The 55507-nt window shown below is 64.3% G+C and carries 56 protein-coding genes and 2 tRNA genes (1 of these 58 cut by a window edge); 14 read left to right on the top strand and 44 right to left on the bottom strand.

All coding sequences use genetic code 11. From position 1 onward, the window contains the following. The 11 genes from OIK40_RS15120 to aspS form a co-directional block, all read right to left on the bottom strand. Positions 1-65: the beginning of an HNH endonuclease gene (locus OIK40_RS15120; RefSeq protein WP_374211822.1), read on the bottom strand. 172 nt of this gene lie to the left of the window's left edge; 65 of the gene's 237 nt are visible here — the first part of the coding sequence; its start codon is at positions 63-65; its stop codon lies off the left edge, out of view. 68 nt (positions 66-133) lie between these two features. Continuing rightward, entirely contained in the window at positions 134-1669 is a 1536-nt protein-coding gene (locus OIK40_RS14390; protein WP_273679050.1) for a terminase large subunit domain-containing protein, read from the bottom strand. 480 nt (positions 1670-2149) lie between these two features. Continuing rightward, entirely contained in the window at positions 2150-2575 is a 426-nt protein-coding gene (locus tag OIK40_RS14385) for a hypothetical protein (protein ID WP_273679049.1), read from the bottom strand. A gap of 13 nt (positions 2576-2588) precedes the next feature. Further along, positions 2589-3425, bottom strand: coding sequence for a LexA family transcriptional regulator (locus OIK40_RS14380; RefSeq protein WP_273679048.1), 837 nt, complete (start codon positions 3423-3425; stop codon positions 2589-2591). Between the two features lie 190 nt (positions 3426-3615). After that, positions 3616-3692: transfer RNA gene (locus OIK40_RS14375), tRNA-Met, on the bottom strand. Between the two features lie 114 nt (positions 3693-3806). After that, positions 3807-4337 (bottom strand): 2'-5' RNA ligase family protein, encoded by a 531-nt coding sequence (locus tag OIK40_RS14370; protein WP_273679047.1) that lies wholly within the window; start codon positions 4335-4337, stop codon positions 3807-3809. 6 nt (positions 4338-4343) lie between these two features. After that, entirely contained in the window at positions 4344-5309 is a 966-nt protein-coding gene (gene mltG, locus OIK40_RS14365) for an endolytic transglycosylase MltG (RefSeq protein ID WP_273679046.1), read from the bottom strand. A 4-nt stretch (positions 5310-5313) separates the two neighbouring features. Beyond that, positions 5314-6573, bottom strand: coding sequence for a beta-ketoacyl-ACP synthase II (gene fabF / locus OIK40_RS14360; protein WP_273679045.1), 1260 nt, complete (start codon positions 6571-6573; stop codon positions 5314-5316). Between the two features lie 161 nt (positions 6574-6734). Then, entirely contained in the window at positions 6735-6971 is a 237-nt protein-coding gene (locus OIK40_RS14355) for an acyl carrier protein (RefSeq protein WP_017666217.1), read from the bottom strand. Positions 6972-7215: 244 nt separating this feature from the next. Beyond that, on the bottom strand, positions 7216-8145 hold the full coding sequence (locus OIK40_RS14350) for a tetratricopeptide repeat protein (protein WP_273679043.1): 930 nt from the start codon (positions 8143-8145) through the stop codon (positions 7216-7218). A 166-nt stretch (positions 8146-8311) separates the two neighbouring features. Then, positions 8312-10102, bottom strand: coding sequence for an aspartate--tRNA ligase (gene aspS / locus OIK40_RS14345; RefSeq protein ID WP_273679042.1), 1791 nt, complete (start codon positions 10100-10102; stop codon positions 8312-8314). A gap of 202 nt (positions 10103-10304) precedes the next feature. Between aspS and rnd the strand changes: the two genes are divergently transcribed. Further along, positions 10305-11519, top strand: a complete 1215-nt coding sequence (rnd, locus tag OIK40_RS14340) for a ribonuclease D (RefSeq protein WP_273679041.1) — start codon at positions 10305-10307, stop codon at positions 11517-11519. A 10-nt stretch (positions 11520-11529) separates the two neighbouring features. Further along, positions 11530-12426: a LysR substrate-binding domain-containing protein gene (locus tag OIK40_RS14335; protein WP_273679040.1), complete on the top strand. Its 897-nt coding sequence runs from the start codon at positions 11530-11532 to the stop codon at positions 12424-12426. Positions 12427-12576: 150 nt separating this feature from the next. Here OIK40_RS14335 and OIK40_RS14330 read toward each other — a convergent pair whose 3' ends face one another. The 3 genes from OIK40_RS14330 to pgsA form a co-directional block, all read right to left on the bottom strand. Beyond that, positions 12577-13149 carry a hypothetical protein gene (locus OIK40_RS14330; protein ID WP_273679039.1) on the bottom strand — a complete coding sequence of 191 codons (573 nt, stop codon included), beginning with the start codon at positions 13147-13149 and terminating at the stop codon, positions 12577-12579. A gap of 275 nt (positions 13150-13424) precedes the next feature. Beyond that, complete coding sequence (locus OIK40_RS14325) at positions 13425-13730, bottom strand: hypothetical protein (RefSeq protein ID WP_273679038.1); 306 nt, start codon at positions 13728-13730, stop codon at positions 13425-13427. Positions 13731-13806: 76 nt separating this feature from the next. Continuing rightward, positions 13807-14415: a CDP-diacylglycerol--glycerol-3-phosphate 3-phosphatidyltransferase gene (gene pgsA, locus OIK40_RS14320; protein WP_273679037.1), complete on the bottom strand. Its 609-nt coding sequence runs from the start codon at positions 14413-14415 to the stop codon at positions 13807-13809. Positions 14416-14580: 165 nt separating this feature from the next. Here pgsA and OIK40_RS14315 point away from each other — a divergent pair, with 165 nt between their 5' ends. Next, the gene (locus OIK40_RS14315; RefSeq protein ID WP_273679036.1) at positions 14581-15897 is read left to right on the top strand and encodes an MFS transporter; all 1317 of its coding nucleotides are present in this window, start codon (positions 14581-14583) and stop codon (positions 15895-15897) included. Here OIK40_RS14315 and OIK40_RS14310 read toward each other — a convergent pair. Beyond that, positions 15894-16085 carry a hypothetical protein gene (locus OIK40_RS14310; RefSeq protein WP_273679035.1) on the bottom strand — a complete coding sequence of 64 codons (192 nt, stop codon included), beginning with the start codon at positions 16083-16085 and terminating at the stop codon, positions 15894-15896. The genes OIK40_RS14315 and OIK40_RS14310 overlap by 4 nt on opposite strands. A 178-nt stretch (positions 16086-16263) precedes the next feature. Here OIK40_RS14310 and OIK40_RS14305 point away from each other — a divergent pair, with 178 nt between their 5' ends. Beyond that, positions 16264-17961, top strand: coding sequence for a thiamine pyrophosphate-binding protein (locus OIK40_RS14305; RefSeq protein ID WP_273679034.1), 1698 nt, complete (start codon positions 16264-16266; stop codon positions 17959-17961). 82 nt (positions 17962-18043) lie between these two features. On the opposite strand, the gene OIK40_RS14300 is transcribed toward OIK40_RS14305, so the two are convergent. Next, the gene (locus OIK40_RS14300) at positions 18044-18214 is read right to left on the bottom strand and encodes a CsbD family protein (protein ID WP_273679033.1); all 171 of its coding nucleotides are present in this window, start codon (positions 18212-18214) and stop codon (positions 18044-18046) included. A gap of 132 nt (positions 18215-18346) precedes the next feature. Then, the gene (locus tag OIK40_RS14295; RefSeq protein ID WP_273679032.1) at positions 18347-18760 is read right to left on the bottom strand and encodes an EVE domain-containing protein; all 414 of its coding nucleotides are present in this window, start codon (positions 18758-18760) and stop codon (positions 18347-18349) included. 208 nt (positions 18761-18968) lie between these two features. Between OIK40_RS14295 and OIK40_RS14290 the strand changes: the two genes are divergently transcribed. The 5 genes from OIK40_RS14290 (at position 18969) to OIK40_RS14270 (ending at position 24257) form a co-directional block, all read left to right on the top strand. Then, on the top strand, positions 18969-20627 hold the full coding sequence (locus OIK40_RS14290; protein ID WP_273679031.1) for a putative bifunctional diguanylate cyclase/phosphodiesterase: 1659 nt from the start codon (positions 18969-18971) through the stop codon (positions 20625-20627). 84 nt (positions 20628-20711) lie between these two features. Further along, positions 20712-21515: a diaminopimelate epimerase gene (gene dapF, locus OIK40_RS14285; protein WP_273679064.1), complete on the top strand. Its 804-nt coding sequence runs from the start codon at positions 20712-20714 to the stop codon at positions 21513-21515. Next, on the top strand, positions 21512-22687 hold the full coding sequence (locus OIK40_RS14280) for a MiaB/RimO family radical SAM methylthiotransferase (RefSeq protein ID WP_273679030.1): 1176 nt from the start codon (positions 21512-21514) through the stop codon (positions 22685-22687). Before dapF ends, OIK40_RS14280 begins: the two co-directional genes overlap by 4 nt. Then, positions 22684-23607 carry a signal recognition particle-docking protein FtsY gene (gene ftsY, locus OIK40_RS14275; protein ID WP_273679029.1) on the top strand — a complete coding sequence of 308 codons (924 nt, stop codon included), beginning with the start codon at positions 22684-22686 and terminating at the stop codon, positions 23605-23607. Before OIK40_RS14280 ends, ftsY begins: the two co-directional genes overlap by 4 nt. Next, positions 23607-24257 (top strand): inner membrane-spanning protein YciB, encoded by a 651-nt coding sequence (locus OIK40_RS14270; RefSeq protein WP_273679028.1) that lies wholly within the window; start codon positions 23607-23609, stop codon positions 24255-24257. Before ftsY ends, OIK40_RS14270 begins: the two co-directional genes overlap by 1 nt. A 61-nt stretch (positions 24258-24318) precedes the next feature. Here the strand turns inward: OIK40_RS14270 and OIK40_RS14265 are convergent, their stop codons facing one another. The 10 genes from OIK40_RS14265 to OIK40_RS14220 all read right to left on the bottom strand — a co-directional run bounded on the left by OIK40_RS14265 (position 24319) and on the right by OIK40_RS14220 (position 32703). Further along, positions 24319-26262, bottom strand: coding sequence for a potassium transporter Kup (locus tag OIK40_RS14265; RefSeq protein ID WP_273679027.1), 1944 nt, complete (start codon positions 26260-26262; stop codon positions 24319-24321). A gap of 138 nt (positions 26263-26400) precedes the next feature. Next, positions 26401-27048: a tetratricopeptide repeat protein gene (locus OIK40_RS14260; RefSeq protein ID WP_273679026.1), complete on the bottom strand. Its 648-nt coding sequence runs from the start codon at positions 27046-27048 to the stop codon at positions 26401-26403. Continuing rightward, entirely contained in the window at positions 27045-27485 is a 441-nt protein-coding gene (locus OIK40_RS14255; protein ID WP_273679025.1) for a cytochrome c-type biogenesis protein, read from the bottom strand. Before OIK40_RS14255 ends, OIK40_RS14260 begins: the two co-directional genes overlap by 4 nt. Next, positions 27482-28012: a DsbE family thiol:disulfide interchange protein gene (locus tag OIK40_RS14250; RefSeq protein WP_374211820.1), complete on the bottom strand. Its 531-nt coding sequence runs from the start codon at positions 28010-28012 to the stop codon at positions 27482-27484. The genes OIK40_RS14255 and OIK40_RS14250 overlap by 4 nt, the downstream gene beginning before the upstream one ends. Before the next feature lie 7 nt (positions 28013-28019). Further along, positions 28020-30002: a heme lyase CcmF/NrfE family subunit gene (locus tag OIK40_RS14245; RefSeq protein ID WP_273679024.1), complete on the bottom strand. Its 1983-nt coding sequence runs from the start codon at positions 30000-30002 to the stop codon at positions 28020-28022. Positions 30003-30030: 28 nt separating this feature from the next. Next, complete coding sequence (ccmE, locus tag OIK40_RS14240) at positions 30031-30492, bottom strand: cytochrome c maturation protein CcmE (protein WP_273679023.1); 462 nt, start codon at positions 30490-30492, stop codon at positions 30031-30033. 14 nt (positions 30493-30506) lie between these two features. Further along, entirely contained in the window at positions 30507-30647 is a 141-nt protein-coding gene (locus tag OIK40_RS14235) for a hypothetical protein (RefSeq protein ID WP_273679022.1), read from the bottom strand. Next, the gene (gene ccmC, locus OIK40_RS14230; RefSeq protein WP_273679021.1) at positions 30647-31405 is read right to left on the bottom strand and encodes a heme ABC transporter permease CcmC; all 759 of its coding nucleotides are present in this window, start codon (positions 31403-31405) and stop codon (positions 30647-30649) included. The genes OIK40_RS14235 and ccmC overlap by 1 nt, the downstream gene beginning before the upstream one ends. 106 nt (positions 31406-31511) lie before the next feature. Continuing rightward, a complete protein-coding gene (locus OIK40_RS14225) occupies positions 31512-32579 on the bottom strand; it encodes a Glu/Leu/Phe/Val family dehydrogenase (protein ID WP_273679020.1) in 1068 nt (355 codons plus the stop codon). Between the two features lie 47 nt (positions 32580-32626). After that, positions 32627-32703: transfer RNA gene (locus OIK40_RS14220), tRNA-His, on the bottom strand. Positions 32704-32938: 235 nt separating this feature from the next. On the opposite strand from OIK40_RS14220, the gene OIK40_RS14215 reads away from it, so the two are divergent. Then, positions 32939-33574, top strand: coding sequence for a prolyl hydroxylase family protein (locus OIK40_RS14215; RefSeq protein ID WP_273679019.1), 636 nt, complete (start codon positions 32939-32941; stop codon positions 33572-33574). Then, positions 33574-33891 carry a TraR/DksA family transcriptional regulator gene (locus OIK40_RS14210; protein WP_273679018.1) on the top strand — a complete coding sequence of 106 codons (318 nt, stop codon included), beginning with the start codon at positions 33574-33576 and terminating at the stop codon, positions 33889-33891. Before OIK40_RS14215 ends, OIK40_RS14210 begins: the two co-directional genes overlap by 1 nt. Positions 33892-34017: 126 nt before the next feature. On the opposite strand, the gene rpmE is transcribed toward OIK40_RS14210, so the two are convergent. The 12 genes from rpmE to rpsB all read right to left on the bottom strand — a co-directional run bounded on the left by rpmE (position 34018) and on the right by rpsB (position 45645). Beyond that, positions 34018-34242 carry a 50S ribosomal protein L31 gene (rpmE, locus tag OIK40_RS14205; protein ID WP_273679016.1) on the bottom strand — a complete coding sequence of 75 codons (225 nt, stop codon included), beginning with the start codon at positions 34240-34242 and terminating at the stop codon, positions 34018-34020. Between the two features lie 214 nt (positions 34243-34456). Continuing rightward, positions 34457-34930 (bottom strand): 3-hydroxyacyl-ACP dehydratase FabZ, encoded by a 474-nt coding sequence (fabZ, locus tag OIK40_RS14200; RefSeq protein WP_273679015.1) that lies wholly within the window; start codon positions 34928-34930, stop codon positions 34457-34459. Positions 34931-34958: 28 nt separating this feature from the next. Further along, a complete protein-coding gene (locus OIK40_RS14195) occupies positions 34959-35642 on the bottom strand; it encodes an OmpH/Skp family outer membrane protein (protein WP_273679014.1) in 684 nt (227 codons plus the stop codon). Beyond that, positions 35642-38329 carry an outer membrane protein assembly factor BamA gene (gene bamA, locus OIK40_RS14190; RefSeq protein WP_273679062.1) on the bottom strand — a complete coding sequence of 896 codons (2688 nt, stop codon included), beginning with the start codon at positions 38327-38329 and terminating at the stop codon, positions 35642-35644. Before bamA ends, OIK40_RS14195 begins: the two co-directional genes overlap by 1 nt. A gap of 210 nt (positions 38330-38539) precedes the next feature. Then, the gene (gene rseP, locus OIK40_RS14185; protein WP_374211821.1) at positions 38540-39637 is read right to left on the bottom strand and encodes an RIP metalloprotease RseP; all 1098 of its coding nucleotides are present in this window, start codon (positions 39635-39637) and stop codon (positions 38540-38542) included. A gap of 16 nt (positions 39638-39653) precedes the next feature. Then, a complete protein-coding gene (gene dxr / locus OIK40_RS14180) occupies positions 39654-40817 on the bottom strand; it encodes a 1-deoxy-D-xylulose-5-phosphate reductoisomerase (protein ID WP_273679012.1) in 1164 nt (387 codons plus the stop codon). 7 nt (positions 40818-40824) lie between these two features. After that, positions 40825-41565 carry a phosphatidate cytidylyltransferase gene (locus OIK40_RS14175; protein ID WP_273679011.1) on the bottom strand — a complete coding sequence of 247 codons (741 nt, stop codon included), beginning with the start codon at positions 41563-41565 and terminating at the stop codon, positions 40825-40827. A gap of 1 nt (position 41566) precedes the next feature. Beyond that, positions 41567-42208: a polyprenyl diphosphate synthase gene (uppS, locus tag OIK40_RS14170; protein WP_273679061.1), complete on the bottom strand. Its 642-nt coding sequence runs from the start codon at positions 42206-42208 to the stop codon at positions 41567-41569. 145 nt (positions 42209-42353) lie between these two features. Next, on the bottom strand, positions 42354-42911 hold the full coding sequence (gene frr, locus OIK40_RS14165; protein WP_273679009.1) for a ribosome recycling factor: 558 nt from the start codon (positions 42909-42911) through the stop codon (positions 42354-42356). A 22-nt stretch (positions 42912-42933) separates the two neighbouring features. Then, a complete protein-coding gene (pyrH, locus tag OIK40_RS14160; RefSeq protein ID WP_273679008.1) occupies positions 42934-43653 on the bottom strand; it encodes a UMP kinase in 720 nt (239 codons plus the stop codon). 157 nt (positions 43654-43810) lie between these two features. Further along, the gene (gene tsf, locus OIK40_RS14155) at positions 43811-44737 is read right to left on the bottom strand and encodes a translation elongation factor Ts (protein ID WP_273679007.1); all 927 of its coding nucleotides are present in this window, start codon (positions 44735-44737) and stop codon (positions 43811-43813) included. Between the two features lie 125 nt (positions 44738-44862). Next, positions 44863-45645 (bottom strand): 30S ribosomal protein S2, encoded by a 783-nt coding sequence (gene rpsB / locus OIK40_RS14150; protein WP_273679006.1) that lies wholly within the window; start codon positions 45643-45645, stop codon positions 44863-44865. A gap of 330 nt (positions 45646-45975) precedes the next feature. On the opposite strand from rpsB, the gene OIK40_RS14145 reads away from it, so the two are divergent. Then, entirely contained in the window at positions 45976-46239 is a 264-nt protein-coding gene (locus OIK40_RS14145) for a hypothetical protein (protein ID WP_273679005.1), read from the top strand. Here OIK40_RS14145 and pssA read toward each other — a convergent pair. From pssA to OIK40_RS14125, 4 genes are all read right to left on the bottom strand, one after another. Beyond that, positions 46175-47047 (bottom strand): CDP-diacylglycerol--serine O-phosphatidyltransferase, encoded by an 873-nt coding sequence (pssA, locus tag OIK40_RS14140; protein WP_273679004.1) that lies wholly within the window; start codon positions 47045-47047, stop codon positions 46175-46177. The genes OIK40_RS14145 and pssA overlap by 65 nt on opposite strands. A 40-nt stretch (positions 47048-47087) precedes the next feature. After that, positions 47088-47840: a phosphatidylserine decarboxylase gene (locus OIK40_RS14135; RefSeq protein WP_273679003.1), complete on the bottom strand. Its 753-nt coding sequence runs from the start codon at positions 47838-47840 to the stop codon at positions 47088-47090. A gap of 49 nt (positions 47841-47889) precedes the next feature. Further along, on the bottom strand, positions 47890-49041 hold the full coding sequence (locus tag OIK40_RS14130; protein WP_273679002.1) for a beta-ketoacyl-ACP synthase III: 1152 nt from the start codon (positions 49039-49041) through the stop codon (positions 47890-47892). A gap of 82 nt (positions 49042-49123) precedes the next feature. After that, complete coding sequence (locus OIK40_RS14125) at positions 49124-50020, bottom strand: LysR family transcriptional regulator (RefSeq protein ID WP_273679001.1); 897 nt, start codon at positions 50018-50020, stop codon at positions 49124-49126. A gap of 106 nt (positions 50021-50126) precedes the next feature. On the opposite strand from OIK40_RS14125, the gene OIK40_RS14120 reads away from it, so the two are divergent. Further along, positions 50127-51695, top strand: a complete 1569-nt coding sequence (locus OIK40_RS14120) for a proton-conducting transporter transmembrane domain-containing protein (protein ID WP_273679000.1) — start codon at positions 50127-50129, stop codon at positions 51693-51695. Between the two features lie 34 nt (positions 51696-51729). Next, positions 51730-54114 (top strand): YbcC family protein, encoded by a 2385-nt coding sequence (locus OIK40_RS14115; RefSeq protein WP_273678999.1) that lies wholly within the window; start codon positions 51730-51732, stop codon positions 54112-54114. Positions 54115-54355: 241 nt separating this feature from the next. Here OIK40_RS14115 and OIK40_RS14110 read toward each other — a convergent pair whose 3' ends face one another. Beyond that, the gene (locus tag OIK40_RS14110) at positions 54356-55297 is read right to left on the bottom strand and encodes a phytanoyl-CoA dioxygenase family protein (RefSeq protein WP_273678998.1); all 942 of its coding nucleotides are present in this window, start codon (positions 55295-55297) and stop codon (positions 54356-54358) included. Positions 55298-55507: the final 210 nt, after the last annotated feature.

Genomic DNA, 55507 nt, shown 5'->3' with positions numbered 1-55507 from the left:
TCGACCTCAAGCCGGTGTTTGCCGCCACACTTCACGCAAGCGAAACCGTCGCGCCGCTTCGCCATAAGCCGCAAGGCGGGCCACCTCTTGTCGCGATAGACCCAAGCCCCGAACCGCTGAAATCGCCGCCGGCTCACGCCCAATGCACCCGGGCCGGCGCAATCGCTGGTGCGCGTTTCATCCGCTGCCCTTGCGCCACCGCCACCACGGTTGCAGCGACAGGATCGACCCGGCCCGTACTGCGCCCGGCAGCGAGCTTGTGGTTTCCGGCGGGATCGACCAGCGTGATCGCGTCCGCAAAGGCCGAGCGCAGCAACAGCGACGGCACAGTTCGCACCTGCCCCTCGAACACCGCTCGCCGGGTCCGCTCGATGTCCTCGCTGCCATCTTTCCACCCGAAACCGCGCCAGATGAAGGGCACCCGATCAAGAGCGGCCTCGCGCAGGGCCTCGAGGAACTCAGCGTGGCGGAACCGATCGCCGCAGATAGCGGCCGGCGCTTGCCCATTGAGCCGCTGCACCACGCTCGCCAGAAACCGGCCTACAGGCACGGTGTTTTCGCCCATCGTAAGCAGCTCGCCGCGATCAGCCATCTCGACATAACGCCCGCCGACGCCATCAGCCTGCCCGCGATCGGCAAGGGCCGGCTTGGACGGGAACGCACCGACGCATTCGAGCCGGCCGGTTTCCGGCCAATACAGCGCCGCCGCGCTCATCGATCGAGACCCGCCGAGATCCACGCCCATCACCACCGGCCCATTGCGCGCCGGCAGATCATCGGGCGAGACCTCGCAGGCGAGCCATTCGTCAACGGTCAGCAGGACGGATCGATCATCCGACGCGACCCGCTCATTGCGGTTGAGGTTGCGAAAACTCGAGAGCGCCGATCCGCCGCGAGCGATTGCCCTGCGCGCCTGCGCGATGAGCCATTCGGGCGACGGTCCGATGCCCTCCTTCGCGCCCGGATTGGCCACCAGCAAGCTCCCTAGATCATCGGGCGGCAATCCCGGCTGCGGCCGATGCTCCTGCACATAGGTTCCCGGCGGAGGCTCATCGAGCCAGCGCGAAAAGGTGTTCGCATCATCGGGTGCGCTGGTGCTGATGATCAGCGCGCGGCCATCGCGCTTGCCGAGACCTGAAAGGATGGCGTTCTCGAGCGCATCGCCCTTTTCGCGCGCCCATGCGGCCCGCTCATCGAGGATCGCGAGCGTCGGAGCACCGCCGAGGATGCTCTTGCCATCCGCAGCGATCACGCGGGCAAGGCCTCCGCCATTTACAGCCGTCTCGACCTCGAGCTTTGACCCGCGCCGGATCGTGAATTGCGCTTGCTGCTCGGGTGGCAGGCCATTGATGAACCCGACAAGGAAACCGAAGGCGGTCTTGGCCTGATCGCGGTTTCGCGCCGCGAACAGGATCTCGCGATGTGGCTGTGGAGCGATCTCACCAATTAGGTGGCCAAGCGCGATGCCGGCCGACAACGCCGTTTTGGCATTACCGCGGCCGATCGACAGCACCGCCGCCTCAATGCTCGGCGCAAACGCCCCTCGCACGAAATCCCGCTGGTATGTGGCGAGCTTAAGCTTTTTTCCTGCCAATCGGCCCTCGGGCACGATCAGTGTAGGCAGGAAACGCAGTGCTGCCGCCGCCTCTGGCGAGGCTCGCCGGGTCATTCTTCGCCCTTCGCCGGGAGAGAGAATTCCCAAGCCCGCTCCGCGTTGCATGGTTCTCCCAATTTCCGGGCATTGGGACCATTTCGGTGGGGGTGGCCCGGCAGGTGAAGGGGGCGCATTGTCTGCCGGGCCGTGCGACGATGCCAGTGACCTCGCCGCTGCAAGTTGATCGTCATTCTCGCTGTTTACGGGAAGCGGGCGAGACCGTGTAGGTTTGCGGTTCTCTGATCGCAGCTGTGGTCTGGGCGAAGACTCGCGTCCGATGACTGCGGCGCGCTCAGCACGCAGCTCTTCACCTCCGCACTCGTCGAGCCAGCGCCGAAAGACCCGAGTAGAGGTTTTGTAGTGCGCGATCGCCTCCCAGCCCTTCACAAGAAACACCTCCCGAAAATCAGGCGGACAGGGGCGCAGCCGTTCGGGGAAAAGGCGCTTAGGTCGGGACATAGCGGGACCTCCTTCGACAGAAACTGAGAGCTGCGCTCATCGATCGGTCGCCTCAGGCTCAGGGCTGACGATAACCTTGCCGTCACGCTTGATCAGATGCCCGAGCTTCAGGCCGAGACTGATCAGCTCAGGAGCCATCGTCTCGAGCATTTCCTCAAGCGACGGTCCGGGAGTGCGGGTGCTGGCAATGTGGCGGCGATTGGCTTCACGAGCGGCAAGCCGCCTCGCTAGCCGCTGAGCCTTGGCATCGTCATCGGTAGAAGCCCACTCAGCCGCGATGTCGAGCAGCTCCCTTACCGTGGGAAAGAACCTCTGGCGCTTGATGGCTTGCTCGACTGTCCAGAACAGCTGCGGCTTGCTGAGATGTGAGAGGCATTTCCGATATGCCCGAAACTTCAACTCGCCCGTATCGGAATCATCCTTGCGGCGGGGCAAGCAGGCTTCCAGCAACTTCATTGCCATGCCGAAATTCTGATCAGTGACGGGCGGAGGGCAGGGCAAGGGCGCCTTGGCAAGGGCCTTCACCATCTCGAATTGCTGGTCGGTTAGGCGAGGTGGCAAGGCATTCAGCATCTCCAGCGTGGAGCCGCCGCTCGATTGCTCGAGCAAACCCATCGCCGTGCTGCTCGGAATTTTCTGATGCTCGGCCATTACGTTTCATCCATTCGTCGGCTTTGTCGATCCAAGTTCGGAAGGCAGCCTGCCAGTCTTTCGACACGCGTCCTTTGTCGGCGGCGTGATCTGCAAACCGCCGCAATTCGTGCTCGAATTTTCCGGGAGGCCAGCCTGCGACGATGTGTTTCGACCTGTCCGTGAGGATCGGCTGCCAGTCGTCGGGCAACTTGGCAGCTCGCTTCGATTTCGCGGGGGAAATACAAAGGGGGCTAGAACCGGTAGGTTCTATTGTTCCCTTATTCCCTTCTTCTTTTGCTGTCCGGTAGCTGTCCGATCGCTGTCCGGTTGCCTGTCCGGCCTCATCGCTCACAGCCTGAAATTTGTCATAATTTCGGATTGTTATGATCGATCGGCCCTGTCCGGTTGCCCGTCCGATCATCTGTTCGGTTTCCAACCGGGTCAAAAACCGCTCCACTGCGCTCGGCGACATGCCCCAAGCCCTCGCAAGCTGGGAACGTGATGCGCAGAGCTGCCCTCGCTCGAGGCTCACGATCCTGCCCGCGATGTCGAATGGGGTTGGCTTCCAGCAAGCCTTGCCCAGCAGCCAGATCCATGCGCCGAGGCGTGCAGAATCGGTAGCGAACAGCGGATGATCGAACGCAGCGCGATAGATCGCGACATAACCGCCGCCGTTCATTGCGCGGGCCTCGCTTGCGAGGTAATTTGCCACGCTGTTTCCGGCGATCCTGAAACAGTTGCGCTCGGGTCGCCGCCCCCCGTCGGCTCGAGCGCATTAATGTTCAGCTGAGGCAGACGCGACAAAATGCAGCACGGTTTACAGCAACGTGTAAACCGCTCACATGTCAGATCGCTAAGTGATTGAAATATGGTAGCGGAGGAGGGACTCGAACCCCCGACACGCGGATTATGATTCCGCTGCTCTAACCGGCTGAGCTACTCCGCCCCATGGGCATCCGGCGAGCTGTCGCGGCCGGATTCGGCTCCGGGTGTCCGCCCGGGCGAGGCGGGCACTTAGGGCGGGTGTGGCGCGCGGTCAAGCCCCGTTGCGCGGCGCTGGCTAGAGCCGTTCGCGCCCCCGGAAGGCGCAGGTCTTGACCCGCTCCCACGGGCCGCCGCGATAGTGCCACAGCTCCAACGCGGGAAAGGCGAAACGTCCCTTGGCAATCCACGGTGCCAGCACGGGGCCAAGACTGGCTTGCAGCGCCCTCGCTTCGTCCTTCGTCACCTTGTTCTGGATGGTGATGTGGGGGCGCGGCTCGTGGAGGTCCTGCTGCGTTAGGCTACCGTGGAAATGTTCGGCGATGATGGCGCGAAGGCGCAACAATTGCGGTGCCTCGAGCGCGATCGCAGTCCCCTTGCCCAGATCCATCACCCCTTTCACCATGCCCTCGGGCGCAGCGAAGGCGGCGGCAATGCGCGGAAGAAAATCCCGCAGTTCCTCCACCAGCGAAGGCGCAAAGGCGTGGAACAGCGTGACATGGGCGTGGAGGTGGTTCTTATCCGCCGGGTAATGCGCCCGGCGCAGGCCCTCGGCAAAGCCCGCCAGATCGGGCGGCAGGGCTGCGGTGAGGATGAAGGGCTGCGGCACGCCGCGCTACATCTCCCCGCGCTCTTTACGGATCGCGTACCACTTGGCCACATTGGCGTTGTGTTCCGCCAGCGTGTCGGCGAACCAGTGACCGCCCGTTCCGTCGGCCACCATGAACAGGGCAGAGGTCTTGGCTGGATTGAGCACTGCGGCGATGCTCTCGCGCCCGGGATTGGTGATCGGGCCTTCGGGAAGGCCGACGCGGGTGTAGGTGTTGTAGCCGTTGACCGCGGCGATTTCCGACTGCCTGATGCGGCGGCCCAGCGGCTTGCCCTTGGTGATCGGATAAATGATTGTCGGATCGGCCTGCAGCAGCATCCCCGACTTCACGCGGTTGGAATAAAGCCCGGCGACCATCCGGCGTTCCTCGGGCTTGCCGGTTTCCTTTTCCACGATCGAGGCAAGGATCAGTGCGTCGCGCATTGTATCCACCGCGATGTCTCGGCCGCGTTTGCCCCACTCCTCGGCCAGTGTCCTGTCCATTGCCGCCTGCATCCGCTCGACCACAGCCGATCGCGCCTCGCCCCGTTCAAAGGCATAGGTGTCGGGCAGGATCGATCCTTCGGGCGGCACCGGCACCTCTCCGGTCAGCAATTCTTCGGCCATCAGCCGTTCCCACACGAGGATCGAGGGCATGCCTTCGGGAATGGTGACGAAGCGGCGAATGACGTCGCCCGACTGGAAGGCCTTCAGGATCTCATTCTGGCTCATGCCAGATGTGAGCAGGAACTCGCCCGCCTGAATCGGCGCGTCGGAGCCGAAGATGCGCGCCTGCAACACGAAGCCCGAAGCCGAGGTGATCAGCCCTTCGGCCTCAAGCTTGTCGGCTACCGCGCTGACCGAAGCCCCCGCGGGGATCGTGAAGCTGGTGTCCTTGGTGACCGACGCCGAGCCCAGCAGGCTCCACACGAAAATCAACCCGGCGAACGCCAGCGCCACAAGGCCGAGAACGGCAAGGCGCGCGCGGCTCACCGCGTCAGTCGACCTTCTGCATGATCAGCGAGGCGTTGGTACCGCCAAAGCCGAAGCTGTTGTTCAGCACCGCGCGCACTTCGCGCTTCCTTGCCTTGAGCGGCACAAGGTCGATACCCTCGGTACCCTCGTCCGGGTCGTGCAAGTTGAGCGTCGGCGGCACGATCTGGTCCCGCATCGCGAGGATGCAGAAGATCGCCTCCACCGCGCCCGCGCCGCCCAGCAGGTGACCGATCGCGCTCTTGGTCGAGCTCATCGAGGCGCCCGACAAGCCCTCGCCCAGCACGCGCTTGATCGCGGCGAGTTCGATGGTGTCGGCCATGGTGCTGGTGCCGTGGGCGTTGATGTAGTCGATGTCGCCCGCCCCCAGGCCAGCCTTCTTCAAGGCCATACGCATAGCCAGTTCGGCCCCCTTGCCTTCGGGGTGCGGTGCAGTGACGTGGTAGGCATCGCCCGACAGGCCGTAACCCGTTACTTCGGCATAGATCTTCGCTCCGCGCGCCTTGGCGCGTTCGTATTCCTCGAGCACGACGACACCGGCGCCTTCGCCCATGACGAAACCGTCGCGACCCCGATCATAGGGACGGCTGGCTTCGGTCGGACGGTCGTTCATGCTCATGTTGAGCGCGCGCGCCTGTGCGAAACCGGCAATGCCGAGCGGGTTGATGGTGCTTTCCGCGCCGCCCGCCAGCATCACGTCGGCATCGTCCATCGCGATCATCCGCGCAGCATCGCCGATTGAGTGCGCGCCGGTGGAACAGGCGGTGACGACCGCATGGTTCGGCCCCATGAAGCCATACTTAATCTGCACCTGCCCGGTGATGAGGTTGATCAGGCGCCCGTGCACAAAGTGCGGGGAAACGCGCCCGGGCCCGCGTTCGTGGAGGTTGACGCTCTCGATTTCGATGCCCGGAAGGCCGCCGATTCCCGAACCGATCGAACAGCCAGTGCGTTCCTTCTCGGCCTGGGTCATGTCTGTCAGACCCGCATCCTCAAGCGCCTGTCCAGCGGCGTCGATGCCGTAGACGATGAAGGGATCGACCTGCCGTTGAACCTTGTGATCCACCCGCTTGTCCGGGTCGAAACCCCAGGGATGATCCTTGGGCTTCACCTCGCAGGCGATGGTGCATTTCTGGTTCGAGGCATCGAAACGGGTGATCTGCCCCGCCCCGCTTTCGCCTGCGAGCAGGTTTGCCCAGGTCGTCTCGACATCGCCCCCGAGCGGGGTAACCAGACCGAGCCCGGTAACAACCACACGACGCATTCGCATTCTCCGAAAAAGCAACAGGCCCAACCCGGTGAAGGGCTGAGCCTGTCTAGGCCCTCAACCGCGCGTCGGCAAATCGACTGCCGGACAAATGCACCGCCTTTTCCCTTAGGGGGAAGCGGCAGGCACACGCGGACACCAGGGCATCCTTGCGGGCGTTAGCCCTTGTGTTCTTCGATGTATTTGGTGGCGTCGCCGACCGTGGTGATCTTTTCGGCCGCATCGTCGGGGATTTCGACACCGAATTCCTCTTCGAAAGCCATCACCAGCTCGACGATGTCGAGGCTGTCCGCACCGAGATCATCGATGAAGCTGGCATCCTGGGTGACCTTGTCGGCTTCGACGCCGAGATGCTCGACGACAATCTTCGCCACCCGATCGGCAGTATCGCTCATGTTTATCCCTCTTGAACTTGGGGGGTTGGTCTACCTTTCGCCCTAATGAACGGCGCACAGGCTGGCAAGAGGATAGCTGGGAATAGCTACGCCGATTGCAACCGGCGGCGTCGCCCCTACCCCAGAAACAAGCCATTTTATCAATTAAAATCATTTATTTGGTTCATTTCAGAAAATACCCTGGCAAAGTCGCAGGATGGCCCTTTCAGGCTGGGAACCGACGTCGTTCAGCGTAAACTGACCGTCAATATTCCGCCCGCGAATACATTTGCGCATCGGCGCGGCGGCGTTCTGCGATCCGGCGCAGGCCGTCGGCGGGGTATCCGTGATCGGGACTAATGCCGAGCGCGCGGAGGTAAAGTTCCCGTGCGGCCACAAGATCGCCAAACGCCTCGGCGCAAAGCCCGGCATTAAACACCACCGACAGCTGCGCGGAATTGCTGGCCAGCATCTGGTCAAACACCTGGCAGGCCGCGACCGGATCGGTCTTGGTCAACCTGATCGCGTGTTTGAACACAGCGCGATCATTGCGTGCCAGACCACCGCGCCGTTCCATCACGCGATATTCGCGCGCCCGGTTGACCGGCGCGAGGTCGACGCGAACCGCATGGGCGATGCGGTCGATCGCGCGGCTGGCCATGTCCAGCGTCGAGGGGATGGTATTGTCATCGCGGCAATAGCTGGCCGCTTCGATCTCCGGCGCGCGGCGCGAATAGAGTTGCGTGCCATCCGCCGCGATCAGGACGATGCGCGGATCAAGCCGGACGCTTACTTCCCAGCAGGGAACAGGCCGCGGTTCGCGCCTGATGCAATCGCCGCGATCATCGCGCTCGACGCACTGTTCGACCATGCGCGGTTCCAGCCGCTGTTCGAGCACTTCGTTCATTACGCTGCCGCGCAGCACTGCATCGGGTGCATCGCTATCTTCGATGCTCACCGATTGTCCTTCACGATCGGCAACGATAACGACGCCGCTCGACCGGCCCGCAAACGGCGGAGCGATACGGAACCAGGGTTGCCCTTCGATCGTGACCGCACCAAGCACGTCGGTGATCGCCAGTTCGACATCGGCCCCGGCATCCCCGGCGAACGGCTCGATCGCAATAGCCTCAACCTCGCCGGGCAGATCGACATTGGCCGGATAGATCCCCACCACAGTGATCGTTTCTGCCATGACCGGATTCGCCAACAGCGCCAGCGCTAGCGCGCCGCATAGTCGCGTTTTCAACCCCGATATCGCTGCCGAACTGGACTTTGCCTTCATCATAGCCCCCATGCACTTGAGACATTGTCAGAAATATCGGCACTTTTCTGAACGGGGACTTGCTGTCGGGCGAAATCTAGGCGCCTTCCTTCTTCGGAGGCTCGACGACGCGCAGGGACAATTCGCGCAGCTGGCGCGGTTCCGGGCTGCTCGGCGCGCCCATCAGCAGGTCCTCGGCACGCTGGTTCATCGGGAACAGCGTGATTTCGCGCAGGTTCTTGGCCCCGCACAGCAGCATCACGATCCGGTCGACGCCTGCGGCCATGCCCCCGTGCGGCGGCGCGCCATACTGGAAGGCGCGGTACATGCCGCCGAAGCGTTCTTCCACGTCCGCCTTGGAAAGACCGACAATCTCGAACGCCTTGACCATGGTTTCGGGCTTGTGATTCCGGATCGAGCCCGAGGCGATTTCATAGCCGTTGCAGACAAGATCGTACTGGAACGCCTTGATCGTCAGCGGATCCTGCCCCTCCAGCGCATCGATTCCGCCCTGTGGCATAGAGAACGGGTTGTGGCTGAAATCGACCTTCTTTTCGTCCTCGTCATATTCGTAGAACGGGAAATCGACGATCCAGCACAGTGCGAAGGCGTTTTCGTCGATCAGGCCCAGTTCCTCGCCGACACGGATGCGCGCCGCACCGGCCAGCTTGGCGGCATCGGCAGCCTTGCCAGCTGCAAAGAACAGCCCGTCATTCTCGCCAAGACCAAGCTCGGCATAGAGCTCGGCCATGCGCTCGGGCCCGTGGTTCTTGGCGATCGGCCCGCCGAACTCGCCGCCCTTGCGGGTAACGTAGCCAAGACCGGCGTAACCTTCCTTTCGGGCCCAATCGTTCATGTCGTCGAAGAACTTGCGGCTCTTTTCGTGGGTGCCCGGTGCGGGGATCACGCGAACCACCCCGCCGCCGCCGACGATCTTCTCGAACAGGCCGAAGCCGGACCGTTCGAAATGCTTCGACACGTCCGAGATGATCAGCGGGTTGCGCAAATCGGGCTTGTCGCTGCCGTATTTCAGCATCGCTTCGTCATAGGGGATGCGCGGGAATTCGCCCGCCGGGGTCACGGCCTTGTCACCTGCGAAGGCGGCGAAGGTGCCCTGAATGACAGGCTCCATCGTTTCCCACACTTCTTCCTGGGTGACGAAGCTCATTTCCAGGTCGAGCTGGTAGAATTCGCCCGGCAGACGGTCGGCGCGCGGGTCCTCGTCGCGGAAGCAAGGGGCGATCTGGAAATAGCGGTCGAAGCCCGCCACCATCAGCAGCTGCTTGTACTGCTGCGGCGCCTGCGGCAGCGCGTAGAACTTGCCGGTATGGATGCGGCTCGGCACGAGGAAGTCGCGCGCGCCTTCGGGCGAGGAGGCGGTGAGAATCGGGGTCGAGAATTCGTTGAAGCCCGCTGCGGCCATCCGCTGCCGCATATCGGCGATCACCGCCACGCGGGTCATGATGTTCTTGTGCAGCGTCTCGCGCCGCAGATCGAGGAAGCGGTACTTGAGGCGGATGTCCTCGGGATAAGGCTGCTCGTCGGCCACCGGCATCGGCAGCTCTTCGGCCGCGCTCTGCACGGTGATGGAGCGGGCGAACACCTCGATCTCGCCGGTCGCAAGGTTGGCGTTGACCGTTTCGGCCACGCGCGCCTTTACCTCGCCCTCGATAGTGATCACGCTTTCGACGCGCAGACCTTCGAGCACGGGCAGTGCCGGGCTGTCGCTGTCGGCAACGATCTGAGTGATGCCGTAATGATCGCGCAGATCGATGAACAGCACGCCGCCATGGTCGCGCTTGCGGTGAATCCAGCCCGACAGGCGGACGGTCTCGCCCACGTTCGCGGAAGAAAGCTGTGCGCAAGTATGTGTGCGGTAGGGGTGCATCTAAACTCTTGTCCTGTTCGCGGCTATGACGCTAGGGCGCGCGTCGCGCGGCGCTCATTGGTGCCCTTGGCGGGAACCGGGCTGCTATCGGCGCGCTAACAGGGGAAGCCTTGCCTTTTGTCAAGCGGCGCTTGCGAAGCAGGCAGGGCGAACTGGGACACATCCCGAGGGCGGCACTCCGCCCGCGACAAGCGAAGAGAACATGAAAATCCACGATCTGATTACCACCACCGAGGCTCTCTCCGACCTCTGCACCCGTCTCGCGAAGTCCGAATTCGTCGCCGTCGACACCGAATTCATGCGCGAGAACACCTATTGGCCCGAACTGTGCCTGGTGCAGATCGCCAATACCGAAGAAGCCGCCGCGATCGACCCGATGGCCGACGGCATCGACCTGACCCCGCTGCTCGATCTGATGTGCAACAATGAAGACGTGCTCAAGGTTTTCCATGCCGGCGGGCAGGATGTCGAGATCATCGTCAACATGACGGGCAAGACCCCGCATCCCATTTTCGACACGCAAATCGCGATGATGGCGATCAGCCAGTCCGAACAGATCGGTTATGCCAACTTGGTCGAGACCTGGATGGGGCTGACGATCGACAAGGGCGCGCGCTTCACCGACTGGAGCCGCCGCCCGCTGACCGACCGGCAAATCGAATATGCCATCGGCGACGTCACCCACCTGTCGAAAATCTTCCCGAAGATCCTGAAAAAGCTGATCAAGACCGGACGCGGAGTATGGTTGGACGCCGAAATGGAAAAGCTGGCCGATCCGTCGAACTATCTGATCGACCCGGGCAGCGCGTGGAAACGCATCCGTCAGCCGGGCCGCAATCCGCAGGTCTTGGGGCGGATGAAGGCGCTCGCCGCGTGGCGCGAGGGCGAAGCGCAGCACAAGAACATCCCGCGCGGCCGGATCATGCGCGACGAGACGCTGGCCGACATCGCTTCGCACCCACCCAAAGCACAGGCCGATCTCGCCAAGGTGCGCGGGCTTTCTTCCGCGTGGAAGGATAATGATATCGGCAAGCGGTTGATGAAGGTGCTGGCCGAAGCCGAGCCGCTGCCCAAGGACGAAATGCCCGAAAAGGCCGGACGCGGCGCGCCGCTGGGCAAGGAAGGCGCGCTGGTTGCCGACCTGCTCAAACTGCTGCTCAAGATCCGAGCCCGCGAGATCGATGTTGCCGCCCGCCTGCTGACCCGGGCCGAGGAGATGGAGGCACTTGCCGCCGGCATGCGCGATCTTCCTGTGCTCAAGGGCTGGCGGTTTGAGGTGTTCGGCAAGGATGCGCTCGATCTGGTTGAAGGCAAGCTCGCCTTCGCGGTCGAGAGGGGCAAGCTCAAGATGACCCATATCGACGATGTTCCCGTCCCCGAAGCTGTGCCCGTCCCCGACGCGCTGGCGGCAGAGTAACGACAGCGCCGTGAGCACCTATCTCCCCACCATCAAGCAGCTGCAATATCTCGTCGCGCTGCACGAACATGGCCATTTCGGGCGGGCGGCGGATGCCAGCTTCGTGTCGCAATCGACGCTGTCGGCCGGCATCCGCGAGCTGGAATCGCTGCTGGGCGTGACGCTGGTCGAGCGATCGCGCCGGGTGGTGCGCTTTACCGCATTGGGCGAACAGGTGGTGGCCAAGGCCAACCGGCTGCTACGAGAGGCCGAGGAACTCGCCGATCTGGTGCAGGCTGCGGGCAAGCCGCTGGTGGGCGAATTGCGCATGAGCGTGATCCCCACGATCGCCCCCTTCCTGCTCCCGCGCCTGTTGCCGCGATTGAAGCGCGAGCGGCCCGAACTCAAGCTGCTGCTGCGCGAGGAAACCAGTCAGGACGCGCTCGAATCGCTGCATCACGGGCGGGTCGATTGCGTGCTGCTGGCCCTGCCCTTCGATACCGGCGATGCGGCGATCGAACATATTTCGGATGATCGCCTGTTCGTGGCCTTCCCCAAGGACGACCCGCGCGATCCGCCGGCGAGCATTCCGCCGGAGATGATCGATACCGGGCGCCTGCTGCTGCTGGAAGATGGCCATTGCCTGCGCGATCACGCACTCGCCGCCTGCACCCGCAGCGAATTGCGCACCAGCGCGGCGATGATCGGCACCAGCCTTCACACGCTGGTTCAGCTGGTCGATAACGACCTCGGGCTTACCATGCTGCCGGAAATGGCGCTGGAGGCGGGGATCCTGAATGGAACAAAGGTGGTCGCAAGACCGGTCGACAGCCCGACCGCAAAGCGCGAAATCGTGCTGGCATGGCGCCGAAATTCCCCGCGCGAGGCGGATTTCAAGCTGCTGGCGGAAGAACTGCGCGCGGGTTGAACGATAGTTCGGGCCGAAGCCCTGAAAACCAATACTCCGGCGTCGCATCGCCACGCCTCCGCAGCACGAGCGATACGACACCGGAGCTTGTCGCCTGAAGTGGCAGGCGAAACCGGTAGCCCGGCCGACAAGTCGGCCTGCAGCGTCAGATCAGTAGCCCAGAGCGATATACTGGCTCCGCGGGCTGTTTTCAGCGAGACGTGCGGTTTCCATCTGCGCCAACCGGTCCTTCAGCTGGTCGTGGCTGCGCTGATCGTTGGCGAAGATGATGTTCGCGAGAAAATACACCTCGTCCGATTGCGTCACCGGAACCTCGTCAAGATTGTCGAGGCTGCGCACCGCACGCTTGGCGGTCGAGCGTTCGAACCAGCCACCCTCGCGATTGACGAATTCCAGATCGGTGGCCCGACCGTTCGCATCGCGCGTGAAGGCGATCTGCACGATCGCATTCTTGTTGTCGGTCCGGGTGGGCGCGGCCCGGCGCAGGGCCCGGTCAAGCTGGGCCGAGGCTTCGCTCTGCCAGTGCTGCATTGCGCTGCCGGGGCTGACCACGATGTCTTCGCCGGGTTGTGAAGCCGATGCCACCACGGGCCCAAGCAAGATCCCGCAGATACCTGCGGCCCCGGCCATAGCCAGCGCTCTCAATGTCGTTCTACCAAGCATGCCATCATCCTTTCGATTTTCGTCTGGATGATCGGCCCAAAAGACCTCCGCAGTATTCATGCGACCTGTTCTAGGGAAGGAGATTAAGGTCGATCGTTAACAGTAAGCCTGCGGAGCTTTCTGCATGACAAGTATACGTCAAGACCGTTGGCGAATCCAGCTTTGCTCCGCATGGTTAGCAGACTCATGTCAAGAGCATGAATTTGCAGCGCTTGCGGGATGACGTTACGGCATGGCCGGTTCGGCGCAGTGTTTCGCTGCACCGTCTCCGCCGCGGCAAAATGCCGCTCGCCGCGTCCGAGTCGCACAGACCCGGCTAACTGACGACGGCGCGCTCAGCACTCCACCAGCGCGAAACTCATCACCAGACCCGTGCCCAGCGCCATGCCGACCCGCCGCACCGGCCCGCCGAAGCGGCTGCGGCGGCGGCGCGCCCTGGCCGAACCGGCGGCATCGTTCGCGGCAAGTTCCAGTAGGCTGTCGGTCTGGCGGTCTTCGATATCATCGACCAGCGCGTTCACATCTTCGGCCAGCAATTCAGCATCGCCGATTAGCGCCGAAGCGCGGGCATAGTCACCTTGCGCGATCGCGCTTTTCGCCTCGCTCTGAAGCTTGCGCGCATGATCTGCCAATTGTCCCACGTAAGCGCCCGGTTGGCGCGATGAATCCGATCCCATAGGAGACAATATAACCCGAACCTGAAAGCCTTTTCCAGCCTCAATCCATATGCTTGAGGCCGACCCGCAGGTAATCCCAGCCGGTGACGCAAGTCAGCACAGCGGCGGTCCAAAGGCTGACGAGCCCGACCAGATGCACCCAGCTTTGCGCGATGGTTCCGCAGCCTTCGCCCACCGCCTGACATGGCGGCCCGTGCACCGCGCCGCCAAGAATGAGCGCGCCCAACGCGACGAGTTGGAAGGTGGTCTTCCATTTGGCGAGCTTCGACACCGGCACCGATACCTGAATCCCGCCCAGAAATTCCCGCAGCCCCGACACGGCGATTTCGCGGACCAAGATCACGAGGCCCGCGATCACGTGGATGTCGCCCACGTATGGCCCGCGTAGGTAGCCTTGCGCAGTCAGCACCAGAATGACGGCGGCAACCATGATCTTGTCGGCAATCGGATCAAGGAAGATACCCATCTTCGACACCGTGCCCTGCGCCCGCGCGAGATAGCCGTCGAGAAAATCGGTGATCGCGATCACAGTATAGAGCACGAACCCGATCAGGTAGCCCAGCCGCCATTCCGGCCACCACAGGAAAAAGGCAAGCAGCGGCACCGCGAAGATGCGAGACAGGGTGAGGATGTTCGGCAGATTCAGCATCGTTACCCCCACGCTCTAGCGCGACCGGGCGGCGTGCAAAAGACCGCTTGCACCAGCATTCCCCTGTCTAGGCTGACGCTGCGTGCCCTAGCGCGAGGCTTGTGAATATGCGGCTGGGCGCTATGTCCCATCAAACGCACAGGGAAGCACCGGCACAGAAACCGCATGACCACATCCACCAATCTCATGCGCCAGCGGCGGTTTCTGCCGTTGTTTCTGACCCAGTTGCTGAACGCGCTCAACGACAATCTCTACAAGAACGCAATGGTGCTTTTCGTAGTCTATCAGGTCTACGATTCGCCCGAGATGGAAACGCTGATCAGCGGCGTCGCCACTGCGCTGTTCGTGCTGCCCTTCGTGCTGTTCTCGGCGACCTCGGGCCAGCTTGCCGACATGCGCGACAAGACCAGGATCATCCGCTGGATCAAGTTTGCCGAGATCATCATCATGTCGGTCGGCGCCACCGGCCTGCTATTGGCGGCGCGGGGGATTTCGGTGGAAGGCCTTGCCATTCCGCTGATGTTCGTCGCGCTGTTCGCGATGGGGGTGCATTCGACCTTCTTCGGCCCGATCAAATACGCGATCCTGCCACAGCACCTGCACAAGGATGAAGTGCTGGCGGGAACGGGCCTCGTCGAAGCAGGCACCTATGTCGCGATCCTCGTCGGGATGATCCTGGGCGGGGTGATGCCGATCATGGCAAGCATCGTTGTAGTGATCGCCATCGCACTGGTCGGCTATATCGTATGCCGCTGGGTACCCCCTGCCCCGCCCGAGACGACCGAAACCAAGGTCGACTGGAACCCCTTGCGCGCGTCGAAATCGCTTATCCTGTTCTCGATGGGCAATCTGGAATTGCGTTACTCGGTGCTAGCGATCAGCTATTTCTGGGCCATCGCCGCGATCCTTTCGGTGCAGTTCATCCCGCTCGCCAAGAACGTGCTGCTGGCCGACAAGCAGGTTGCGGCGGTGATGCTGGTGGCCTTTTCGGCCGGGATCGCCATCGGTTCGGTGTCGATCAACGCGCTGCTGAAGGGCGATATCTCGGCGCGCTATTCGGCACCTTCGGTGATCGCTCTGGGCGGATTGCTGATCACTTTCTACCTGCTGTGCCGGATGTGGGATCTGACGCCGCAGGGCGAGCTGTTCACGGTGACCGAATTTCTCAGCCAGCCGCTGGCGCTGGTGCTGACCGCCAATCTTCTGCTGATCGCCATTGCCGGCGGCATGTTCGTGGTGCCGCTATATGCCTTCCTGACCACACGCGTCGAAAAGAGCGAGGCCTCGCGTTCGGTCGCGGCCAACAACTTCATCTCGTCGGTGTTCATGGTGGTGGGTGCCGGCGTCGCAGGGGTGCTCGGCTATTTCGGCATCCCGCTCGAGGAGCAATTGCTGCTGAGCCTGTTCCTGTGCGTGCTATCGGCCCAGCTGGCGCGCAAGCTGCACGCGCTCGAGGCGCTGCGTGGGCCCGAACTGCCCTAGATAATAAAGGTCAGGATCGCAGCCGTCGCCGCAACATAGACGCTGGCAAAGCCGCGCACGTCGGCCAGCGTCAGGCGCCACAGGTCTTCGGCCGGGATCGGAAAGAGATCGCGCTTCACATGCGGCGGCAGGCTGGCGCGGAACCAGTGGCGGGCGCTTTCATCGGTCAGAACAAGGCTGCGGCGCATCAGGCGAATCTCCCGTCCAAGAGAATCCGACTTTAAGACTTCCTTAACTAATGGGAACCGTCACTGCACTGCTTGTCACAGCTTGGGACAGGCTGTGCACGCCTGTGCATGACCGGTGGTTTGCGCGCTTGCACGCTCGGATGTAGAGGCCGGAGCGGACAAGACGGGAGAGTTTCACGTGCCTGATCAAACGCGCACAGACACCGGTAAGAGCGCGGCGGCGCTGCTGGTCGAATGCCTCGCCATTCAGGGCTGCGAGCGGATCTTCACTGTGCCGGGCGAAAGCTTTCTCGCCGTGCTCGACGCGCTGCCGGAACGGCCCGAAATCGATGTCGTCACCTGCCGTCAGGAAGGCGGGGTTGCCTACATGGCCTGCGCCGACGGCACAATGACGGGGCGGCCGGGCGTCGCCTTCGTCACCCGCGGCCCGGGCGCGACCAATGCCAGCATCGGCGTGCATGTGGCGCACCAGGATTCGCAGCCGATGATCCTGTTCGTGGGCGATGTAGCCCGCGGGATGCAGGGGCGCGAAGGGTTTCAGGAAGTGGATTTTCCAGCCTTCTTCGGCCCTATCTGCAAATGGGCGGCACGGATCGACGATCCGGCGCGTATTCCCGAATATGTCGCCCGAGCCTATGCGGTCGCGATCAACGGCCGACCGGGGCCGGTCGTGCTCGCCCTGCCAGAAGATATGCTGGTGGAGGACGTCCCCTCCACGCTCGAACCGCGCCCCTTTGTCGACCGCGTCGCGCAGGCCGCCTGTCCCGATGCGATGCAGGCGCTGTTCGGCCTGATTGCCGATGCCGCCAGCCCTGTCGCAATCATCGGCGGCGCGGGCTGGAACGCCAAGGCGCGCCATTACTTCCAGCAATTCGCCGAACGCATCGGCCTGCCAGTGGCGACCGCGTTCCGGCGCCAGGATGCGATCTCCCCCGCTTGCCCGGTCTATGCCGGAAATCTCGGCTACGGCCCGAACCCCAAGCTGCTCGAACGGGTCAGACAGGCCGATCTCGTCATCGCGGTCGGTGCGCGGCTGGGCGAGGCGACCACAGACGGTTATGAGGTGCCGGCGCTCGAACACCCCGGACAGATCCTCGTCCATATCCATCCCGACCCGGAAGAACTCGGGCGCGTCTACCGCACCGATCTGGCCCTGTGCTGTAGCATGGACGAATTTGCCGAAAGCGCCGCGCTGTGGGCGGATGACGGGATCATTCCTTTCGATGCCGGGGGCGAGGCGCATCGCGAATGGCTGGAATGGGCTACACCCGCGCCTGCCGATGCGGCCATGGATCTCGCCGCCTGCGTCGCGGCAATGCGCGAGGCGCTGCCCGATGACACGATCATCTGCAACGGCGCGGGGAATTTCGCCGGGTGGTGGCACCGCTACTGGCGCTACAAAGCCTTCCCCGGCCAGCTTGCGCCGACCTGCGGTGCGATGGGTTACGGGGTGCCCGCCGCCGTCGCCGCGAGCTTGCGCTTTCCGGATCGCGCCGTGGTCGCCGTGGCGGGTGACGGCGACTTCCTGATGAACGGACAGGAACTGGCCACGGCGGCGCAATACGGCGCCAACTTGATCGTGGTGGTCGTCGACAATGGTGCCTACGGGACGATCCGCATGCATCAGGAGCGCGAATATCCGGGCCGCGTCTCGGCCACCGCGCTCGCCAACCCCGATTTCGCCATGCTGGGCGCCGCCTACGGCGCTTGGAGCGCGAAGGTGGAGACCACCGCTGAATTTATTGCCGCGCTGGAAGAAGCCAAGCACCGTAAAGGCCTGCGGCTGATCCACGCCAAGACCGATCTTGAATGGATCGCCGCCAGCGGTGCAACAATCAGCGGGCTGCGCGCCCGCGCGAACGCCACCGCCGCATGACGAAGCGACCGTAAACAGCGAGAGGCCGCCCTCCCCTGATGGGAAGGCGGCCTCGCATGGCAATCAGCCAAAAGGTGTCGGATCAGATCCGGTCGCCCAGTGCGCCCTTGATCTCGCCCTTGGCCTTGTCGGCCTTGCCTTCGAGTTCCTGGGCCACGCCCTTGGCGCGGGTCTTGGGATCGTCGGACTGCTGCCGGGCCTCGCCCAGTGCTTCTTTGACGGTGCCTTTGATCTTGTCGGTGAGTTCACCCATGATCGTCCTCCATATTGCAAGCCAATGGATTTATTGGCTTTTCATGACATCAATGGGTGGCAAAGGCGATCGTTCCGTTGTGGCAGGACAGACAGTGCCCGAGGCGGGACAAGGCGTTGAAAGCAGGCGGAGTCACCCCTTCGCCATATCGCAAATCACCCGCCATTCCTCAGGACTTACCCCGCACACCGAGAGGCGTGACTGACGAATCAGCTGCATATCGGCCAGCCGGGGCTCGGCCTTGATCGCCGTAAGCGATACCGGGTGGGCGAATTTCTCCTTGGGCTTTACCTTCACCGCCGCCCATTTGCCGGTCTCGTCGGTCGGATCGGTGATCCCGGCGACGCTGATGGTGCAGATGCCGACGATCTCCAGTCCCTCGCGCGAATGGTAGAAGAAGGCCTCGTCGCCTACCTGCATTGCAGCTAGGTTGTTGCGCGCCTGATAATTGCGCACCCCGTCCCACGTGCCCTCCCCCTCGGCGACGAGATCATCCCAGCTGTACTTGAAGGGTTCGGACTTCATCAGCCAGTATTGGCGGGCCATGGCGGGTGCTCTCCTTGCGGCAAATGCGGGATCGGAAGGGTGCGATAGCCCGCTCCGCCCCTTGCCGCCAAGCCCCTTGCCACCCCCATTCCACCGTAAGGAATTGTCGCAATTAACCTGATTTTTAGCGCTTTCTGCGATTCAGCAGGAGTTCGCACGGGGTGCCGACCGCAGCGGTCGCATCCGGCTATTCGCGAGGCAGACGGTTTTGACGGAGCACGAATCAAACAACCCGCTGCAGCGCGCTGAACGCGACGTCGTGGCGCTCGGTATTGCTGCGGCGGCTATCATCCTGCTGGTAGCGACCGGAGGGGCGGTGGTGCCCGATGCGGTATTCGCCTTGATGGGCTCGGGGACAATGCCCGACAGGCTGCTCGTCAGCGCTCTGCTGTTGAATATCGCGCTGATTATCTTCGGCTGGCGGCGCTACCGCGAACTCACCACAGAGATCGCCGAGCGTCGTCACGCCGAGCAACAGGCGCGGCTGCTAGCAGCGACCGACCCGCTCACGCACTGCCTCAACCGGCGCAGCATGATCGATGCCACCGAAGAACTGCACGCGCGGGCAATGCAGCGCGGCGAGGCAATCGTCTATTGCATGATCGATCTCGACAACTTCAAGCAGATCAACGACATGTATGGACATATCTACGGCGATGAGGTGCTGGTTGCGCTGTCGGAAAAGATCCGCAAGCTGCTCCCGCGCGAAGCCCGGCTGGCGCGTCTGGGCGGCGACGAGTTTGCCTTTGTCATGCCCTTCCAGACGGGCCATCACGACCGCATCGAGGATCTTGTGGTCCGCCTGTTTGCCAGTGTCGGCGAACCCCTGGAGGTGCGCGACATTATCGTCGAGCTGACGATTTCGATCGGCATTGCAACCAATGAAGACGCGGTCGATTTAACCGATCGGGCCGCCGATGCCGCCACGCTCATGCACCGCGCAGATATGGCGCTCTACCACGCCAAGAAGCAGGGGCGGAACTGCCACTTCTGGTTCGACGCCAGCATGGAAAACGAGATCCGATTCCGCAATCAGCTGGAAACCGGCATTCGCCGCGGATTGCTGCAGCGCGAATTCGTGCCCTATTATGAACAGCAGGTCGACATCGACAGCGGCGAGCTGGTCGGGTTCGAGATGCTCGCGCGGTGGCAATCGGAACAGCTCGGGTTGGTGAGTCCGGAGATATTCATTCCGGTCGCCGAGGAAATGGGGGTCATCACCCAGCTGTCGGAACAGCTGATGGAACAGGCATTTGCCGATGCGCGCGAATGGGATGAAAGCCTGTCACTGTCGATCAATATCTCGCCGGTGCAATTGCGCGATCCGTGGTTTGCGCAGCGCCTGCTGAAAAAGCTGATCGCCGCCAACTTCCCGCCCGCACGACTGGAAATCGAAATCACCGAAAGCTGCCTGCACGAGAATATCGGGCTGGTCCGTTCGATGATCACCTCGCTCCGCAATCAGGGCGTACAGATCAGTCTGGACGATTTCGGCACCGGTTATTCCAGTCTCGAACAGCTGCGCCACCTGCAGTTCGACCGGATCAAGATCGACCGCAGCTTCATCAGCGAGCTGCGCGAGCCTACGGGACGGGCACGGATTGTCGAGGCGATCATCGCAATGGGCCGCGGGCTGGACCTGCCCCTGACCGCCGAAGGCGTGGAAGACCAGGAAATCCTCGCCGCGCTGCGCGCCATGGGGCGACTGAAGGCGCAAGGCTATCTCTACGGCAAGCCCGAACCTGCCGAGAAAGTGCGCCAGCGGCTCGCTGCGCAGGGCAAGCTGTCAGCCGATAAGGCGGCCGCATTTCCACCTGCAAAGGGAGCCGGGACCAAGCGCGACCTGCCGCGCGCGGCCAACTCCTGACGCCGGTTGCAGGCGCGGGACTGGACGCACGCCCCGCGCGTGCATAGATGCGCAGCCGTGACGCAGCGTATCCCCTTCACCAAGATGCACGGTCTCGGCAATGATTTCGTCGTGATCGATGCTCGCGAAAGCTCGCTCCCCGCGATGACCCCCGCGATTGCGCGCGCGCTTGCCAACCGGCGCACGGGGATCGGCTGCGACCAGCTGATCCTGCTCCAGCCGAGCCAAACGCACGCCTTCCGGATGCGCATATTCAATGCCGACGGGGGCGAGGTTGAGGCTTGCGGAAATGCCAGCCGCGCGGTGGCGCTGCTGCATGGCGAACCCGCCACGATCGAGACCGGCGGCGGACCGATCACGCTCGAACCGATGGCGCGCGGCGCACGGGTCGACATGGGCAAACCCCGCTTCGAATGGGACGCCATCCCGCTCGCCTATGCAATGGATACCGCCGCGATGCCGGTAGGCTGGGAGACGCTGGACGCGCCGATGGCGGTGAATGTCGGCAATCCGCATGTCATCTTTTTCGTGGGCGATTGCGATGCCATACCGCTCGATGTGCTGGGGCCGGTGATCGAGCACGATGCCCTGTTTCCCGAGCGCGTGAACGTTAATGTCGCGAGCATTGCCGGGCCGGACCATCTGAAATTGCGCGTGTGGGAACGCGGCGTGGGCCTGACGCTGGCGTGCGGCACCGGGGCCTGCGCGACGGCGGTGGCGGCGATCTGGCGCGGTCTGGTGAACAGCCCGGTGCGCGTCACTCTGCCCGGCGGCGACCTCGAGATCGCATGGGAACGGGGTGGCACCATCCTAATGAGCGGCCCTGCGACCGAAAGTTTCCGCGGCAGCTTCAACTGGGACGACTTTGCCAGCGGAGCGGTGGCGTGAACGCACCGCACATCATATCCCTCGGCTGTCGCATGAACATCGCTGAAAGCGAGCGGATGCGCGCAATGCTGGCGGGAGACGAGAATCTCGTCGTCGTCAATTCCTGTGCGGTCACGGGCGAGGCTCTGCGCCAGACGCGGCAAGCGATCCGCCGCGCGCGCCGCGACCATCCGCAGGCGCGGCTCGTCGTTACCGGCTGCGCGGCCGAGATCGACCGCGCGGAAATCGGCGCGATGGCCGAGGTAGACGGGTTGGTGGCCAACGCCGCGAAACTCGATCCGCGCAGCTGGAACGCGCCCGTCGCTGCCCCGCCGATCGCTCCGGCGCGCACCCGCGCCTTCGTTGCGGTGCAGAACGGCTGCGACCATGCCTGCACCTTTTGCGTGATCCCGCAGGGGCGCGGGCCAAGCCGATCGCTGCCTGTGACAGAGGTGCTGCGCGAGATCGAAACGCATCTTGACGCGGGGGCAAAGGAGGTGGTGCTTACCGGCGTCGATCTGACATCCTGGGGGCATGACCTGCCCGGCGCGCCCCGGCTGGGCGTGCTAGTGCGGGCGATCCTCTACGAATTTGCCGCCCTCCCCCGATTACGCCTTTCGTCTGTCGACGGGGTGGAGATCGATCCCGCGCTGTTCGATCTGCTTGCGCATGACGCCCGCGTGATGCCCCACCTGCACCTCTCGCTCCAGCACGGGGCTGACCTGATCCTCAAGCGCATGAAACGCCGCCATCTGCGCTGCGACGCGGTGGAACTGGTGGCGCGGCTGAAGGCGCTGCGCCCCGATGTGGCAGTGGGCGCAGACCTGATCGCAGGCTTTCCGACCGAGACCGAGGCGCATCATGCCGAAAATCTCGCGATCATCGACGAACTCGGCATCGTCCACGCCCACATCTTCCCCTTCTCGCCCCGTCCCGGCCCCCCTGCCGCGCGAATGCCGCAGCTCCCGCGCGCCGTGGTTAAGGCGCGCGCGGCCGAATTGCGCGAACGTGCCGCTGCAACCCGGGCGGCGTGGCTCGCCGGGCTTGTGGGCGAAACGTTTCCCGTCCTCGCCGAACGCGACGGCACGGGCTATGCCCCCAATTACGCCCGCATCACCCTGCCCCCGCAGGCCACGGCGGGCACGATTATCGACGTAACCCCGCGCGAGGTCAGGGAGGGCCTGCTCGTATGAGTGAAACCAGCTGGACCCAGCGCCTGTTCGGCGGCTTTGCCAAGACGTCCGAACGCCTGACCGCCAACCTCGCTGGCGTCGGCGGCACGGCGAAGCTCGACGATGCGACGCTCGACGAGGTCGAGGATGCGCTCATCATGTCCGATCTCGGCCCGGCTGCGGCCGGACGTATCCGGGCGCGGCTGTCGGACAAGCGCTTCGGCCTTGAAATCACCGCGCGCGAGTTGAAAGAGGCCGTGGCCGAGGAAATCGCCGCGATCCTGCGTCCGGTGGCCAAGCCGCTCGAAATCACCGCCTTTCCGCGTCCTCAGGTGATCCTCGTGATCGGGGTCAACGGGAGCGGAAAGACCACAACCATCGCCAAGCTCGCGCACCTGTTTCAGGAGGACGATTACGGCGTGCTGTTGGCGGCAGGCGACACCTTCCGCGCCGCCGCGATCGGCCAGCTGGCGACTTGGGCCGAGCGTATCGGTGTCGATCTGGTGCGCGGCCCCGAGGGCGGCGATCCGGCGGCGATCGTGTTCGATGCGGTGAAGCAAGCCACCGATACGGGCATCGACGCGCTGATCGTCGACACTGCCGGACGGCTCCAGAACAAGAAGGAGCTGATGGAGGAACTGGCCAAGATCCGCCGTGTGCTCGGCCGCCTGAACCCGGAGGCACCGCATGACGTGGTGCTGGTGCTTGATGCCACCAACGGCCAGAATGCGCTCTCGCAGATCGACGTGTTCAAGGAAGTGGCGGGTGTCACCGGCCTTATCATGACCAAGCTTGACGGCACCGCGCGCGGCGGCGTGCTGGTGGCGGCGGCGGAGCAATATGGCCTGCCCATCCACGCCATCGGTGTGGGCGAAAAGATGGAAGACCTGCGCCCCTTCGATCCCGATCTGGTCGCGCGTGTGATCGCGGGGGTGGCGTGATGAGCGACAGCGAAGGCAAGAAGGCCGCTTCCAGCTGGCTCAACGTCGCGGTCGATTACGGCCCACTCCTGGTGTTCCTTGGCGTTTATCGCATGAACGCCCCCGCCGAGCCGAGCCCCGCCGGCGAGCTGGGCGCAATCATCTACGGCACCGGCGCCTTCATGGTCGCGGCGGTGGCGGCATTGCTGTTCTCGAAATGGCGGCTGGGCAAGGTCTCGCCGATGCTGTGGTTCTCGACCGCGCTGATCGTGGGCTTCGGGGGACTGACGATCTTCTTCGGCGACCCCACCTTCGTACAGCTGAAGCCGACGATCATCTATGCCTGCTTCGGCGTGGCGCTGCTGGGCGGTTTCTTTATGGGCAAGGCGCTGCTCAGGATCCTGCTCGAAGCCGCATTCGAAGGGCTTACCGAGCAAGGCTGGCTCAAACTTTCGCGCAACTGGGGGGTGTTCTTCCTGTTCCTCGCGCTGCTCAATGAGGGCTTGCGCGCGCAGCTTTCCTTTGAAAGCTGGCTGTGGGCCAAGCTGTGGGTGTTCCTGCCGCTGACCTTCCTGTTTACCTTCAGCCAGATCCCGATGCTGCTGAAGAACGGCCTGAGCTTCGAGGAACGCGACGAGCCGCTCAAGAACGAGCCGCCGACGGGTAGCTAACGCAGCTTTCGGGTCGCATCGCGGAGAACCGAAAACCGGCTCCCGCTTTTTGGCGCGATGCTCAGATCTCCACCTGGCTTCCCAGCTCCACCACACGGTTGGTGGGGAGCTTGAAGAAGTCCATCGCGCTCGACGAATTGCGCAGCAGCCACGCGAAGATTTTCTCCCGCCAGAGCGGCATGGCGGGCTTCTGGCTCGGCAGCAGGGTCTGGCGCGACAGGAAGAAGCTGGTCTGCATCATGTCAAACGCGCCGCCGCAGCGCTCCATTGTCTTGAGGCCCTGCGGCACGTCGGTCTCCTCCATGAAGCCGTAATGCAGCACCGCGCGGTAAAAGCCGTCGCCCAGATCCACCATCTCGCAGCGCGTGGTGGGATCGACATAGGGTTCATCGGTGATGTCGATGGTGAGGATGATCACCCGTTCGTGCAGCACCTTGTTGTGCTTGATGTTATGCAGCAGCGCGCTCGGCACGCCGGCGGTGGTTGAGGCCATGAAGATCGCCGTGCCGGGCACGCGTACCGCAGAATTCTTGGCCGACTTGGCGAAGATTTCCAGCGGCAGCGCGCTTTCGCTCATCCGCTCGCGCATCAGCTTGCGGCCGCGCGCCCAGGTGGTGAGCAGCGTGAAGATGACGAAGCCGATCGCCAGCGGCACCCAGCCGCCCGACGGCACCTTGACGAGGTTGGCGCCGAAATAGGCGATGTCCACGATCAGGAACACCAGTACCAGCGGCAGCGCCTTCCACCACGGCCAGCGCCACAGCGCGGTCAGCACTGCCGCCAGCAGCAGCGTGTCGATGAACATCGCGCCCGTGACCGCAATGCCGTAGGCCGCGGCGAGATTGCTGGAGGACTGGAAGAACAGCACCAGCAGGATCACCATCACCATCAGCGCCCAGTTGATCGCCGGAATGTAGATCTGCCCGGCAGCAGTAGCGCTGGTGTGCTCGATGTTCATGCGCGGGATGAAGCCCAGCTGGATCGCCTGCTGGGTAAGGCTGAACGCCCCCGAGATCACCGCCTGGCTGGCGATGATGGTGGCCAACAGCGCAAGGATGATCACAGGCACGCGCACCACGTCGGGGATCATCAGGAAGAACGGATCCTTGATCAGCGCCGCAGTTGCTTCCGGCGAGGTCTGCGACAGCACCAGCGCGCCCTGCCCCATGTAATTGAGCATCAGCGCCGGGAATACGAAGGTCAGCCACGACAGGCCAATCGGCTTGCGTCCGAAGTGCCCCATGTCGGCATAGAGCGCCTCTGCCCCGGTCACCGCCAGCACGACGCTGCCCAGCGCGATGAAGGCGGTGTAGCCGTCGGTAATGAAAAAATTGAGCGCGTTCACCGGATTGATCGTCTCGAGGATGATCGCCGGATTGGCGGTAAGATGCATCACGCCGAGTGTCGCCAGCATGGCGAAATAGGTCAGCATGATCGGGCCGAACAGCTTGCCCACCCGTTCCGTCCCGCGCGATTGTAGCGCGAACAGGCAGACGAGAATGGCGATCGCGGTGGGCACGATCCACGGGTCGAAACCGGGGACGATATATTGCAGGCCCTCGGTCGCGGACAGCACCGAAATCGCCGGGGTGATCATGCTGTCGCCATAGAACAGCGCGGTGGCGAACACGCCGAGCAGCACCAGCGGCGCGGTCCACCCCGCGCTGTCGGACGCACGGCGGATCAACGCCAGCAGCGCCAGGCTCCCGCCTTCGCCGCGGTTGTCGGCGCGGGTGATGGTGAGGACGTATTTGACCGTCACAACCATCATCATCGACCAGAACACCAGGCTCAGCACCCCGTGGATGTGCGCTGCGTCGGGCGCGATGCCCGGCGCGCCATGGTGCGAGGCGAAGGTTTCGCGGAAAGCGTAAAGCGGGCTGGTGCCGATATCGCCGAACACCACGCCGACCGCGCCGATCGCCAGTGCGGCGGTCGAGGCGCTGTGGCCGTGGCTATGGCCGTGGCCGGGGTTCGGCTGGGCAGGCGCTGCTGTGTCGTTCATCTCAAGCGGATTTCCCGTGCATGCGGTACTGCCCCCAGCCATTTCCGGCGCGCCAGTGCGACTCCGGCGGGTAAGGCGGCGCGCCTAGCACCGTGTCTTCGCGCCTGCAACATGGCGCGCATGACAGACACGCAGATGTCACTGACCTTGAAGCATCGGCGCGCGGGCAATCATGTCGTCAAGTCGCGCAACTTCCGCCTCCAGCCCTTCGCGCCACGGGGCGTCGGGGGGCGAATGGGCGATCAGCCCGGCCCAGACATTGCGCGCGGCGCGGATCTCGCCGCTCTGCAGATAGGCAAAGCCGAGGAAATATTCCGCACCCGGGTGATCGGGATCGATAGCCCGCGCCCGCCCGAAGGCCTGCAGCGCTGCGGGAGTCACGAAGCCATCGGCATGGCCCACCAGCGCAAGACCCAGTGCGAGCCAGCTTTCGAGGTCGTTCGGGTTATCTTCCAGTCCGCGCCGCAACAGCCCTGCCGCATCGCCGAACCGCCCGCGTCGGGCAAAGGCATCTGAGGTGAGCAGATAATCGGGCGGCGGCAAGGTGCGGTCGAACAGCGCGGCGCGGCCTTCTACCATTGCTTCGCCCTGATTGGCGCTGCGATCCTCATGACCCTTCGGCGCGGAAGGCTGGCCGGGGGAGCCCTGCCACGCATAACCGGCCAGCCCGAATACCAGCACCGCCCCGAACAACGTCAGCCCTTCGCGCGGCAGGCGCAGCAGGAACGCCGCCAGAGCAAACGCCGCCAGCGCCAGCGCGCCAATCGCAAGCCAGCCGCCGATCATGCACCTTCTCCCTCGTCCGTACGCCGCTTGCCCAGCCGGCGCAGCAGCACGCCAGCGACAATCAGGATTACCAGCACCGGAATGACGAAAAGCGGCCAGGTGGTGGCGCTGATCTCGGGCTCGTAGCTGACATAATCGCCGTAGCGCGCGATCAGCCAGGCACGGATCTGATCGGGGCTTTCGCCCGCCAGAATGCGGCTGCGCACCTGATGGCGCATATCGCCTGCCATCGGCGCATCGCTGTCGGCAATCGACTGCGACTGGCACTTGAGGCAGCGCAGCGTGTGCATCAGCGCGCTGGCTTCGGCTTCAAGCTGCGGGTCTTCAAGCTGGTTATAGGCATAGGGCGCGGGCGGCATGCTGTCCTGCCCCAAGGCAGGACCCGCCAGCGGCATCACCAGCAGAGCCATCACCATTGCAAACACGGCGCGGTTCATTTCGCCTTCTCCAGTTCAGCGAGCAGAACCGGCACGTCGTCCTCGCGGATATCGCCGATATGCTGGTAACGGATCACGCCCCCGGCATCGATCACGAAGGTTTCCGGCACGCCGGAGGATCCGATCGCCAGCTGCACTTCGGAAATCCGGTCAGAGCCAATGCGGGTATAGGGATTGCCGTAACGCGCGAGGAAATTGGCGACATCCTCGGGCCGGTCGCGGATGGCGATGCCGATGATTTCGACGCCCTGCTCCTTCAGCGTCTCAAGCTGCGGGGCCTCAGCAATGCAGGGCAGGCACCAGCTCGCCCAGATGTTGAGCAGGCGGGGCTTGCCACCGACGAAATCGGCGCGTGCGGCACCCGGCAGGCCGCCGAAGGCCGGATCGAGCGCGAATTCGGGCAGCGGCTCGCCGATCATCGTGCTTTCGACGAACTGATCCTTGGGCTGGGTCAGCATATAGCCTGCCAGCCCCGCGAAAAAGGCGAACAGCGCAAGCGGCACCCACAGCCAGAGACGGTTCTGCACGGCCGCGCTACTCCGCCGGTACCGGCTGGGCTTCGAGAGCTTCGAGCTCGGCGCGGCGCTCGCCCCCTCTGGCGACAGCCTTGCGGCGCTTGAGGTCGACCCGGACGCGGCCCGCAATCGCCAGCACGCCGCCCAGCGCAATCAGCAACCCGCCATACCAGATGAAGGTGACAAACGGTTTCCACCACACGCGGATCTGCCAGCGACCATCCTCGGCCTGATTGCCGATTACGGCATAAAGCTGACCGTCCCAGCGGGTCAGCAGCGCGCTTTCACTGGTGGCCTGCGGAGGCGACCAGAAATTGCGCGCCTGCGGGGCAAGGATCACCGGTTCGCCGCCGTCGCGGCTGACCGCGAGGCGCGCTTCGATCGCGGTCCAGTTGGGCCCGGCGACCGGGGTGACGCTTTGCAGGGTGACGGCAAAATCGCCGACCTGTTCGGTGCCGCCCGGGGCGACCGCGGCAAGGCGTTCCTCGGTGAAGGCACCCTCGCAGGCCATGCCGAACAGCGACACCGCTACCCCGAAATGAGCCAGCACCATGCCCCATGTCGCGGCCGGCACGCGGGTCAGGTTCCGACCGCGCAGCGGCAGCAACGCCGCCACCGCCAGCGCCGGAGCAAGGCCAAGGCCCAGCAGCGGCAGGAACGGGAATTGTCCGAAGAAGCTGACCAGCGCGATCGCTCCGATCAGCACCGCCGCGATCAGCATCGCCTCGAACTGGATGCGCGCCGGCTTGTCCTCGCGCCAGCGCAGCAGCGGGCCGACCGCCATCACCAGCAGCATCGGTACCGCGAAAATGGCCGAGGCCGGGTTGAAGTACGGCGGGCCAACCGACACACGCACGTCAAACGCCTCGGTCAGCAGCGGGTAGAGCGTGCCGAGCAGCACGATCGCAAGGATCGCCGAAAGCATCACGTTATTGAACACTAGCGCGCCCTCGCGGCTGACGAGGGCAAAGCGCTTGCCCTCGGCCACGGCCCCGGCGCGCAGCGCGAAGATGGTGAAGGCCCCGCCGATATAGAGGCCCAGTAGCCCGAGGATGAAGCTGCCGCGTTCGGGATCGACCGCGAAGGCATGGACGCTGGTCAGCACGCCCGAGCGCACAAGGAAGGTGCCGAGCATCGACATCGAGAACGCCAGCACGCCAAGCATGATCGTCCATGTCCTGAGCGCGTCGCGCGCAGCCAGCACGCTGACCGAATGCATCAGCGCGGTCGCTGCCAGCCACGGCATCAGCGAGGCATTCTCGACCGGGTCCCAGAACCACCAGCCGCCCCAGCCGAGCTCGTAATAGGCCCAGAACGAACCCGCGGTAATGCCCAGCGTCAGCAGCACCCACGCACCCAGCACCCACGGGCGCATGACGCGGGCAAAGGACGGATTGACCTCGCGCGTCAGCAGCGCGCCCATTGCAAGGCTGAAGGCGACCGACAGCCCGACATAGCCAGCATAAAGCGTCGGCGGATGGATCGCGAGGCCGATGTCCTGCAGCAGCGGGTTGAGGCCCGTGCCTTCCATCGCGGGCACCGGCAGGCGCTCGAACGGGTTGGAGGACAGCAGCAGGAAGGCATAGAAACCCAGCGCCACGAAGCCCTGCACAGCCAGAGTCGCGCCCATGGTGCGTTCGGGCAACCGCCTCTCAAACGCCGCCAGCAGACCGCCAGATGCCGCCAGCACGCCGACCCACAGCAGCATCGAACCCTCGTGGTTCCCCCAGGTGCCGGTGAGTTTGTAGATCATCGGCTTCATCGAATGCGAATTGGTGGCCACCAGCTTGATCGAAAGATCGGTGATCGCAAAGGCCCACAGCAACGTCATGAAGGCCAGCACCGCCAGCACCGCCTGCACGATCGCGGCGGGCCGCGCATAGATCGCCAGCGGATTGGCGGCACCTTCGGGCATCCGCAGCCCGGCCGCGCCGGACACCATCTGCAAAACCGCCAGCGCGGCGGCAAGCCACAGGGCGGCAAGTCCGATTTCGGCGATCATTGCGCGGTCCCTTGCTGTCTCACGGCGTTTACTTCAGTCCGACCGTCGTATCGGCCGCCATCTTCGCGGCGGCATCGGTGCCCATGCCTTCCAGCTCTTTGGGCACGTAATTCTCGTCATGCTTGGCCAGCAGGTTGGTGGCCAGAAACACCCCGTCAGAGCCGAGGCTGCCTTCGGCGACCACGCCTGAACCTTCGACGAACAGATCAGGCAGAATCCCGCTGTAACGCACGGGAATCGCGTCCGCCGTATTGCCGGTTACCATGAAGTTGACCGTCACTCCGTCGGCTTCGGTCTTGATCGATCCGGCCTGCACCATGCCGCCCAGCCGCACCGCCTGTCCGACCGCGGGCGGTTCGGCCGCCATCTGTTCGGGCAGGTAGAAGTAATTGGCCTGGTTGCGCAGGCTCCACGCCGCGAGCAGCCCCGCCCCGACGATCGCCAGAATAGCGATCACCACAAGGACGAGACGTTGATGCTTGGCCTTCATTGCTTGTCCTTCGTTCAACGCCGCCGTGTGGCGTCACGTTTGGCCTCGGCCCGCACCATCGCGCGCCACGCCCAGATGCTCAAGCCGGCGAGCGCGATCAGCCCCACAGCATAGGCGAGGATCACGAAATCCCACTGCGCCAGTTCCTCGCGCATCAGGCGCGCTCCATCGCTGCGGCAGCGCCCAGCGGCGCATCATCATCGAGCGCGCGGCGACGCAACCGCGCCTCGACCTGGCTTTCGGCTATCAGCGCACGCATCCGCATCAGCACGATGCCGCCGAACAACAGCGAGAAGCCGAGCACCGCGACCATCAGCGGCCAGAGGAAGGCGGGATCGATCGCGCTCTTGCCCATGGTGATGCTGGGCGGCTGGTGGAGAGAATTCCACCACACCACGGAGCGGTTGATGATCGGCACGTTGATCGCGCCGACCAGCCCGAAGATCGCCGCGATTTTGGGCGTGGTGCCTTCACGGCTCGCGGCCTGGGTAAGAGCGATATAGCCGGCATAGAGGAACAGCAGCACCAGCATGCTGGTCAGCCGTCCGTCCCATTCCCACCACGTGCCCCATGTGGGCCGCCCCCAGATCGAGCCGGTAGCAAGGCAGATCGCGCAAAACACCATGCCGGGCAGCGCAATCGCCCGCGCGGCGAGCGCGGCGAGCGGATGCTTCCAGATCAGCAGCATGGCCGATGAAATCGCGATTCCCGTCCAGCCCCCCATACCCAGCCACGCGGCGGGAACATGGATAAACAGGATGCGCACCGTCTCGCCCATCAGGCGATCGGGCGGAACCACGAACAACCCCCAGGCGATCGCGCCAAGCGACAGCGCGAGCCCGCACCAGAACAGCAGCGGCATCAGCCACTTCGCAAGGGCAAGGAATCGGGTGGGGTTTGCGTAGATGTGCATAGCGTTCGCGTCTGGCGGGGCTTGTAGCCTTACACCCGTCAGGGACAAGACTGCAATTCATGCACCGGGGGAATAGTTCCCGGCCCGCACCCGCGCAAACGTCCGCTCAACCGCGTCCGATGAGCTTTTGTGCCATGCGATCGGCGACCACGTCCGACGAAACGCCCGAGGCATCGCTTTCCTGCCAGATCGCCTCAAGCCGCCCGGGGATCTGCGCCAGCCGCTTGCGCACCTCATTAATGTCGGCATGCGAACCGTCGCGGCGCGCGAGATATTCGAGCGCGACCGAGATAATCCCGCCCGCGTTGATGACGTAATCGGGCGCATAGAGGATGTCGCGCGCCGCCAGCAAAGCGCCGTGCTCGGCCTTGGCCAGCTGGTTGTTGGCCCCGCCTGCGACAATCGCGCAATCGAGCCGAGCGATGCCTTCCTCGTCAAGGATCGCGCCCAATGCGTTGGGGCTGAACACATCGCAGCCGACCGACATGATCGCATCCGAAGCGACGACGTTGGCGCCCAGTTCGCGAGCGAGATCGGCAGCACGCTCGGCATTGATATCCGCCAGCGTCAACTTCGCGCCGTCCTTTGCCAGCAGGCGCGCCACGCCGCCGCCGACAGAGCCGGTGCCCTGCACAGCGACTTGCACGCCTGCAAGGCTATCCCTGCCCAGCTTGTGCTGCACCGCCGCCTTGATACCGTGATAGATGCCCATCGCGGTGAACGGTCCGGGATCGCCGCCTGCGCTGCCCTCGCCCTTGACCGGAAGGCCCGACACATAGGCGGTGCGCTGCGACACTGCGACCATGTCGGCCTCGCTGATGCCGACGTCCTCGGCAGTGACATAGCGCCCGCCGAGCGTATCCACGGCATCGCCAAAGGCGGCGAGCATATCGGGCGTCTTGGTGCGGTTTGCATCGGCCAGGATCACCGCTTTGCCGCCGCCCATCGGCAGGCCGGCCATGGCGTTTTTATAGCTCATCCCGCGCGACAGGCGCAGCGCGTCGCGCATGGCACCGGCAGGATCGGCATAGTGCCAGAAACGGGTGCCGCCGGCAGCCGGGCCGAGATGGGTGGAATGGATCGCGATAATCGCGGTCAGGCCGCTTGCCCGGTCATGCACCAGCTGCACGCATTCGTGCGCGTCGAAATCGGGCTCGGCCCAGAAAGCGGTCATCAGCACTTCCCCGTTGCGCGCGGAGAGCATGACTGGGGAGAGGAAGATGGGGCGATCGACGGGGTTCGAACCCGCGACCTCCGGTACCACAAACCGGCGCTCTAACCAACTGAGCTACGATCGCCACACACGCCCCTGCCCGAAAACAACCCGTTCGGTCGCTGCCAAGCCCGCGCTAGAGCGGCGCGGTTTACGCAAGGCACGCGCCCGGTCAAGTGCATCATGGGCGGGCCCGCGCCTCTTGCACAAAGCCCTGTGAATGGGAAGCGAAAACTGCGCTGCAACGCGTCTCGCGCAAGATTGTTACGCGGCCTGCGAAAGCGTTGCGCGCTGGCGGGCGCGAACTATCCTCGCCGCCCATGAATGCGACTAGCGAATCCATCGCCGCGCGGCTGGCAGCCCAGGGCGGCATGCAGCGCCTGCCCACCCCCAAGGCCGAGCTGTTCCAGTTGCGCGGCTTCTGTCCCGACGATCTTTGCACCGAACTGATCGCGCTGATCGACGCCGACCGCCGCCCCTCGACCATCGCCGACGATAATGGCGATGCCTATTTCCGCACCAGCGAGACCTGCGATCTGGCGGCGCACCTGTCCGCCGTGGAGCGGATCGAGACGATGCTGACACAGCTGTCCAGTCTCGATCCGGCCTATGGCGAGCCGTTGCAGGGCCAGCGTTATGCGGAGGGGCAGGAGTTCAAGCCGCACACCGATTACTTCACGCCCGGAGGCCGCGATTTCCAGAAATTTTGCACATTGTCGGGCAATCGCACCTGGACCTTCATGATCTATCTCAATGACGTGGCGGCAGGGGGCGCTACGCGGTTCAGGATGCTCGACAAGACCTTCCAGCCCGAAGCGGGCAAATTGCTTTGCTGGAACAACCGCTTGCCCGGTGGCGGGGTGAACGCGGCGACGCTTCACCACGGGATGAAGGTACGCAAGGGCGTCAAATATGTGATAACCAAATGGTACCGGGAAAAGCCATGGAGGGGCTGATGAACGACTATTCCGCAATCGCGCAGCAACTGAAGGAACGGCTGGCCGACATTGTCGAACGCAGCGGCGAAATCGAGGACGATCTGCGCCATCCGCTCGACGATGATTTCAGCGAGCAGGCGATCGATCTTGCCGATGACGAGGCGCTTGAAGGGGTGGATGACGTCTTGTTGGCTGAAGCGCGGCAGATCCGCTTCGCTCTCGCCCGCATCGCCAATGGCACCTATGGCACCTGCGCCAATTGCGGGGAGGCAATCGCGCCGGAACGCCTGAAGGCCCGCCCGATCGCGACCCGCTGCATCAAGTGCGCGGCATAGTTGCGGCGTGCACTTCGTGAACGGTTAGCCCACCGCGCGCAGCAAAAGGCGCTGAAACGAAAAAGGCGACCCCGTCGGGCCGCCCTCCTCGTTGCGGCCCGGAGGCCGCGCAGCTTTTCGCGTCGCTTACTTCTTGAGCGACAGACCGCCGAAGCGCTTGTTGAACGCGGCCACACGACCACCTTCCTGCAGCTGCTGACGACCACCGGTCCAGGCCGGGTGGCTCAGGGGATCGATTTCAAGCGACATCACGTCGCCTTCCTTGCCCCAGGTCGAGCGGGTCTGGTATTCGGTGCCATCGGTCATCTTGACCGTGATTATGTGGTAGTCGGGGTGCCCTTCGGCCTTCATGACGTATTCCTTTGCAGCATGTCGCCGGTTCCGACCGGCGGAGCTATGAAACGGGAAGGCGCGCCGCTAGCCGGAATCGCTGCCCATTGCAACCTCAGATATTCGGGCAAGCATCGGTCGCGCCAGCGACCGCAAGGGCGACCGCCCGCCCGCAGCGGGCGCAGCTATGCTGCGCTTCTAGCGAGGACCGCACCCGCGCAGGCGGGTGCGGAAATCAAAGCGCATCCGTCATCATCGCGGTGAATTCGACCTCGCAGGTGGTCTTGCCCTCGACGCTGGCCACGCCTTTGAATTTATAGACGCGGCTGCGCTTCTGGGTGAATTCGACATGCAGATCGAGCAGGCAACCGGGCGTTACGGGGGCGCGGAACTTGGCGTTCTCGATCCCCATGAAGATCACCAGCTTGCCGGTGCCCGCCAGCTCCATCGTCTCGATCCCGAGGATGCCGGCGGCCTGCGCCAGCGCCTCGATCTGGAGCACGCCGGGCATGATCGGCGCGCCGGGGAAATGGCCCTGGAAGAACTGTTCGTTCATTGTGACGGCCTTGATCGCGTGGATGCGCTCACCGAGCGTCATCGCCTTCACGCGATCAACCAACAGCAGCGGATAGCGATGCGGCAAGGCCTTGAGGATCTTGCCGATATCATAATCCAGCGCGACCGGAGTCGCCTCGCCTGCCTCGCTCATCCGACTGCTCCCTTGCTTCGTCAGGGTCTCAGCGGCCCGCCGGTGCCTGCGGGTTGCCCTGCTGCTGCTGCTGCTGGCGCTGCTGGATCAGCTGCGCGGTGAGCAGGCGCTGCTGGATTTCCTGATACAGCTGGACGCTTTCACGCGCCGGCTGCCAGCCCTGCGGCGGAACGATCCCGACCGAGGGAACCTTGGCGTTGAGCGAGGTGGTGATCGCCTGCGTGATGTCGGCTTCGGGCACGGCGAACAGCAGCGAACCCGGATCGAACACCAGCTTGATCTGCTGCTGGGTGGTCACTTCCTGCAGCGCCGCGCCATACTGCGCGATCACCTGCTCCACCGCGTAGATGCGGGCAGCGTCGATCTGGTTGGTGAGCGCCTGGATCTCACCTTCCAGCGTCTGCAGCTTCGTCATGTCAGCCGAATTCTGCTTGGCTGCGAGCTCGGCATCGTCGACCTGCTTGTCGCCATTGGTGTCGAAGGTGGAAAGCAGCGTCTGGCGTTCCTGCGCCTTGGTGCGGCGCAGTTCGTTCTGCTGGGCGTAGGTGGTGTTGACCTGCTCGTAGGCGGTCTGGAAGGCAGTCGTGCCGAGCACCGCGCGCGAGATGTCGACGGTGGCGACGCGGCCTTCGACCTGGGCCTGTGCGGGCATGGCGGCCACCGCGCACAGCGCAAGACCGGCGGGGGCAAGAAGCTTGGTGAAAATGCTCATTAGAATTGGGTTCCTACATTGAATGTGAATTGACGCTCGTCATCGCCCGGAACCTTGCGGATGGTCTGGGCGAAGTCGATGCGGAACGGCCCGAAGGGCGAATTCCAGTTCACCCCGATCCCGGCGGTGATGCGCGGGCTGGGCGAATTGCCAAGGAAGGTTTCCCGGATCGCGCTGCCCGGACGGATTGCCGGATCATTGGGCGTGCCGTCGGGTGCCGTCGGCGAGGTGGTGGGCAGGCCAGCGGCGTCGAGGAAGATCGGATTGCCGTTGGGATCAAGGAACTGGATGCCGGTGGGATTATCCTGCAGCACCGGCGTCTCGACACCCCAAAGCGCACCAATGTCAGCCCAGATCGACGGCCTGAGGCCGAGCTCGCGCGCGCCGGTGCCGAGCGGAATTTCCAGCTCGGCGCGGCCGAGATAGTAATTGCGCCCGCCGATCGCGTCGTCGCGGGTCTGGCGGCGCTCGGTGATCAGCACCGGATTGCCGTCGGCATCCGGAACATAGCGCTGGGTCAGCACACGCGGGCCGACGCCGCGGATGCGGAAGCCGCGGAACTGCGGTTCACCGAGGAAGAAGCGGTCGTTCAGGAAGATGTCGTCGATCCCTGCCTCCGGACGTTCGCTCAGCGGGATGATCGTACCGCCCTCGGCCAGCACCGAGAAGATGAAGCCCGAATTGCCGACGTTCCAGAACTGCTGTCCGCGGCCACGGAAACGCACATAGCGCACGTCCCCGCCAAGCCCGGCGAATTCGCTGCTGAGCGAGATTGTCTTGCCGCGGGTCGGACGAATACGCGAGTTGAGCGAGTTGTAGTTGAGGCTGAGCCCGACGATCGAGCTCAGACGGGTGCCGATCGCATCGCACAGGAAGCGGCCCGCCAGCAGCGGATCGCAGGTGCGCACCCCGTCGCCGTCGAGATCGGAGAAGAACTGGTTTTCGTCCAGCGTCACGTCTTCGTAGTTGAGCGTGTAGCTGCCGATCAGCGACATATATTCGGTGAGCGGCACGCCTGCGCGCATCGAGAAACCGGTGGTCGATTGCCGGAAGGTCGTATTGCGATCACGGTTGGTGAAGTTGAAGCTGTTGAAATCGCGGCGGTAAATGTCCACGCCGGCCGAGATGTTGCGATCGAATAGATAGGGCTCGGAGAAGCTCACCTGCGCCGAACGCGAGAACTGCGAATAGTTGAGCGAAAGGCCGATCGTCTGTCCGCGTCCGCGGAAATTGCGCTGGCGGATCGAGCCCGCCAGAATGAACTGCTCGATTGAGGAAAAGCCCGCCGAGAACTGCAATTCGCCCGTCGGGCGTTCTTCCACGTTGGCTTCGAGCACGATCCGGTCGGGCGCGCTGCCCTCGACCTGCGTGACCTCGAAATTCTCCTGGAAATAGGCCAGCGAGTTGATGCGCGCGGTGGTGCGCAGTACGCCCAGCGAGTTGAAAGCATCACCTTCGGCAAGCCGGAACTCGCGGCGCACGACCTTGTCCTGCGTCAGCGTGTTGCCGTTGATGTCGACCCGTTCGACGTAGACGCGCGGCGCTTCGCGCAGAATGAACGTGATGTTCATCGTCAGGTCTTCGGGATTGCTTTTGAAGCGCGGCTGCACGTCGGCAAAGGCGTAGCCGAACCGGCCGGCCAGCTCGGTCAGCTGTTCGACCGTGTCCTCCACCGTCTTGGCGTTGTACCAGTCGCCGCTCTTCATCGGCAGATTGGCGCTCATCGCGTCGCTGTCGAAGTCGCGCAGCTGGCTGTCGACCTGCACATCGCCGAACTTGTAGCGCTCGCCTTCCTCCACCACGTAGGTGATGATGAAGTCCTTCTGGTCCGGCGTCAGCTCGGCCACGGCGGAAACGACACGGAAATCGGCATAGCCTTCGGTCAGGTAGAACTGGCGCAGCTTCTGCTGGTCGAAGGCAAGGCGATCCGGATCGTAGCTGGTGTTGGAGCTGAAGAAGCTGGTCAGGCGCGCCTGCTTGGTCACCATCTCGCCGCGCAGCTCGCCGTCAGAGAATTTCTCGTTGCCGAGGATGTTGATCTGGCGGACCTTGGACTTCGGACCTTCCGAAATCTCGAACACGATATCGACGCGGTTCTGCGGCAGCTGCACCATCTTCGGCTCGACCTGCGCGGCGAAGCGGCCCTGGCGCTTGTAGAGTTCGATGATGCGGGCAACGTCGGCGCGCACCTTGGAACGGGTGAAGATCTGGCGCGGCGCGAGCTTGATCTCGGGCAGGATCTTGTCGGGCTTCAACCGCTGGTTGCCTTCCAGCACGATGCGGTTGATCACCGGGTTCTCGGTCACGGTGATGACGACGTTGCCATTGTCGTTGCGGATCGAGAAATTGGCGAAGAGTTCGGTCGCGCCGAGATCCTTCAGCGCCTCGTCCGCGGCGGCCGAGGTGTATTCCTGGCCGACGCGCAGACGGATGTAGCTGAGGATGGTGGTGGGTTCGAGCCGTTCGGAGCCGACCACGCTGATGGTGCGGATGATGTTGCTCTGCGGCGCGGGCGCGGGGGCCGGTTCGGACTGGGCCGCCTCCTGCTGCGCCTGCGCAAAAGCCGCGCCCGGCACGCCCGCAAGGACCGAGCCGCAGCACAGCATCACCGCCAGCCGCCCGGTACGCGACAGCGCCTGCGGACGACCTGCCCGGCTATTGACCGGCGCGCGGCCTGTCTCGCTCATTCGGTTCATGCAGCTAAAGTCCCGTCCAACTCTTCTGTCATCCGACCATGCGGTCCGGAGCGCCCGTGCCGGCAGCCGTCGCGGCAAGTCCGGCGCGTTCCGGCCAAGCCTCTGCCCGATGTGCCTTGCGCAATCAAGACACGAGGCCGGGCATTGCACGCCGAGCCTTGTGCTTTCCACGGCAAACCGCCTTCCGGCGTGCCGCGGGCCTCAACTGCCGAACAGCGGAAGCGAGAAAAGGTCATTCACCGTCACCACCAGCATCAGCACCAGCACCAGCGCGATACCGGTGCGATAGGCCCATTCGGTCGCCTGCGGCCCCACCGGCTTGCGACGGATCGCCTCGGCCGCGTAGAACATCAGGTGCCCGCCATCGAGCGCGGGGATTGGCAAGAAGTTGATGAATGCCAAATTAAGCGAGATCAGCGCGGCCAGCGTAATGAATTCCGGCAGGCCTAGGCTCATCTGCTCGCCGGAGAACTTGGCGATCTTGAGCGGGCCGCCCAGCTCGCTGAAAGCGCGGTCGCCGCGGATGATCTGGGCAATCCCGGTGATCATCATGCGGAACATGTCGATGCTCTGATCGACCGAACGCACCGCCGCCTCGCCTACTCCGAGCGGCTCGTAACGTTCTGTAAATTCGCTTGTCCTTATCCCGATCAGGCCCACGGTCTGGGCATTGCCGAACCTGTCGGTCAGCTGTTTCGCGGCCGCTGTGACCGGCAGATCGATGCGCTGGCTGTCGCGCAGCACGGTGATGACGAAGCGCCGGTTGGGGTGCAGCATGATGGTCTGCTGGATGTCGCGCCAGCTGGCCGTTTCCTCGCCGTCGATGGCGATAATCCGGTCGCCCACCGCGAAACCGGCCTGCTTGGCGGGCGATTCGTCGGTGAAGGACGCGATGATGCCGACCTCGTCCGGCTCCACCGGCAGCGGCTTGCCGTACTGCAGGTTGAAGGCGAAGAAGATCGCCAGCGCAACCAGCAGGTTGGTAACCGGCCCGGCGGCAACGATCAGCGCGCGCTTCCACAGCGCGGCATTCTGGAAACTGCCCTCTTCCTGCGGCGCGTCGGGATCGGGCACGCTGGCAGGGTTCATATCACCCTTGAACTGGACATAGCCGCCCAGCGGCAGCGCCGAGAGCTTCCAGCGGGTGCCCTGCCGGTCGGTAAAGCCCGCCAGTTCCCTGCCGAAGCCAACCGAGAACGCTTCGGCCTTTACCCCGAACATGCGGCCCACCAGCAGGTGGCCGAGTTCATGCAGCGTAACGAGCGGCCCCAGCAACAGCAGGAAGCCAACGATATACATCCAGAACGGGGGTGCTTCAAACAAGGGCCGACGTCTCCAGAATTTCGGCTGCGCGGGCGCGCGCGGCAGTGTCGAGCGCCATGACGTCCTCGAGCGTCTGCGGCGCGGCGGCATTCATGCGCGCCAGAGTTTCTTCCACCACTGCGGCAATGCGGGTGAACCTGATCTGACCGGCAAGGAAGGCGGCGACCGCGATTTCGTTAGCGGCGTTGAGGATCGCCGGCGCGCCCCCGCCCGCGGCAATCGCCTCGCGCGCAAGGCGGGTCGCGGGGAACAGCGCTTCGTTGGGCTGTTCGAACGTCAACTGCCCGATCGCGGCAAGATCGAGCGGGGCGAGCGGCGTTTCCATCCGCTGCGGCCAGGCCAGGCACGATGCGATCGGCACGCGCATGTCCGAAGGGCCGAGCTGGGCCAGCGTCGAACGGTCGCGGAATTCGACCATCGAATGGATCACGCTTTGCGGATGAACGACGATGGCGAGCTTTTCCAGCCCGACCGGGAACAAATGGTAGGCCTCGATATATTCGAGCCCCTTGTTCATCATCGTCGCCGAATCGACGCTGATCTTGGCGCCCATCGACCAGTTGGGGTGCGCGACCGCTTCGGCCGGAGTCGCCGCCGCCAGCCGTTCCGCGCTCCATGTCCGCAAAGGCCCGCCGCTGGCCGTCAAGGTGATGCGTGCCACGTCCGACAGGCGGTTGCCCGAAAGACACTGGAAGATCGCGTTGTGTTCGGAGTCCGTCGGCAGCAGCGTCGCGCCGTGACGGGCGACGGCCTGCATCATCACCTCGCCCGCGGACACCAGTGCTTCCTTGTTGGCGAGCGCCACTGTACCGCCGCGCTCGATCGCGGCCATCACCGGGCCCAGCCCCGCGCAGCCGACAATTGCCGCCACCGTCATGTCTACCGGACGTGAGGCGGCCTCGCACAGTGCCTGACGCCCGCCCGCAGCCGCAATCCCGCTGCCCGCCAGCGCCGCGCGCAGTTCGGGCAGGCACGCCTCGTCCCCCACCACCGCCAGCTTCGCGCCGAATTCGCGCGCGAGCGCGGCGAGTTCGGCCACGCTGCCATTCGCGGTCAGCGCCTCCACCTGCCACTGGTCAGGGTTGCGGCGGACGAGATCTAGCGTCGATGCGCCGATCGATCCGGTGGCGCCAAGCAGAGTAAGCGAACGCGTCATTGCCCCATCATCCCAGCAAACGCAGGCCCAAGGCAATCACAAACAGCATGAAGAACACCGCAAGGAAACCGTCGAGCCGGTCGAACAAACCGCCATGTCCCGGAATGAGATGGCTCGAATCCTTCACGTCAGCGCGCCGTTTCATCCAGCTTTCGAAGAAATCGCCGCTCTGCGCCACCACGGCAATCAGGCCGCCCGCCAGCAGTGCAAGCGCGATACTGGCCATGTCATAACCGGGCGAACCTGCCGCAGGGCCGAAATCCGCAAGCTCGTTGCCGACCCCCACCAGCCCCGCTGCCAATGCGCCGCCACCCAGCCCGGCCCATGTCTTCGACGGGCTGATTTTCGGCGCGATCTTGGGACCACCAATGGCGCGACCGGAAAAATAGGCGCCTGCATCGACAGCGATAATCGGCACGATATAGCCCAGCAGCACCTCCAGCGGGGCATAGCCCATGCTCTGGCCGTCCACGGGGATGAACTGCGGACCGTTGCGCAATGCCATCATCGCCAGCGCCGCACCGCCGATATAGACCACGCCGGCAAAGAACCACACCGTCTCGGCAAGACCGGACACGTTGAAGCGGCCCACCAGCCGGTTCCATTCCCACAGCACGCCCAGCGCCAGCAGCAGCACGAAGCCGGTCCATACCCAGCCGCCCAGCCACAGCGCCCCGCCCGAGACGACCAGCATCACCACCGCCGAACCGAGCCGCACCGGCAGATCGGACACCTTCCCCGAAGTCATCTCAGCGTCCGCCATAGCGCCGCTCCCGGCGGGCGAAATCATCGAGCGCCCCGGTCAGGTGATCAGGCGTGAAATCGGGCCACAGCGTGTCCACGAAGAGCATTTCGGCATAAGCCGATTGCCACAGCAGGAAATTGGACAGCCGGATTTCGCCGCTGGTGCGGATCAGCAGATCGAGCGGCGGCAGGTCTGCCGTGTCGAGATGCGCGGCGATGCTGTCCACCGTCACCGCGCCCTGGGTCGCCGCCTTGGCGGCCGCACGCGCGATTTCGTGCTGGCCACCGTAATTGAGCGCCACGGCGAGCGTCTGCCTGCCGTTTGCCGTCTGCGCCAGCGCATCTTCCAGCATGGCGACAATATCGGGCGCGAGCGATTGCCAATCACCGATGATCTTCAGCTTGACGTTATTGGCGACGAATTCGGGCAGGTCGGATTTGATGAACTTGCGCATCAGGTTCATCAGATCGTCGACCTCGTCCTCCGAGCGCTTCCAGTTTTCCGAGGAAAAGGCGTAGAGCGTGAGGCATTCGAGCCCGGTCGGCTCGAGGCTGCGCACCAGCCGCCGCACCGCCTCGACCCCGCGCTGGTGGCCAACTGCGCGCGGCAGGCCCCGTTTCTTGGCCCAGCGGCCATTGCCATCCATGATGATGGCGACATGTCTGGCGCGCGACTGGTCCAACCCTAACCCCTAAAGATCCGTTCGCCTCGAGCGAAGTCGAGACGCCTTCCCTGCCGCGGTGTGTCTCGACTTCGCTCGACACGAACGGCAGGTTGGCGCTTCAACCGCCTTACTGCGTCAGGATTTCCTGTTCCTTCTTGGCTGCCGCCTCGTCGGTTTCCTTGACGTAGGTATCGGTCAGCTTCTGGACCTCGTCCTCCGAACGCTTGCGCTCGTCCTCGGAGATTTCCTTCTTCTTCTCGTCGGTCTTGAGGCTTTCCATCGCATCGCGGCGGACATTGCGGATCGCGATCTTGGCCTTTTCGGCATACTGGCCGGCCAGCTTGGCCAGCTCCTTGCGGCGTTCCTGCGTCAGATCGGGGATCGGCAGACGCAGGGTTTGGCCGTCGATGATCGGATTGAGGCCCAGGTTGGCGTGGGCAATGCCCTTTTCCACTGCGGTCAGGTTCGACTTGTCCCACACCTGCACGCTCAGCATGCGCGGCTCGGGCGCCGAGACGGTGGCGACCTGGTTGAGCGGCATCATCGAACCATAGACCTCGACCACCACGGGATCGAGCAGGCTGGTGTTGGCACGGCCGGTGCGCAGGCCCTGCAGGTCGCTCTTCAATGCTTCGACCGCGCCCTTCATCCGGCGTTCGATATCGGCCTTGTCATATTGCGGCATGGGTCAGGCTTCCCTTTTGCTTTCAGTTGTCTTGAACGATGGTCTGCACGCCCTTGCCCGACAGCACGCGGGCAAGGTTGCCCTTCTCGCGGATCGAGAAGACCACGATCGGAATCTTGTTGTCGCGGCACAGTGCCACGGCAGAGGCATCCATGACCTTGAGATTGTCGGCCAGCACCTTGTCATAGGTGACGGTGTCGAACCGGGTCGCGGCCGGGTTGCGCTTGGGATCGCTGTCATAGACCCCGTCGACGCTGGTGCCTTTCAGCAGCGCGTCGCAGCGCATTTCCGCCGCACGCAATGCCGCGCCGCTATCGGTGGTAAAATAGGGTGCGCCCACGCCCGCGGCGAAAATCACCACGCGGCCCTTTTCCAGATGGCGTTCGGCGCGGCGGCGGATCACCGGTTCGCACACCTGATCCATCTGGATCGCGCTCTGCACGCGGGTCTGCACGCCAAGTTGTTCGAGCGCGTTCTGCATTGCCAGCGCGTTCATCACGGTCGCCAGCATGCCCATGTAATCGGCCTGCGCGCGGTCCATGCCCTGCGCTGCACCCGCCATACCGCGGAAGATGTTGCCACCACCGATTACGAGGCAGATTTCAAGACCGGTATCCTTGGCCGCCTTCACTTCAGCTGCAAGGTCGGCGACGAAGGCCGGATCGATCCCGAACTGCTGATCCCCCATCAGCACTTCGCCCGAAAGCTTCAGCAGGACGCGCTTGATCGGAGGAAGGGACATGGGGTTGCGATGCTCCGGGTGGACTCTGGCTGCGGCGCACTTAACGGGCAATCCGCCGATGCGCAAAGGGTAAGGTGACGCTGCGGCGACGGCGTTCAAGGAAACGGCCGCCGCAGCGTGGTGCTGCGACGGCCGTTTGCATGTCAGGTTGGCCGGATTAGCCCTTGACCGCAGCCGCGACTTCCGCCGCGAAATCGGTCTCTTCCTTCTCGATGCCTTCGCCCAGCTGGAAGCGAGCATAGTCGGCCAGCTTGACCGAGCCGCCATTGTCCTTGGCGAACTTGGCGACCACGGCTTCGACGCTCGACTTATTGTCCATCACGAACATCTGGCTGAGCAGCGCGTTTTCCTTGGCGAACTTGGCAATCGCGCCATCGACCATCTTGGCCTGCACTTCGGCGGGCTTGCCGCTTTCGGCAGCCTTTTCCTGGGCGATCTTGCGCTCGCGCTCGATCACGTCGGCATCGAGGCCGTCAGCCGACAGCGCCATCGGGAACATCGAGGCGATATGCATCGCGATCTGCTTGCCGAAGGGTTCGAGCACGTCGGCCGACAGGTCGCTTTCGAGCGCCACGAGCACACCGATCTTGCCGAGGCCTTCGGCGGCGGCATTGTGCATGTAGGACACGATCGCGCCGCTACCGACCGAAACGGTCTTGATGCGGCGGATCTGCTGGTTTTCGCCGATCGTCGCGACGTTGTCGGTCAGCTTGTCGCCAACGGTGCCGCCATCGGGATAGGCAGCCGCCTTGAGCGCTTCGACATCGTCAGTGCCCAGTGCGAGCGCGACCGCGGTGGTCTTGCGCACGAAGTCCTGGAACTTGTCGTTCTTGGCGACGAAGTCGGTTTCCGAGTTGACCTCGACAGCCACGCCCTTGGTGCCCGTAACGGCAACGCCGACGAGACCTTCGGCCGCGGTGCGGCTGGACTTCTTCTGGGCGGTGGCGAGGCCCTTGGCGCGCAGCGCGTCAACCGCGGCTTCGATGTCGCCGCCGGCTTCCGACAGCGCCTTCTTGGCGTCCATCATGCCTGCGCCGGTCATTTCGCGCAGCTTCTTCACATCGGCGACGGAGAAATCGGCCATGAGAATTTCCTTCTTATGTGTTCGTGGGCGCCGGGCACCCGTGTGAGTGCCCGGCGCGCTAGATGGGGATTGTGACGGGCGATTGACGCGCGCTGCGAAAACGCGCGCCGATCAGCCGCGAAAGATCAGGCTTCGGCGTCTTCCGCAGCCGGGGCCTCTTCGACGACGGGCTCGACCGGAGGCTCTTCCATCGCGCCGAAATCGGCGGCGGTTTCGACCTGAAGCTTGCCCTTGCCGGCCAGCGCGGCTTCACCGACGGCCTGGCAGTAGAGACGCACGGCGCGGGCCGCGTCGTCGTTGCCCGGAACCGGGAAAGCGATGTTCGACGGATCGACATTGGTATCGAGCACCGCGATCACCGGAATGCCGAGCACGGCGGCTTCCTTGATCGCGAGGTCTTCCTTGTTGGCGTCGATCACGAACATCACGTCAGGGATGCCGCCCATGTCGCGGATGCCGCCGAGCGACAGTTCCAGCTTCTCACGCTCACGGGTGAGGTTGAGCACTTCCTTCTTGGTCAGACCGCTGGTGTCGCCCGAGAGCTGCTCTTCGAGGCTCTTGAGACGGCGGATCGAACCCGAGATGGTCTTCCAGTTGGTGAGCATGCCGCCCAGCCAGCGATGGTTGACGAAGTGCTGGCCCGACATGCGCGCGGCTTCAGCGATCGGCTCCTGCGCCTGACGCTTGGTGCCGACGAACAGCACCTTGCCGCCCGAACGCACGGTGGCTTCGACGAAATCAAGCGCGCGCGCGAACAGCGGCACGGTCTGCGACAGGTCGATGATGTGGACACCGTTGCGCGCGCCGAAAATGTACGGCTTCATGCGCGGGTTCCAGCGGTGGGTCTGGTGGCCGAAGTGAGCGCCGGCCTCGATCAATTGCTGCATCGTGACGACAGGTGCCGCCATAGGTATTTCCTTTCCGGTTGTTCCTCTGGAAGGCTGGAAACCGCGCTTGCGGAGATCCCGCATGCGGCACCGGTATGTGCGCCTTCCATGTGACGTTGATGCGCCCGGCCGGACAAAGCCCGCCCCGACGCGAGCGCGCCCTTAGCCGCGGGTTCCGCGAAAATCCAGCACTGAATCCGCATGGCCTGCGAAATTGCCTTCGTCCGTCCGCTCACCATAAGGCCGACCGGAGGAACGGGTGGAGAACAAAATGCGCTTGACAGTCTGGAACAGGTGGGGAACAAGGCTGTTGGAACAAAAACCGAACACAGAATCGCGAAGGAACTGGCCATGCTTGCTCTTGCCATCAACCTGCTGTTTGTCGCCGTTGCCGTGGCCGCGTTGCTGACGCTGGTGGATACCGCGCTGAAGGCCCGCCGGGCCTATGACGGGCTGATGCGCGAAAAGGCGCTGATGGATGCCGGTTTCGTGATGCAGGTCGCACCGCGCGAAGTGCGGCTGCGCGCTGCCGATCGCCGTGCAGGCGTCGCTATGCTGCCCCGCCGGACTGCGCTGCTGCGGCCGCAGCCTGTTCTTGCCCGCGGCGCCGCTTGATTCGTCCATATTTGACGAGGCCGTAAGGCATCAGCGCAAGATAGCCGATGCAGATCGTCGCCAGCGTCCACCACGGCTCCAGCAACAATGCGGCAAAGGCGAGCGCGACGAAGGCGATGACCCACAGCCGGATCGCCTTGCGTGGACGCAGCGAACCCCAGCTCATCGTCGCCATGTTGGAAATCATCAGTACCGCGATCACCGAAAGCCACAGCGCCATCACCACCGGATTGCGGAAGAATTCCAGCCCCGTCTCGCTCCACAGGTAGAAAGGCGTAAAGGCCAGCCCCGCCCCCACCGGCGCAGGCACCCCGGTAAGGAACCCGGCCGACTTGTGCGGCTGATCATCGACATCGATCCGGGCGTTGAACCGCGCCAGCCGCAGCGCGCAGCAGATCGCAAAGGCAAGCGCCGCAAACCAGCCGAAGCGCGGAAGATCGTTCAAAGACCACAGGAACAGGATCAGCGCCGGCGCCACACCGAAGGACAGCGAATCGGCCAGACTGTCGAGCTCCGCTCCGAACCGCGACTGCGCGTTGAGCAGCCGCGCGATGCGCCCGTCGATCCCGTCGAGCACCCCTGCCAGCACCACCGCGAGAATCGCATAGGACCACTCGCCGTCGATCGCGAAGCGGATGCCGGTGAGGCCCGAACACAGCGCCGCCGCAGTAATCGCATTGGGCAGCATCGCCCGCAGCGTCAGCCCGCCGCCGCCGCGCTGCTCCAAACCGTCCTCGTCCTCGGCCGCCTTGGGGCCGATTCGCGCTGGCAGGAAGGATGCGCGCCGCAATTTCGGACGGCGACTCATGCGCAGGCATCACCGTGCACAGACGGAACCAAGCCCGCGGTCATTGTGCGATCCCTTCGATCAACCCGCGCTGGCCGACTTCGGCAAGCACGGTTTCTCCGGCGACGGTCCGCTGCCCGATCAGCACGCGCGGATCGGTTCCGGCGGGCAGATAGACATCGACCCGGCTACCGAAGCGGATCAGTCCGATCCGCTGCCCCTTGGCGACAATGTCGCCCGGCTTGACGAAGGGCACGATCCGACGCGCCACCAACCCGGCGATCTGGGTAAAGCCGAGCTTCAGCCCGTCGGTGCGCTCGATCAGGATATGCTGGCGTTCGTTTTCTTCGCTGGCCTTGTCGAGATCGGCGCTCATGAACTGGCCGGGGATGTAGACCACCCGCCGCACTGTGCCGCCAATCGGCGTGCGATTGATGTGAACATCGAACACGCTCATGAAGATCGAGATCCGCGTTACCGGCGCGGCGGGCAATCCGGGATAGCCCGATCCGTCGTCGATCTGCAGTTCCAGCGGCGGCTCCACCTCCGCGATCTGGGTCACCAGGCCATCGGCGGGCGCGATGATCGCGGTATCGCTCTGCGGCACCACGCGTTCGGGATCGCGGAAGAAGGCAAACACGCCAAGGCTCAGCAGCATCAGCGGCCAGCCGACGATTTCCCAGTCGAGCGCGATCAGGAAAAACAGGCTGACCGCCACCGCGATCAGGCCGAACTTGCGTCCTTCCGGATGGATCGAGGGCCATTGCCAGCTCGCATCCCCGCGGCCCTTGTTGTCGAGAATTTCGCCTGCCATCGGATCGCTTCTAGGGAGAGGCGCGCGTGCCCGCAAGCAAGTCGGGCGTTCAGCCCGCCTTGCGCACGAATACGGTCCCCGCCGAATAGCCCGCACCGAAGGAACAGATCAGCCCGGTATCGCCCGGCTGAAGGTCATCGCTGTGCTGGTGGAAGGCGATTATCGAACCCGCGCTGGAGGTGTTGCCATAGGTGTCGAGCACGGTCGGACTTTCGTCCTCGTTCGCCTCGTGGCCCAGCACCTTGTGCGCAATCAGGCGGTTCATGCCGGCATTGGCCTGGTGCAGCCACAGCCGGCGCAGGCCTTCCGGATCGATCCCCAGTCGCGCGGCTTCATCAAGGATCATCTGCGCCACCATCGGCACGACTTCCTTGAACACCTTGCGCCCTTCCTGGACGAACAGCTTGTCCGCTGTCCCTTCGGTTTCCGGGGTCGCGCGGTTGAGGAAGCCGAAATTGTTGCGGATGTTGTTGGAGAACACCGTCTTCAGCTTCGTGCCGAGGATGTCCCAGTGCTGCGCGGGCGCAATCGCGGCGTCCTCCACCAGCACCGCCGTCGCCACGTCGCCGAAGATGAAGTGGCTGTCACGGTCGCGCCAGTTCAGGTGGCCCGAGGTGATTTCGGGGCTGACCACCAGCACGCTTTTCGCATTGCCTGCGCGGATATAGTCGGCTGCGGTCTGGATCCCGAAGGTGGCCGAGGAACAGGCCACGTTCATGTCGAAGCCGAAGCCGTCGATGCCCAGCGCCTGCTGGATCTCGATCGCCATAGCCGGATAGGGGCGCTGCATGTTCGACGCCGCGCACAGCACCGCATCGACATCGGCGGGCGAGCGTCCGGCGCGCTCCAGCGCCTGTTTTGCCGCCGCGACGCCGATTTCGGCCATCACCGAAAGTTCGTCATTGGCGCGTTCGGGCAGGCGCGGGCACATCACGTCGGGATCGAGGATCGGCGCCTTGCTCATCACGTGGCGCGCCTTGATTCCGCTCGCCTTCTCGATGAACTCGACCGAGGAATAGGCCAGCGGCTCGGCCTCGCCCGCGGCGATTGCTTCGGCGTGCGCGGCGTTGTGACGGTCGACGAAGGCGTTGAAGGCGGCGACCAGCTCTTCGTTGGTGATTGTCTCTGCGGGGGTGAACAGGCCGGTCGACGAGATGACGGGGCGACCAGTGAGTGCCGGGGTGGGTTGCGATTCCTGCATGGGTCCCTCTTGCATGAAGCGCGCGGCCTTAAAGCGCGCCCTTGCCGCCTGCAAGACCTGCGTACGCTGTGTCGGGGGACGGTCAGGCCGGATCGGTTTCGGGCGCGGCGTTTTCGAGCACGTCCTGCAACAGCGGATTGGGGAAGGTCCGCTTGATCGTCACCGCGTAGAAAATCTCGGCAATGTCGGGCAGCTGGAACAGCTCGTAGAGCGTGCCCGAGGCCAGCTCGTCGCGCACAACGATCGGCGGGATCACCGCCACCCCGGCATCGCTGCGCGCAAGCAGGCGCAACATCGCCATGTCGTCCGCCTCGGCCGCGATACGCGGGACGATGCCCATCCGTTCGATCATGGCGTCGAACCCGGCGCGCAGGGCCGTTTCAGGGGTGGGCAGGATCAGCGGAGCCCGGGTCAGCAGCGCCGTCATGCCTTGCGCGGCGAGCGCCAGCCGCGAGCGCGTGCCGACCAGACTGACCGGCTGCTGCGCCAACCGCCGCGCGAGATAGGGGCTTGCCGCATCGCGCGCGGGCATCATGTTGGTCAGCAACACGTCGATAGTCATCGCCTCAAGGGCGCGCAGCAGCGTTCCCTGGGTGCCCGAACGCAGCACCACCTCGACATCGTCGCGTCCGATCACCGGCTGGATGAAGCCGATCTGGAAGTTGCGCGACAACGTCGCCAGTGCGCCGATCCGCAGCACCTTGCGCTGTTCGCCCACGGCGCGGAACGTCGCGCTGAGTTGTTCGGAGGCGAGAAATATCTGGTCGGCATAATCGAGCGCGATGCGCCCTGCCTCGGTCAGCACCAGATTGCGGCCGCGCCGTTCGAACAGATCATGCCCCAGATCGGCTTCCAGCGCCTTGATCTGGGTGGAGACCGCGCTCTGCGAAATGTTCAGCGCCTTTGCCGCCGCCGTCAGCGTCCCTTCGCGTGCGGTCGCGCGGAAAAGCCGCAGATGGTGGAGGTTGAGGTTCGCCACAGTTCCAAATTTCCGAACGGTTAGTCAGAAAATATGTATTTTATTAAATTCTGTCCAGTCCTTATTCCGGCGGCAATCTGATTGACCCTCTCTTCGGAGTGCCGCCATGCCGTCGCTTGCCTTCGCCCTTTCCTTCCTCGCACCGCTGGCGCTGCTGCCAGCCGCACTCTTCGCGGCTGCACAGCCGGGCAAGCGTCCGGGAAGCCTGCCGCGGCTGTCGGAAGCCTCTGCCCTGATCGCCTTTGCCCTCGCGCTGGGCGGACTGGTGCAGGCGGCGCTGGGCAGCGTGCCGGGTGTCGGCCTGTTCGAAGGCACCGCACACCTCGCGCTGCGCGCCGATCTGGTCAGCACCGCGATGGCCACGCTGGTCGGCTTTATCGGCTGGATCGTGATGCGTTACAGCCGCACCTATATCGACGGCGAGGCGCGTGAGGGTGCGTTCCACGGGCTGATGCTGACGGCGCTCGCCGCGGTGCTGGTGTTCGTGCAGGCGGGCACGCTGACCACGATGATCCTCGCCGCAATCCTTGTCGGCATCGCGCTGAAGCGTCTGCTGCTGTTCTACCCCGAACGCGCCGAGGCGCAGCGTGCCGCGACCAAATTCGCGGTTGTCTGGCACGCAGGCGACGCGATGCTGACGATTGCCGCCGCACTGCTGTTCGCCCGCTTCGGCACGCTCGATTTCGCCGCTCTGGCCGATCTTGCGGCCACCGCCGGACTGGGTCTTGCCGGCACCTTCGCGGTAGCCGCTCTGGTCGCTGCCGCCGCGCTCAAGACAGCCTCCTTCCCGATGCACGGCTGGCTGACCGAGGTGATGGAGGCACCCACCCCCGTTTCCGCGCTCCTGCATGCCGGGATCATCAATTCGGGCGGCGTGCTGCTGATTACCGCTGCGGGCCTTGTCCAGCACAGCAGCGGAGCGATGGCGGCGCTGGTGATGCTCGGCGGGCTGACCGCGCTGTTCGGCGCGGCGGTGATGCTGACCCAGAGCGCGATCAAGACCGCGCTGGCATGGTCCACCATTTCGCAGATGGGCTTCATGCTGTTGCAATGCGGGCTGGGCCTGTGGACGCTGGCGCTGCTGCACATCATCGCCCATTCGCTTTACAAGGCGCACGCCTTCCTTTCGTCGGGCGGAGCGGTGACCGAGGTCGCCAATATCCGCCGCCCCGGCCCCGTCGCCGCGCCGAGCGTTGCCGCGGTGCTCAAGAGCTTTGCCCTCGCGCTTGCCATCTTCGCTGCAATTGCCGCCGCCTTCACCTACGCTTTCGGTCCCAAGACCCCGCAGGCGCTGGCGCTGGGGGCGATCCTGATCTTCGGCGTGGCCTACCTCGTCGCGCAGGGCCTTGCCGACCGCGCGCCGGTGGCCCTGACGAAGCGCACCGGTGCCGCCGCGCTGGCCGCCGCAATCGGTTACTTCAGCTTTCAGGCGATGGCCCACGCGATCTGGGGCCCGGTGCTGCCGGCCGCGCCGATGCCGGGCGAGCTGGAATGGGCGCTGCTGGTGATCGCGGTCGCAAGCTTCGGCCTTGTCGCTTTCGCACAGGCGCTGTTCCCGCTCTGGGCGCACCACCCCTCGACCGCGGGCCTGCGCGTCCACCTCGCCAACGGCCTTTACCTCAACGCCCTGCTTGATCGCGCGATCGGCGGCTTCCGCATCACGCGCGCCCGCTGAGCCCCAGTCTTCTTCCGGAGTAAGCCCCATGTTCATGAAGCATTCGCAGATCACCCCGGTCCGGCTTTCGGCTGTGCTCGAGGCGGCCGAACAGGCAGCGCGCGCTATCCCGCCCGCCTTCCCGCTCGACGCGACCGTGGCGGTCAACCCCTTCCTTGGCCAGACCGGCGAGGATCTTGCCACCGCCGCCGCGCGGCTGGGCCGGGTTGCAGGCGTGCGTATCACCCGCAAGGGCGCCGAATATGCCTCAGCCATCGCTGACGGGCGCATCACCGAGGACGATCTGGCAGAAGCTCTTGCCGCCTCGCCCTCGCCGCTCAAGCCCGCCGATACCGCCGCGCTGCGCCTAGCTGCCGAACGTCTGGGTGACGGGCTGGAGCCTAGCGCGCTGCCGACGGTCGCCGATCTTGCTGCCGAAGCCACCGGGATCGACTGGCCGGCGCTGATCGACAAGTGCATCGGGTTGTGGGCCGCAGGCCAGTTCGACCGCGGGCAGGCGCTGTGGTCGCCGGCACCGGGGAGCGAGGCCTTCGCCGCCTGGCGCGCCTGGGCAATGCATGATCTTACCCCCGAAATCGCGGGCCTCGAAGGCTTCTGCGCCCATGTCGCCGCTGCCCCCGACACGCCCGAGCGCGCGATCCTGTTCGCCGCCGAGGCGCTGGGCATCACCGACGAAGCCGCCGAAACCGCCTTCCACCGCCTGTTCATGAGCATGGGCGGCTGGTCGCAGCATGCCCGCTGGCTGCTGTGGCAGGCCGAACTGGCAGGCGAAACCGATCGCACCATGGTCGATCTGCTCGCCATCCGCCTGATCTGGGACGAGGCGCTGCTTGCCCACGCACCGCAGGTGGCCGATCGCTGGGCACATGCCGTCGCCGCCCATGCCGAACCGGTCGCGCCCGGCGCGGACGAGGTGGTGCTTTCCATCCTGCAGGACGCCGCCGACCGCGGCCACCAGCGCCAGCTCACCGCCGCGCTCAACGGTTCAATCCCCGCAGACGCGCGCCCGTTCCTCCAGGCCGCCTTCTGCATCGACGTGCGTTCGGAAGTGTTCCGCCGCGCGCTAGAAAGCGTCGACAGCGCCATCGCCACCATCGGCTTTGCAGGCTTTTTCGGCCTGCCGATCGCCCACCACGCCCACGGGTCCGACATCCGCGAAGCGCACCTGCCCGTGCTGCTCAACCCGGCCATCGAAACCACCAGCGCGGGCGATTCGGCGAAGGATCAGGCGAGCCGCATCGCCGCCCGCACGGCGCGCGCCTGGGGCCGGTTCCGGCAGGCGGCGGTATCTTCCTTTGCCTTTGTCGAGGCGATGGGGCCGGTCTATGCGGTCAAGCTGGTGAAATCGGCGCTGGGCCTTGGCGGTGCGGCGAAGACCGAACCCGCGCCGCAGGTGATCGGCGGGCTGTCGGCACAGGCAAAGGCCGATACCGGCGCGGCGGTGCTCAAGGCGATGAGCCTGACGCAAGGCCACGGCGAGATCGTGCTGCTGCTCGGCCACGGCGGCAATGTCACCAACAACCCGCATGAAAGCGCCTATCACTGCGGCGCTTGCGGCGGTCACACCGGCGAGGTTTCGGCACGCCTGCTGGCGATCCTGCTCAACGATCCCGAAACCCGCGCCGGTCTGACCGAGCGGGGTGTCACGGTGCCGGAGGACACGCTGTTCGTCGCCGGGCTGCACGATACCACCACCGACGATATCACCATCTACGAGGACGAACTGCCCGCCACCCGCAGCGACGATATCGCAAAGGTGCGCAAATGGCTTGCGCAGGCGGCCAAGGTCGCCCGCGCAGAGCGCGCGGTGCGGCTGCCCGGTGCGCGCTGGAACACCATTCACGAACGCGCCACCAACTGGGCCGAAATCCGCCCCGAATGGGGTCTGGCCGGATGCGCCGCCTTTATCGCCGCCCCGCGCGAGGCGACCGCGGGCCGCGATCTGGGCGGGCGGGCGTTCCTGCACTCCTACGACTGGCGCGCGGATGAAGGCTTCGGCACGCTGGAGTTGATCATCACCGCACCGGTGGTGGTAGCGAGTTGGATCTCGCTCCAATATTTCGGCTCCTCGGTCGCGCCGGAAATGTTCGGCGGCGGTAACAAGCTGATCCACAACGTGGTCGGCGGCATCGGCGTGATCGAAGGCAATGGCGGCCGCCTGCGCCCCGGTCTGCCGTGGCAGGCGGTGCACGACGGGGAAGCGCTGGCGCACGAGCCGCTGCGCCTGTCGGTGATGATCGAAGCCCCGCGCGAGGAGATCCTCAAGGTGCTAGAAACCCACGCGAACGTGCGCGAACTGTTCGACAATGGCTGGCTGCACCTATTCGTGCTGAAGGACGGCAAGGTCGATGCCCGCTACCGCCCCGGCCTCGAATGGGCCGACTGCACCGGCCGGAATACCGAGGCGCTGGCGGCCTGACGCGCCGCGCCCCGGCGTCGCCGCCCGTTTGCGGATCGCAGCCCCGCCCCGGGATCGCATGGGTGGCAGGCTGCACGGGCGGCGGCAGTATTTCGCCAATCTTGCGCCGATTACGCCGGATCTCGGCGTTTTCTCGCGCGATCTCGGCGGGTTTCGCGGTGTTTCACGTGAAACAGACCTGCTCTGCATAGTCTGGACAGGCGTAACGGGCGGTCGGCCGCATTAGTGGCGGTTTGCAGTCCTATGGTGACTTGCGCTTGAATAGTCCCTTCTTCAGGTCACCTGCGAATTTGGACTTCCAGCTTGCACCGGTCCGAAGATCACGATTTTGAACAACTTCACCAAGATACGTGCTTGGCTTTGGCGACCGGCCGGATACAGAGACGACGTTGCGAAGTGCAAACCGGCCCAGCGCCTCATCGGAAAACGCTGGCGTGTAATAAATGCAGTCGTCGAAGAAGTAATGGGTAACCTGTGACCAGCGCGTCAAAGTGCGATCGGTCTGCCGAATACCTCCGTGCAAGAGGTTGGCGGTCCAAATCAAGGCCTGTCCCTTGCGTGCGAGAAAGGGCTCTGCGACTTTCCCGTCGGCTTCACACATGGCCTGCCACGCACTGGCATAGGGATCCTGAGCCGAAGCCAGTTCGCTACCGTAGCCGCGTCGACCGATCATGGCATTGGTGATGATGGGCCACCGGTGTGATCCCCGTACGTAAAACAATGGCCCTGCTTCGGCTACGATATCCTCCATCGCCAGCCAAACACCGCACATGAAACGTTCGGGCAGGCTTGAAAAATGCACAGTGTCCGTATGCGCCGCCTGTTGTGTCCCCACGGGAAAGTTGAGGGTCTGAAAAGGGAAAGCACGGCGACCATACAGCTTTGACAGCAAATCCAGGATAACCGGATTTGACGCAATCGCATGGACATCTTCGTCCGTCTGCCATGCATCCTGAATACGTCGGCTACCTCTAGTCTTATCCGCGGCGGGATCATCGAGAGGTATCCCGAAAACCGGGCCGAGGTTGCGCTTGATCCGCTCGATTCTTGCGTCGATTTCGGGATCGGGGAAGTCGATTACTCCGAAACCGTCCGCGTGGAGACTGCGGGCCAACGACCGTTCTTGGTCAGTGAAGACCGAAAGATCCTCGCAATCGAAGATTGGGGATTCGATCAGAGGCACGCCGGGAAAGAGTCTCGCGCTCTTTGTATCGGGAGAATGTGCTGGTTCTGACACTGGCGCGACCTTCTGACCGGTTCATACATTGCTCGAATGACCGGCCCCCACTGAGTGGTCCGTATTGATTGTTAGTTCAAGATTGTCTCCGGCGCCATGGCTGTCCGGAGGTGGAGCGTAGCGGAACCGGAGGGCAGCCATGGCGGCGTCGCCGTT

Source organism: Erythrobacter fulvus (assembly GCF_028595285.1).
Lineage (GTDB): Bacteria > Pseudomonadota > Alphaproteobacteria > Sphingomonadales > Sphingomonadaceae > Erythrobacter > Erythrobacter fulvus.
This window is presented reverse-complemented; position numbering and strand designations above follow the sequence as displayed.

Coding starts and splice junctions, on each gene's coding strand:
- OIK40_RS14355 (WP_017666217.1), bottom strand. CDS start 6,971: ATGAGCGATACTGCCGATCGGGTGGCGAAGATTGTCGTCGAGCATCTC.
- OIK40_RS14310 (WP_273679035.1), bottom strand. CDS start 16,085: ATGCGCCGCAGCCTTGTTCTGACCGATGAAAGCGCCCGCCACTGGTTC.
- OIK40_RS14295 (WP_273679032.1), bottom strand. CDS start 18,760: ATGGCCCGCCAATACTGGCTGATGAAGTCCGAACCCTTCAAGTACAGC.
- OIK40_RS14330 (WP_273679039.1), bottom strand. CDS start 13,149: ATGAATACTGCGGAGGTCTTTTGGGCCGATCATCCAGACGAAAATCGA.
- OIK40_RS14270 (WP_273679028.1), top strand. CDS start 23,607: ATGAGCGACAGCGAAGGCAAGAAGGCCGCTTCCAGCTGGCTCAACGTC.
- OIK40_RS14265 (WP_273679027.1), bottom strand. CDS start 26,262: ATGAACGACACAGCAGCGCCTGCCCAGCCGAACCCCGGCCACGGCCAT.
- OIK40_RS14215 (WP_273679019.1), top strand. CDS start 32,939: ATGAATGCGACTAGCGAATCCATCGCCGCGCGGCTGGCAGCCCAGGGC.
- uppS (WP_273679061.1), bottom strand. CDS start 42,208: ATGGATGGCAATGGCCGCTGGGCCAAGAAACGGGGCCTGCCGCGCGCA.
- frr (WP_273679009.1), bottom strand. CDS start 42,911: ATGCCGCAATATGACAAGGCCGATATCGAACGCCGGATGAAGGGCGCG.
- pyrH (WP_273679008.1), bottom strand. CDS start 43,653: ATGTCCCTTCCTCCGATCAAGCGCGTCCTGCTGAAGCTTTCGGGCGAA.
- OIK40_RS14390 (WP_273679050.1), bottom strand. CDS start 1,669: ATGACCCGGCGAGCCTCGCCAGAGGCGGCGGCAGCACTGCGTTTCCTG.
- OIK40_RS14225 (WP_273679020.1), bottom strand. CDS start 32,579: ATGACCGCTTTCTGGGCCGAGCCCGATTTCGACGCGCACGAATGCGTG.
- OIK40_RS14175 (WP_273679011.1), bottom strand. CDS start 41,565: ATGACTTCGGGGAAGGTGTCCGATCTGCCGGTGCGGCTCGGTTCGGCG.
- tsf (WP_273679007.1), bottom strand. CDS start 44,737: ATGGCCGATTTCTCCGTCGCCGATGTGAAGAAGCTGCGCGAAATGACC.
- dxr (WP_273679012.1), bottom strand. CDS start 40,817: ATGACGCGTTCGCTTACTCTGCTTGGCGCCACCGGATCGATCGGCGCA.
- OIK40_RS14210 (WP_273679018.1), top strand. CDS start 33,574: ATGAACGACTATTCCGCAATCGCGCAGCAACTGAAGGAACGGCTGGCC.
- OIK40_RS14350 (WP_273679043.1), bottom strand. CDS start 8,145: ATGGCAGAAACGATCACTGTGGTGGGGATCTATCCGGCCAATGTCGAT.
- OIK40_RS14235 (WP_273679022.1), bottom strand. CDS start 30,647: ATGCGCGAGGAACTGGCGCAGTGGGATTTCGTGATCCTCGCCTATGCT.
- OIK40_RS14245 (WP_273679024.1), bottom strand. CDS start 30,002: ATGATCGCCGAAATCGGACTTGCCGCCCTGTGGCTTGCCGCCGCGCTG.
- rpsB (WP_273679006.1), bottom strand. CDS start 45,645: ATGGCGGCACCTGTCGTCACGATGCAGCAATTGATCGAGGCCGGCGCT.
- OIK40_RS14255 (WP_273679025.1), bottom strand. CDS start 27,485: ATGAACCGCGCCGTGTTTGCAATGGTGATGGCTCTGCTGGTGATGCCG.
- dapF (WP_273679064.1), top strand. CDS start 20,712: ATGCACGGTCTCGGCAATGATTTCGTCGTGATCGATGCTCGCGAAAGC.
- OIK40_RS14380 (WP_273679048.1), bottom strand. CDS start 3,425: ATGAACGGCGGCGGTTATGTCGCGATCTATCGCGCTGCGTTCGATCAT.
- rseP (WP_374211821.1), bottom strand. CDS start 39,637: ATGTATATCGTTGGCTTCCTGCTGTTGCTGGGGCCGCTCGTTACGCTG.
- fabF (WP_273679045.1), bottom strand. CDS start 6,573: ATGCGTCGTGTGGTTGTTACCGGGCTCGGTCTGGTTACCCCGCTCGGG.
- OIK40_RS14130 (WP_273679002.1), bottom strand. CDS start 49,041: ATGCAGGAATCGCAACCCACCCCGGCACTCACTGGTCGCCCCGTCATC.
- OIK40_RS14300 (WP_273679033.1), bottom strand. CDS start 18,214: ATGGGTGAACTCACCGACAAGATCAAAGGCACCGTCAAAGAAGCACTG.
- OIK40_RS14195 (WP_273679014.1), bottom strand. CDS start 35,642: ATGAGCATTTTCACCAAGCTTCTTGCCCCCGCCGGTCTTGCGCTGTGC.
- rnd (WP_273679041.1), top strand. CDS start 10,305: ATGAAAATCCACGATCTGATTACCACCACCGAGGCTCTCTCCGACCTC.
- ccmE (WP_273679023.1), bottom strand. CDS start 30,492: ATGAAGGCCAAGCATCAACGTCTCGTCCTTGTGGTGATCGCTATTCTG.
- OIK40_RS14115 (WP_273678999.1), top strand. CDS start 51,730: ATGAAGCATTCGCAGATCACCCCGGTCCGGCTTTCGGCTGTGCTCGAG.
- OIK40_RS14145 (WP_273679005.1), top strand. CDS start 45,976: ATGCTTGCTCTTGCCATCAACCTGCTGTTTGTCGCCGTTGCCGTGGCC.
- fabZ (WP_273679015.1), bottom strand. CDS start 34,930: ATGAGCGAGGCAGGCGAGGCGACTCCGGTCGCGCTGGATTATGATATC.
- aspS (WP_273679042.1), bottom strand. CDS start 10,102: ATGCACCCCTACCGCACACATACTTGCGCACAGCTTTCTTCCGCGAAC.
- rpmE (WP_273679016.1), bottom strand. CDS start 34,242: ATGAAGGCCGAAGGGCACCCCGACTACCACATAATCACGGTCAAGATG.
- pgsA (WP_273679037.1), bottom strand. CDS start 14,415: ATGCTGAATCTGCCGAACATCCTCACCCTGTCTCGCATCTTCGCGGTG.
- OIK40_RS14120 (WP_273679000.1), top strand. CDS start 50,127: ATGCCGTCGCTTGCCTTCGCCCTTTCCTTCCTCGCACCGCTGGCGCTG.
- OIK40_RS14135 (WP_273679003.1), bottom strand. CDS start 47,840: ATGGCAGGCGAAATTCTCGACAACAAGGGCCGCGGGGATGCGAGCTGG.
- ccmC (WP_273679021.1), bottom strand. CDS start 31,405: ATGCACATCTACGCAAACCCCACCCGATTCCTTGCCCTTGCGAAGTGG.
- OIK40_RS14260 (WP_273679026.1), bottom strand. CDS start 27,048: ATGATCGGCGGCTGGCTTGCGATTGGCGCGCTGGCGCTGGCGGCGTTT.
- pssA (WP_273679004.1), bottom strand. CDS start 47,047: ATGAGTCGCCGTCCGAAATTGCGGCGCGCATCCTTCCTGCCAGCGCGA.
- OIK40_RS14315 (WP_273679036.1), top strand. CDS start 14,581: ATGACCACATCCACCAATCTCATGCGCCAGCGGCGGTTTCTGCCGTTG.
- ftsY (WP_273679029.1), top strand. CDS start 22,684: ATGAGTGAAACCAGCTGGACCCAGCGCCTGTTCGGCGGCTTTGCCAAG.
- OIK40_RS14385 (WP_273679049.1), bottom strand. CDS start 2,575: ATGGCAATGAAGTTGCTGGAAGCCTGCTTGCCCCGCCGCAAGGATGAT.
- bamA (WP_273679062.1), bottom strand. CDS start 38,329: ATGAGCGAGACAGGCCGCGCGCCGGTCAATAGCCGGGCAGGTCGTCCG.